Annotated in this window: 55 protein-coding genes (1 of these 55 cut by a window edge); 23 read left to right on the top strand and 32 right to left on the bottom strand. The window is 69.7% G+C overall.

What is annotated here, in order from left to right; all coding sequences use genetic code 11:
* Nucleotides 1-134: 134 nt before the first annotated feature.
* On the bottom strand, nt 135-1967 hold the full coding sequence (locus tag ABD732_RS17475; RefSeq protein ID WP_344785864.1) for a neutral/alkaline non-lysosomal ceramidase N-terminal domain-containing protein: 1833 nt from the start codon (nt 1965-1967) through the stop codon (nt 135-137).
* 154 nt (nt 1968-2121) lie between these two features.
* Here ABD732_RS17475 and ABD732_RS17480 point away from each other — a divergent pair, with 154 nt between their 5' ends.
* Nucleotides 2122-3039, top strand: coding sequence for an alpha/beta fold hydrolase (locus ABD732_RS17480; protein ID WP_344785866.1), 918 nt, complete (start codon nt 2122-2124; stop codon nt 3037-3039).
* 26 nt (nt 3040-3065) lie between these two features.
* Here the strand turns inward: ABD732_RS17480 and ABD732_RS17485 are convergent, their stop codons facing one another.
* Entirely contained in the window at nt 3066-4256 is a 1191-nt protein-coding gene (locus tag ABD732_RS17485; RefSeq protein WP_344785868.1) for a DUF418 domain-containing protein, read from the bottom strand.
* Nucleotides 4257-4355: 99 nt separating this feature from the next.
* On the opposite strand from ABD732_RS17485, the gene ABD732_RS17490 reads away from it, so the two are divergent.
* Complete coding sequence (locus ABD732_RS17490) at nt 4356-5102, top strand: TetR/AcrR family transcriptional regulator (RefSeq protein WP_344785870.1); 747 nt, start codon at nt 4356-4358, stop codon at nt 5100-5102.
* Nucleotides 5103-5104: 2 nt separating this feature from the next.
* On the opposite strand, the gene ABD732_RS17495 is transcribed toward ABD732_RS17490, so the two are convergent.
* The 4 genes from ABD732_RS17495 to ABD732_RS17510 all read right to left on the bottom strand — a co-directional run bounded on the left by ABD732_RS17495 (nt 5105) and on the right by ABD732_RS17510 (nt 8219).
* A complete protein-coding gene (locus ABD732_RS17495; protein ID WP_344785872.1) occupies nt 5105-5881 on the bottom strand; it encodes a hypothetical protein in 777 nt (258 codons plus the stop codon).
* Nucleotides 5882-5990: 109 nt separating this feature from the next.
* Nucleotides 5991-6860 carry a universal stress protein gene (locus ABD732_RS17500; RefSeq protein WP_344785874.1) on the bottom strand — a complete coding sequence of 290 codons (870 nt, stop codon included), beginning with the start codon at nt 6858-6860 and terminating at the stop codon, nt 5991-5993.
* A 137-nt stretch (nt 6861-6997) separates the two neighbouring features.
* Nucleotides 6998-7630: an LGFP repeat-containing protein gene (locus ABD732_RS17505; protein WP_344785876.1), complete on the bottom strand. Its 633-nt coding sequence runs from the start codon at nt 7628-7630 to the stop codon at nt 6998-7000.
* A gap of 157 nt (nt 7631-7787) precedes the next feature.
* On the bottom strand, nt 7788-8219 hold the full coding sequence (locus ABD732_RS17510; RefSeq protein ID WP_344785878.1) for a PPOX class F420-dependent oxidoreductase: 432 nt from the start codon (nt 8217-8219) through the stop codon (nt 7788-7790).
* Between the two features lie 67 nt (nt 8220-8286).
* Here ABD732_RS17510 and ABD732_RS17515 point away from each other — a divergent pair, with 67 nt between their 5' ends.
* From ABD732_RS17515 to ABD732_RS17540, 6 genes are all read left to right on the top strand, one after another.
* Nucleotides 8287-8892: a DNA-3-methyladenine glycosylase I gene (locus tag ABD732_RS17515; protein ID WP_344785880.1), complete on the top strand. Its 606-nt coding sequence runs from the start codon at nt 8287-8289 to the stop codon at nt 8890-8892.
* Nucleotides 8893-8969: 77 nt separating this feature from the next.
* Nucleotides 8970-9485: a hypothetical protein gene (locus tag ABD732_RS17520; RefSeq protein ID WP_344785882.1), complete on the top strand. Its 516-nt coding sequence runs from the start codon at nt 8970-8972 to the stop codon at nt 9483-9485.
* Nucleotides 9486-9518: 33 nt separating this feature from the next.
* Nucleotides 9519-10793 (top strand): flotillin family protein, encoded by a 1275-nt coding sequence (locus ABD732_RS17525; protein WP_344785884.1) that lies wholly within the window; start codon nt 9519-9521, stop codon nt 10791-10793.
* A gap of 65 nt (nt 10794-10858) precedes the next feature.
* Nucleotides 10859-11071 carry a TOBE domain-containing protein gene (locus ABD732_RS17530; protein ID WP_344785886.1) on the top strand — a complete coding sequence of 71 codons (213 nt, stop codon included), beginning with the start codon at nt 10859-10861 and terminating at the stop codon, nt 11069-11071.
* 3 nt (nt 11072-11074) lie between these two features.
* Nucleotides 11075-12163, top strand: a complete 1089-nt coding sequence (locus ABD732_RS17535) for an NADH:flavin oxidoreductase (RefSeq protein WP_344785888.1) — start codon at nt 11075-11077, stop codon at nt 12161-12163.
* A gap of 99 nt (nt 12164-12262) precedes the next feature.
* Nucleotides 12263-12688 carry a PNPOx family protein gene (locus ABD732_RS17540; protein WP_344785890.1) on the top strand — a complete coding sequence of 142 codons (426 nt, stop codon included), beginning with the start codon at nt 12263-12265 and terminating at the stop codon, nt 12686-12688.
* Nucleotides 12689-12718: 30 nt separating this feature from the next.
* Here the strand turns inward: ABD732_RS17540 and ABD732_RS17545 are convergent, their stop codons facing one another.
* The 5 genes from ABD732_RS17545 to ABD732_RS17565 all read right to left on the bottom strand — a co-directional run bounded on the left by ABD732_RS17545 (nt 12719) and on the right by ABD732_RS17565 (nt 19315).
* Nucleotides 12719-13075 (bottom strand): hypothetical protein, encoded by a 357-nt coding sequence (locus tag ABD732_RS17545; RefSeq protein ID WP_344785892.1) that lies wholly within the window; start codon nt 13073-13075, stop codon nt 12719-12721.
* Between the two features lie 76 nt (nt 13076-13151).
* On the bottom strand, nt 13152-14123 hold the full coding sequence (locus tag ABD732_RS17550; RefSeq protein WP_344785894.1) for a pirin family protein: 972 nt from the start codon (nt 14121-14123) through the stop codon (nt 13152-13154).
* A gap of 25 nt (nt 14124-14148) precedes the next feature.
* Complete coding sequence (gene meaB / locus ABD732_RS17555; RefSeq protein WP_344785896.1) at nt 14149-15153, bottom strand: methylmalonyl Co-A mutase-associated GTPase MeaB; 1005 nt, start codon at nt 15151-15153, stop codon at nt 14149-14151.
* Nucleotides 15150-17405 (bottom strand): methylmalonyl-CoA mutase, encoded by a 2256-nt coding sequence (gene scpA / locus ABD732_RS17560; RefSeq protein ID WP_344785898.1) that lies wholly within the window; start codon nt 17403-17405, stop codon nt 15150-15152. The genes meaB and scpA overlap by 4 nt, the downstream gene beginning before the upstream one ends.
* Nucleotides 17405-19315, bottom strand: coding sequence for a methylmalonyl-CoA mutase family protein (locus ABD732_RS17565; protein ID WP_344785900.1), 1911 nt, complete (start codon nt 19313-19315; stop codon nt 17405-17407). Before ABD732_RS17565 ends, scpA begins: the two co-directional genes overlap by 1 nt.
* 168 nt (nt 19316-19483) lie before the next feature.
* Between ABD732_RS17565 and ABD732_RS17570 the strand changes: the two genes are divergently transcribed.
* The 3 genes from ABD732_RS17570 (at nt 19484) to ABD732_RS17580 (ending at nt 21427) form a co-directional block, all read left to right on the top strand.
* Nucleotides 19484-20221, top strand: coding sequence for a TVP38/TMEM64 family protein (locus tag ABD732_RS17570; RefSeq protein WP_425553087.1), 738 nt, complete (start codon nt 19484-19486; stop codon nt 20219-20221).
* Between the two features lie 67 nt (nt 20222-20288).
* The gene (locus tag ABD732_RS17575) at nt 20289-20873 is read left to right on the top strand and encodes a hypothetical protein (RefSeq protein ID WP_344785902.1); all 585 of its coding nucleotides are present in this window, start codon (nt 20289-20291) and stop codon (nt 20871-20873) included.
* Complete coding sequence (locus tag ABD732_RS17580) at nt 20870-21427, top strand: hypothetical protein (protein WP_344785904.1); 558 nt, start codon at nt 20870-20872, stop codon at nt 21425-21427. The genes ABD732_RS17575 and ABD732_RS17580 overlap by 4 nt, the downstream gene beginning before the upstream one ends.
* Nucleotide 21428: 1 nt before the next feature.
* Here ABD732_RS17580 and ABD732_RS17585 read toward each other — a convergent pair whose 3' ends face one another.
* Nucleotides 21429-22259 carry a DUF3097 domain-containing protein gene (locus ABD732_RS17585; RefSeq protein ID WP_344785906.1) on the bottom strand — a complete coding sequence of 277 codons (831 nt, stop codon included), beginning with the start codon at nt 22257-22259 and terminating at the stop codon, nt 21429-21431.
* A gap of 66 nt (nt 22260-22325) precedes the next feature.
* Between ABD732_RS17585 and ABD732_RS17590 the strand changes: the two genes are divergently transcribed.
* Nucleotides 22326-23120: a serine/threonine protein kinase gene (locus ABD732_RS17590; protein ID WP_344785908.1), complete on the top strand. Its 795-nt coding sequence runs from the start codon at nt 22326-22328 to the stop codon at nt 23118-23120.
* A gap of 102 nt (nt 23121-23222) precedes the next feature.
* On the opposite strand, the gene ABD732_RS17595 is transcribed toward ABD732_RS17590, so the two are convergent.
* From ABD732_RS17595 to ABD732_RS17630, 8 genes are all read right to left on the bottom strand, one after another.
* The gene (locus ABD732_RS17595; protein WP_344785910.1) at nt 23223-24299 is read right to left on the bottom strand and encodes a ferrochelatase; all 1077 of its coding nucleotides are present in this window, start codon (nt 24297-24299) and stop codon (nt 23223-23225) included.
* A 2-nt stretch (nt 24300-24301) separates the two neighbouring features.
* Entirely contained in the window at nt 24302-25135 is an 834-nt protein-coding gene (gene inhA / locus ABD732_RS17600) for an NADH-dependent enoyl-ACP reductase InhA (RefSeq protein ID WP_344785912.1), read from the bottom strand.
* 54 nt (nt 25136-25189) lie between these two features.
* The gene (fabG1, locus tag ABD732_RS17605) at nt 25190-25930 is read right to left on the bottom strand and encodes a 3-oxoacyl-ACP reductase FabG1 (RefSeq protein ID WP_344785914.1); all 741 of its coding nucleotides are present in this window, start codon (nt 25928-25930) and stop codon (nt 25190-25192) included.
* Nucleotides 25931-25946: 16 nt separating this feature from the next.
* A complete protein-coding gene (locus ABD732_RS17610; RefSeq protein ID WP_344785916.1) occupies nt 25947-26939 on the bottom strand; it encodes a VWA domain-containing protein in 993 nt (330 codons plus the stop codon).
* A complete protein-coding gene (locus ABD732_RS17615) occupies nt 26939-27871 on the bottom strand; it encodes a DUF58 domain-containing protein (protein ID WP_344785918.1) in 933 nt (310 codons plus the stop codon). The genes ABD732_RS17610 and ABD732_RS17615 overlap by 1 nt, the downstream gene beginning before the upstream one ends.
* Entirely contained in the window at nt 27858-28949 is a 1092-nt protein-coding gene (locus ABD732_RS17620) for an AAA family ATPase (protein WP_344785920.1), read from the bottom strand. Before ABD732_RS17620 ends, ABD732_RS17615 begins: the two co-directional genes overlap by 14 nt.
* Nucleotides 28950-29031: 82 nt before the next feature.
* Entirely contained in the window at nt 29032-30483 is a 1452-nt protein-coding gene (locus ABD732_RS17625; protein WP_344785922.1) for an NlpC/P60 family protein, read from the bottom strand.
* 311 nt (nt 30484-30794) lie between these two features.
* The gene (locus ABD732_RS17630; protein WP_344785924.1) at nt 30795-31400 is read right to left on the bottom strand and encodes an Rv1476 family membrane protein; all 606 of its coding nucleotides are present in this window, start codon (nt 31398-31400) and stop codon (nt 30795-30797) included.
* A gap of 213 nt (nt 31401-31613) precedes the next feature.
* On the opposite strand from ABD732_RS17630, the gene ABD732_RS17635 reads away from it, so the two are divergent.
* The 3 genes from ABD732_RS17635 to ABD732_RS17645 all read left to right on the top strand — a co-directional run bounded on the left by ABD732_RS17635 (nt 31614) and on the right by ABD732_RS17645 (nt 36383).
* Nucleotides 31614-34445 (top strand): aconitate hydratase, encoded by a 2832-nt coding sequence (locus ABD732_RS17635; RefSeq protein WP_344785926.1) that lies wholly within the window; start codon nt 31614-31616, stop codon nt 34443-34445.
* A 5-nt stretch (nt 34446-34450) separates the two neighbouring features.
* Nucleotides 34451-35020 carry a TetR/AcrR family transcriptional regulator gene (locus ABD732_RS17640; RefSeq protein WP_344785928.1) on the top strand — a complete coding sequence of 190 codons (570 nt, stop codon included), beginning with the start codon at nt 34451-34453 and terminating at the stop codon, nt 35018-35020.
* Between the two features lie 154 nt (nt 35021-35174).
* Nucleotides 35175-36383 (top strand): 3-dehydroquinate synthase II family protein, encoded by a 1209-nt coding sequence (locus ABD732_RS17645; protein WP_344785930.1) that lies wholly within the window; start codon nt 35175-35177, stop codon nt 36381-36383.
* 46 nt (nt 36384-36429) lie between these two features.
* Here the strand turns inward: ABD732_RS17645 and ABD732_RS17650 are convergent, their stop codons facing one another.
* Nucleotides 36430-37557, bottom strand: a complete 1128-nt coding sequence (locus tag ABD732_RS17650) for an LLM class flavin-dependent oxidoreductase (RefSeq protein WP_344785932.1) — start codon at nt 37555-37557, stop codon at nt 36430-36432.
* Between the two features lie 194 nt (nt 37558-37751).
* Between ABD732_RS17650 and ABD732_RS17655 the strand changes: the two genes are divergently transcribed.
* Nucleotides 37752-38969, top strand: coding sequence for a 4-hydroxybenzoate 3-monooxygenase (locus ABD732_RS17655; RefSeq protein WP_344785934.1), 1218 nt, complete (start codon nt 37752-37754; stop codon nt 38967-38969).
* Here ABD732_RS17655 and ABD732_RS17660 read toward each other — a convergent pair.
* On the bottom strand, nt 38927-39748 hold the full coding sequence (locus ABD732_RS17660; RefSeq protein WP_344785936.1) for an arylamine N-acetyltransferase family protein: 822 nt from the start codon (nt 39746-39748) through the stop codon (nt 38927-38929). The genes ABD732_RS17655 and ABD732_RS17660 overlap by 43 nt on opposite strands.
* A 47-nt stretch (nt 39749-39795) precedes the next feature.
* On the opposite strand from ABD732_RS17660, the gene ABD732_RS17665 reads away from it, so the two are divergent.
* From ABD732_RS17665 to ABD732_RS17680, 4 genes are all read left to right on the top strand, one after another.
* Nucleotides 39796-40614, top strand: coding sequence for a 2-amino-3,7-dideoxy-D-threo-hept-6-ulosonate synthase (locus tag ABD732_RS17665; protein WP_344785938.1), 819 nt, complete (start codon nt 39796-39798; stop codon nt 40612-40614).
* A 125-nt stretch (nt 40615-40739) separates the two neighbouring features.
* Nucleotides 40740-42278 (top strand): acyl-CoA synthetase, encoded by a 1539-nt coding sequence (locus ABD732_RS17670; RefSeq protein ID WP_344785940.1) that lies wholly within the window; start codon nt 40740-40742, stop codon nt 42276-42278.
* A 110-nt stretch (nt 42279-42388) separates the two neighbouring features.
* Nucleotides 42389-42988, top strand: coding sequence for a hypothetical protein (locus ABD732_RS17675; RefSeq protein WP_344785942.1), 600 nt, complete (start codon nt 42389-42391; stop codon nt 42986-42988).
* Nucleotides 42985-43578, top strand: coding sequence for a class F sortase (locus ABD732_RS17680; RefSeq protein WP_344785944.1), 594 nt, complete (start codon nt 42985-42987; stop codon nt 43576-43578). The genes ABD732_RS17675 and ABD732_RS17680 overlap by 4 nt, the downstream gene beginning before the upstream one ends.
* A gap of 2 nt (nt 43579-43580) precedes the next feature.
* Here the strand turns inward: ABD732_RS17680 and ABD732_RS17685 are convergent, their stop codons facing one another.
* Nucleotides 43581-45209, bottom strand: coding sequence for an ABC-F family ATP-binding cassette domain-containing protein (locus ABD732_RS17685; RefSeq protein ID WP_344785946.1), 1629 nt, complete (start codon nt 45207-45209; stop codon nt 43581-43583).
* Between the two features lie 158 nt (nt 45210-45367).
* Here ABD732_RS17685 and ABD732_RS17690 point away from each other — a divergent pair, with 158 nt between their 5' ends.
* A complete protein-coding gene (locus ABD732_RS17690; protein WP_344785949.1) occupies nt 45368-46138 on the top strand; it encodes an SDR family oxidoreductase in 771 nt (256 codons plus the stop codon).
* Entirely contained in the window at nt 46135-47262 is a 1128-nt protein-coding gene (locus ABD732_RS17695) for a lycopene cyclase family protein (protein ID WP_344785951.1), read from the top strand. The genes ABD732_RS17690 and ABD732_RS17695 overlap by 4 nt, the downstream gene beginning before the upstream one ends.
* Here ABD732_RS17695 and trxA read toward each other — a convergent pair.
* From trxA to ABD732_RS17740, 9 genes are read right to left on the bottom strand one after another with little or no spacing between them, the layout of a single operon-like run.
* The gene (gene trxA / locus ABD732_RS17700) at nt 47247-47621 is read right to left on the bottom strand and encodes a thioredoxin (protein WP_344785953.1); all 375 of its coding nucleotides are present in this window, start codon (nt 47619-47621) and stop codon (nt 47247-47249) included. The two genes, ABD732_RS17695 and trxA, sit on opposite strands and share 16 nt — an antisense overlap.
* Nucleotides 47622-47663: 42 nt before the next feature.
* Complete coding sequence (locus ABD732_RS17705; protein ID WP_344785955.1) at nt 47664-49256, bottom strand: S1 family peptidase; 1593 nt, start codon at nt 49254-49256, stop codon at nt 47664-47666.
* A 22-nt stretch (nt 49257-49278) separates the two neighbouring features.
* On the bottom strand, nt 49279-49629 hold the full coding sequence (locus ABD732_RS17710; RefSeq protein ID WP_344785957.1) for a metal-sulfur cluster assembly factor: 351 nt from the start codon (nt 49627-49629) through the stop codon (nt 49279-49281).
* A gap of 22 nt (nt 49630-49651) precedes the next feature.
* Nucleotides 49652-50101, bottom strand: a complete 450-nt coding sequence (gene sufU / locus ABD732_RS17715; RefSeq protein WP_344785959.1) for a Fe-S cluster assembly sulfur transfer protein SufU — start codon at nt 50099-50101, stop codon at nt 49652-49654.
* Nucleotides 50101-51378 carry a cysteine desulfurase gene (locus tag ABD732_RS17720; RefSeq protein ID WP_344785961.1) on the bottom strand — a complete coding sequence of 426 codons (1278 nt, stop codon included), beginning with the start codon at nt 51376-51378 and terminating at the stop codon, nt 50101-50103. The genes sufU and ABD732_RS17720 overlap by 1 nt, the downstream gene beginning before the upstream one ends.
* Nucleotides 51379-51382: 4 nt before the next feature.
* Nucleotides 51383-52156: a Fe-S cluster assembly ATPase SufC gene (gene sufC, locus ABD732_RS17725; RefSeq protein ID WP_344785963.1), complete on the bottom strand. Its 774-nt coding sequence runs from the start codon at nt 52154-52156 to the stop codon at nt 51383-51385.
* A gap of 31 nt (nt 52157-52187) precedes the next feature.
* Complete coding sequence (gene sufD, locus ABD732_RS17730) at nt 52188-53390, bottom strand: Fe-S cluster assembly protein SufD (protein WP_344785965.1); 1203 nt, start codon at nt 53388-53390, stop codon at nt 52188-52190.
* Nucleotides 53390-54838, bottom strand: coding sequence for a Fe-S cluster assembly protein SufB (gene sufB / locus ABD732_RS17735; RefSeq protein ID WP_344785967.1), 1449 nt, complete (start codon nt 54836-54838; stop codon nt 53390-53392). The genes sufD and sufB overlap by 1 nt, the downstream gene beginning before the upstream one ends.
* Nucleotides 54835-55596, bottom strand: coding sequence for a helix-turn-helix transcriptional regulator (locus ABD732_RS17740; RefSeq protein WP_344786031.1), 762 nt, complete (start codon nt 55594-55596; stop codon nt 54835-54837). Before ABD732_RS17740 ends, sufB begins: the two co-directional genes overlap by 4 nt.
* Nucleotides 55597-55712: 116 nt before the next feature.
* On the opposite strand from ABD732_RS17740, the gene mptB reads away from it, so the two are divergent.
* Nucleotides 55713-56890, top strand: partial view of a polyprenol phosphomannose-dependent alpha 1,6 mannosyltransferase MptB gene (mptB, locus tag ABD732_RS17745; protein ID WP_344785969.1) — the 5' portion only. 586 nt of this gene lie beyond the right edge of the window; only the first 1178 of its 1764 coding nucleotides appear in the window; the start codon lies at nt 55713-55715; its stop codon lies off the right edge, out of view.

Genomic DNA, 56890 nt, shown 5'->3' on the forward strand with positions numbered 1-56890 from the left:
TCAGATTACGCCGCACATCTTGGTGGGTCAAGCACTTATTCGAAAATCTTTTCGAGAAGTTTTCGATCGCGCCAGAAGGGGCATATGACCTGGTCAGAGCATGTTGTTGCGGACTGTCCTGGGCTCCCGGCCGGTCAGTGGACGATGATCGGCGGTGTGGTCGCTTCGTTCGCGCCGATGTAGGTGATCCGGTAGGTGCCCGGCTCGTCGGCGATCCAGGTCGTCTCGGCGGTGAAGCGCAGGCGCAGATTCCGGCGCCACGAGATGGCCGTGGTCGTGGAGGCATCATCGGCGACCACGGTCCAATCGTCGCCGGCGAATCGTTCCACCCGGAGATACGTCGGCCTGATCACGGTGTTGGGGTGATCGGTGTCGAACGTGGCGGTCACCGTCTCCCCCGCACGCACCGACGTGTCGGTGTGCCTCAGCCGTACCCGCTGCGACCGGGCGAAGCGGGGCGAGCCGACGGGGCTGTTCAGCGAGAGCCGGTGCGGGCGGGGCGGTGTGCCCGGATCGACGGTGCCGCCCTCCCTCAGGGCCGTCGCCAGTTCCACGACCGCCGCTTGGATGGCCGGGAGCTCGTGGCGGCCGAAGACGGTGGCGCCGCCTTCGTACAGTTGCTCGTCGTACTCCTCCGGCGTAGTGACGTAGTGGCCGTACCCGTTGGCGTAGCCCTGCAACACCACCAGGTCGGGATCGACGCCGAGTTCGGCGGCCACCGCCCGCCGCATGCGCAGGCCGGCGACGATGGTGCACTCGAAGGGCAGGCAGATCAGATGCAGCTGCCCCCAGCGCACAAGCTGCAGAAGATAGGTCTCCTGCGCCCACTTCATCGGGCCGATCGGCAGGAACAGGTCTTTGGGTGCCTGGGCCCGGGCCAGGGAAGGTCGCAGCCGGTAGAGCACCCCGGAGATCAACTGCGGGAACGGGTTTCGCTTACCCTCCCGGAACAGCGGTGAACCCGGACCGTCGGTCATCTTGCCGGCGGCGAAGCTGGCGCCCAGGATCGCACGGCCGGTGCGCCCGGACGGGGTCGACCGTCCCGGGACACGCAGGTACCGGTATCGGACGTCGATGCCGAGGGCGAGTTCGGTCCCCGGCTCCTGAGCCAGTGCACGAGCGGCGGCCAGCTGGCGCTCGCCGATGATCGCCGTGTTCAGCACTTCGTCGTCGGTTGGCCCCTTGCCGGGCAGCAGATCCAGATTGGGCGACTGGTCGCCGCTGTTGGTCTGCGCGAACGCGGTCACCAGCTCGGGGTCGACTCCTTGCGGATCGGCGCCGGTCTGTTCCCACGTGTAGGCGGCCCATCCTTTGTTGTCGGCACTGATCAATCGGTTGGTGTTGGGCATCGAGGTGTTGTGGACCGCGAACCAGTTGATCGCACCGACCAGGGTTCCGTCTCGTTCGAACCGCAGGAGCAACGTGGACGGATCGATGGCCCCGGGAAAGATCGCCCGGTCCTCGGGTGCATCTCGGTCGAACGCCGAGCGCGCGCGGTTCACGCTCGCGGTGGTGAGTTGTCCACGGGTGAGTGTGGCGGTGGTCGGAGCGAGATCGGCATCTGCTCGTGCGATCGCCTCGACGACGCCGTCGACCAAACGCGTGAAGGTCCGCCGGTGATGTCCCGCGGTGGTGATGTTGTAGAGCACGTCGTGGCCGTGACCGCCAGGACCGCAATGGGTATGCGTCGCGGTGAGTACGACGTTGCCCGGCCCGTAGATGTCACCGAAGCGCGCGGCGAGGCCCTCGTAGACGGCGGCGACGCCGGCCTGGAAGAACATGCCGATATCGGCCACCACGAACGCGAGACGGCGGTCACCGTCGTCGAAGACGAACGCCCGCGCGAACTGCCGCGATCTGATTCCGCGTGTGCGCTGCTGCGGCATGCCGTAGCCCATCATGCCGACGCCCCAGGGCTCACCCGTCACATCGGCGATTCCCCGGCCCAACCGCCATTCGTCGTTCACCGTCAGTGCTCCTCACTCGACGTGGATCGGCTCCGCCCCCGTCGGCGCACCGCCCCACGCTCACAATAGGCGGTCCCGCCCCGACGCCCCGGCACCGCGACACCGGTCCGGAGGTCGCTGTGAGCCGATCCCCCTGTGAGTCATCATGGACGGCATGACTTCACGATCAGGGACGGCGCGTTCGGGCGAGCTCGAGCTGTACTACGACGAGTTCGGGGATCCGCGCGATCCGGCCGTCCTGATGATCATGGGCCTCGGTGCGCAGATGGTCTACTGGCGCGAAGACTTCGTGCGGACGATCGCCGACGCCGGTTACCGGGTGATCCGCTTCGACAATCGGGACATCGGACTGACGAGCAAGCTCGACGGTGCGCGAGTGGGCGGCCCCGCGCTGCCCCTCAAGCTCGGGTACTCCCTGCTCGGCCGACCGGCGGGCGGCGCGCCCTACGACCTGGAGGACATGGCGGGCGACGCACGCGCGGTCCTCGACCACCTCGACATCGACCGCGCGCACATCGTCGGCGCATCCATGGGCGGCATGATCACCCAAGTCTTCGCCGCCGAACACGCCGACCGCACCGATACGGCGACGATCATCATGTCGAGCAACAACAAGGCGTTCCTCCCGCCTCCCGGGCCGAAACAGATGCGTGCGCTGATCACGCCGCCGCCCAAGGGGGCCGGCCGCGAGACGATCATCGAGCACACCACCAGGCTCCAGGGCATCATCGGCAGCCCCGTCTATCCCCCGGCCCCGGAAGTGGCCCGCGAGCGCAGCCGCGAGTACTTCGACCGGAGCTACTATCCCGCCGGCATGGTGCGGCAGTTCGCGGCGATCCTCGGCACCGGCTCGCTGGTGGAGTACAACAAGCGGACCGCAGCACGGACCCTGGTGCTGCACGGCACGCACGACAAACTGATGCGGCCGTCCGGCGCCCGCGCGATCGCCGCAGCGATCCCCGGTGCGCGCCTCGCGATGGTCGACGGCATGGCCCACGATCTGCCCGAACCGCTGTGGGGGCAGATCGTCCGGGAACTCACGACACACTTCTCCGCGGGGCGGCCGGGGTAGGGGCCGATTCTCGGCGTCTCGGTGCCTCAGCGGCGCTGCCGCGTCCAGGCCGGGCGTTCGAGATTGGTGAGCCAGCGCAGGCCCCATTCGGCAGGGCCGTATGCGAACCGCGACAACCACCAGTGACTCACGGCCATCTGCGCGCCGAACGCCACGACGCTGATCGCCAGAAGCCCGACGGGGCTCACGGAGCCGGCGAGGCCGAGTCCGATCCCAGTGAACAGCAGCAACCCGATCACCGACTGCCCCAGGTAGTTTGTGAGGGCCATCCGTCCGGCCGGTGCCAGCGCCGGTCCGGCAGCGGACCAACGTCGGCTGTGCAGAATGCGCAGCAGCGTGGCGACGTAGGCCGCGGCGAGAAATGGAGCCGTCACCAAGCTCACCGCCACCGCAGCGGTGTTGGTGTCGGAACCCATTGCGGCGTAGGCGATCCCACCGGCCAGCCCGATGGGAAACCCGATGAGCTGAATCCGCCGCAGGACCGGCTCGGTGCCGGTGACACCGGAGAACAGTCCCCGCCGGCCGGCGACCATCCCCAGCAGGAACATTGCGAGAGCTGACGGTCCTTGCAGCGAGGCGGCCTGCACTACGAGGAGTTCGAGTCCGTCGAGATGGAACGCGACGATGTCGGAGACCGATCCGAGCATCGCCTGCGTCTGCTCCTGCGCGTTCTCGAGTGCCTCGGCCGTCGACGGCATGAAGGCCGACCGGTCGATGAACAGAGCGCTCACCACCAGTGACAGCAGGACGATTCCGTAGAGGCCACCGGCAACCCGCAAGGCGGCGGAGTCGGAGATCCGATGCATGGCCAGCAGTAGGAGGCAGGCGATGGCGTAGGTCGTCAAGATGTCGCCGCTGTACAGCGCGACGATGTTGATCGCGCCCAGGATGAACAATCCGAGGACTCGCCGCAGCATGCGCGCGGAGAAGGCGCGCCCCGCACGCCGGGCGGCATTCATCTGCAGGGTGAAGCTGTACCCGAACAGAAAGGCGAAGAGCAGATAGAACTTCATCGAGAACAGGGCCGCCACGATGAAGCGGGCGGCGTCGTCGATGGGCGAGATGAACGACGGATCCGTGACGAGATTGCCCGGATACGCCGAAGCCATGAACGTGATGTTGACGACGAAGATCCCGAACAGTGCGAACCCGCGAAGGGCGTCGACGTCGTGAATCCTCCCCTGCCGGACGGTATCGGTGGCTGGCTGAAGCGACATGAGAAGACTCTAACAGATATAGTATATGATAGTAACTATCTCGCGTATATGGTTGTCACGACGACATCGGCGAGGACTTGAGTGGGGGAAGTGGCGAGTATGGTCGATGACACTCCGGATTGGCTGCGCAGGATGTGGCGGCTACCCGAGCCCGAGGCCCGACGCGGCCGGCCGGCGGGCCTCACCACCGATCGCGTCGTCGACACCGCCGTCCAGCTGGCCGATCGTGGCGGCCTCGACGCCGCCACGCTCCCCAAAGTGGCGAAGGCCCTCGATGTGACGGCCATGTCCCTGTACCGCCATGTCGGATCCAAGCGCGAACTCGTCGAGCTCATGGTGGATTACGCGACCAGCCCTCCCCCGCCCGCAGACACCGGCGACGGCGACTGGCGCACTGCCCTGGCCGACTGGGCGCAAGCCCTCTGGGACTTGTACGGGGCCCGGCCCTGGCTGCTGCGAGCACCGATTCACGGTGCACCGAGCGGCCCCAGCCAGCTCGCCTGGCTCGAACAAGCGCTCGCCGCCTTCTCGCACACGGATCTCAGCGCGAAGGAGAAGGTGATGTACGCGATGCTGGTGAGCGGATACGTCCGACAATCTGCGCTGATGAGCCATGATCTCGGTGAGGGGCTGGACGACTCGGAGACGCAGAGCGAACGGGAACATCGCTACGGACACGACATGCTCGGCCTCATCGACCGCGCGCGGTTCCCCGAACTCTCGGCACTGTTCGAGTCCGATGCCTTCGATCAGCCGGTCGTGCCCACGGAGACGACGCTGCGGAAAGATTTCCGCGACGGACTCGACACCATTCTCGACGGGATCGCCCGGCGGGTGGAGCGCTGAGGTCAGCCGAAGCCTTCGGCGCGCGCCAGCCGGATCTGTTCGGTGACCTCCCGGTACCCCGCCACTCGCGCCATCACCCGGTCGACGCCCGAGTCGCCCGCCGTGATGGGCGGCGCCGCCTCGATCCCGTACAGCATGGCGGCGAGCTCGCCGTGGAGCTGACTGCGCTGCTCCGCGGTCCACGCGTCGGCGCGTTCCTTGCGGAGCGATTCGTCGATCAGCCGCGCCTCGACGGCGCACTTGGCGATCAGGTCCGCCCGCTTCTTGGCCGCCTCCTCCAGACGGGACACGGTGGCCGTGGCCTCCGCCAGGATCCGGCGGTCGTCGGCGGTCGGGGCGTCCAGACGCTTCAACTCGTCGGCCATGCCGCGCAGAGCGACCGCCCGCTCGAAGCCGTCCGAGATCTCGGCGATGTCGACGGAGAAGTCCACCTCGCCGAGCCAGCCCTCCCGCGCGGCCTCCGATTCGGCCACCTGCTGCGCGGCCTTGACGGCCGCATCGACTCGTTTGGCGTTTCCCTTGCCCAGTCGCGCGACCCGGGCCTTCTCCTCGGCGACCGCTTGCGCCCGCCGCTCGGCCTCGGCGGCGGCCGCGAGCGCTTCCTGGCGCTCGCGGTGCGAACCCACGGCGGCGCCGACGATCAGGATCACGGCGATGACGGCGACGATCACCCCGATGGCGATCCAGGCGCCGGCCGGGATCGCCACGAGTACCGACGCCACCGCGACCAGGGCGATAAAGCCGAAACAGCCGGCATTCGAGTCATTCCCTTTGGCCATCGTGCGCCGCCTCCCCCATGGTTTCGCGCGTCGGTGGCGCGAGGTGCCCGAAGGTTACGGCGAGGCTCGGACAATCCCGGTGGAGATCCCCGGTCGGCCGAAGCGCCCGTCAGCCCGGAACGATCATCACCGGGCAGTGAGCGACATGCAGCACGGCCTGACTGGTGGACCCGAGCAGCAGCCCGCGGAAGCCACCGCGACCGCGGCTGCCGAGCACGATCAGCTGGGCGTCGGCGGCGGACGAGATGATCTGCTCGGCCGGACTCTCCATCGTGACGACACTGCTCACGGTCACATCCGGGTAGTCGCCGAGGCAGCCCGCGAGCTGCGAGCCGAGGCTCTCCCGAGCCTCCTCGGCCAGTTGCCGGCGCCCCTGCTCGATTCGATCGAAGGTGGCGACTCCGGCGTAGCCGCCGTACGTGTGCACCGCCACCAGCACGGTCCCCAGCATCGACGCCTGCTGGAAGGCCTCGGCGATCGCCGCCGCCGACACCGGTGAGCCGTCCACCCCGACCACCACCGGGCCGCTGGTCCGCGGTGTCTCCGGCACCACGACCACCGGGCAGTCCGCGTGCGCGGAGACGTCGGTGCTCACCGAGCCGAGCAACAGGCCCCGGACTCCCCCGAGTCCGCGGCGGCCGAGGACCATCAGATGCGCGCGGCTGGACAACTGGCGCAGCACCAGCGCGGGACGCCCGTCGACCACCTCACCGGACTCGGCGACGTTCGGGGCCTCCTCGCGGGCGACCTGACGGGCGACGTCGAGGGCGCCCTCGGCGAAAGCCCGCGAGGCGTCGAGGTAGGCCTGGCCCTGCGAGATAGCCGATCCGAACTGGGGAATGGACGGCGGCGACACCACACTGACCAGCAGCAGCGGCCGGTTCTGCCGCGCCGCGGCTGCCGCAGCCCATCGCACGCCGTTCAAGGCGGGCTCTGAACCGTCCACTGCCGCCACGATCGGCGCGTTACGCTTCGGCACCCTGATCAACTCCTTCTCCGGTCACCGTCATCGGAGATCGTCCGGGTGAATCTCCGGTCTCGCCTTCCAACCTACTCGGGGTGCGAAAACGCCCCGCCTCCTTGAGCAGACGGGGCGTTCTCATCGAATCGTCGATGTCACTCGGCGTCGACTTCCTTGCCGTTCACGGTGACCGTGATCTTGTCGTCGGCGGTGTTGTAGGTGATCGTGCCGTGCTCGAAGGTCGACTCCTTCACGTCGCCTTCTTCGGTCTCGTCGCTGGTCGCAGCGCCGAGCGGACCGTTCGAGCCGCCCTTGCCGTCGTCCGAGGGCTCGCCGTCCGCGTTGCGCTCGACGTTCCAGGCGTCGCGGATCTTGCCCCAGGTGATGTAGGCGGGGGTGCCGTCGTCGCCGTTCTTCGCGGTGATCACGCCGCCGTCGAACTGCTGGAAGACCACGCCGCTCTCGCTGGTACCGGAGGCGTCGTCACCGGTCTCCGGAGCGCCCAGGTCTGCCTTCTGCTCCTCGGTGGCCGACGAGTACTTCGCGGCGATCGGGCCGGTCAGGGTGACGGTGCTGCCGTCTGCCGCCTTGAGATCGACGTCGCCGCCTTCGCCGTTGACCGCGCTCGACGCGGCATCGGTGGCATCCGAGGCGGCCGAGGCGGCGGCGTCGGTGGCCGAGCTGGCCGTATCCTTGACGTCGTCGCTGCTGCAGCCTGCGGCCACGAGGGTGATGGCAGCCAGGCCTGCGATGATTCCGGCTGTCCGACGGTGAACGATCTTGGTCATGATTTCCTTCCGGTTCGGGTAAGGGTGAATCCGGTGAATGCCACGGCATCGACCGTTGACGACGCTATCGTGCCACCGGCGCCCACGCGACACATTCCGGCGCATCGGCGTGTGCCGAGCGCCTGAAATCCGGACGGCGAATCGGAGTCTGCACCGGTCAGCGAAGCTTGGCTCCGTAGACGCGGGAGACGTGGATGGCCGCCAACACGCGCCGGTCGTCGACCATCGTCTGCCGGTACTCCGCCCAGTCGGGGTGCTCCCCCGCGCCCAGGCGGTAGTACTCCACGAGCGCGTCCACCTCGGGGCCGTTCGGATCGTCGCTCGGGCCGGTGAGAGTCACCTCGCCCTCGGCGGTCGCCCAGGTGTAGCGGTCGGCACTGGTGTATTCGATCGCCGCGCGCGGATCGCGCCGCAGATTCGCCGTCTTGGCACGGCCCTGCGTCATCGATATGTAGATGACGTCGGCTTCGCGGTCGTACACGGCGGTCACCGGGGACAGTTGTGGCATGCCGCTGGATTTCAACGTCGCGAGGATTCCGATCGGCGTCTCGGCGATCAGATCTCGGGGATCGTAAGCTGCGTCACTCATAGTGGCTGCAACCGGGCCGCGGCGACACCTATTCCCCGCTGTCGGCACCCGGCCCTACCATTCCGGCATGGACCTGTACCTCGCCCCCGACGGAGACCACCGCTGCGGATGGGCGGGCGCGGTCCCGGAGTTCCTGCAGTACCACGACACCGAGTGGGGGTTTCCCGTCGCCGACGATCGGCGTCTGTTCGAGAAGGTCAGCCTCGAGGCCTTCCAGTCCGGCCTCAGCTGGCGCACCATCCTGGCCAAGCGGCCGGCCTTCCGCGAGGTCTTCGAGGGCTTCGACTACACCGAAGTCGCCGGGTTCGGCGACGAGGATGTGGAGCGCCTGCTCACCGACGCGCGCATCATCCGGCACCGCGGGAAGATCGAGGCCGTGATCAACAATGCGCGGCGGGCACGGGAACTGGTCGAGGAGACCGGCTCGCTCGCCGCCTACTTCTGGGGCTGGGAGTTGCCGGCGGGCGAAGTGGCGACGCCGGCGACGCTGAGCACCTCGCCGTCGTCGATCGCCATGGCCAAAGACCTCAAGAAGCGCGGCTGGCGATTCGTCGGCCCGACCACTGCGTTCGCCTTCATGCAGGCGATGGGGCTGGTCAACGACCATGCCCGCGGCTGCAGCATCCGGCAGGCGGTCGCCGCCGCACGCGCCGAGTTCACTCCCCCGCGCTGATCGGCGACCGGTGCCGACGGCCGCCCGATGTCGTTTATGGGAGAATGACGGTACGCCCCGAAACGACGAGGAGTCACGTGCTCGGAATCATCCTCTTGATCATCGGCGGAGTCGGTCTGTTGCTGACCCTGTTGTCGCTCGTCGGCGCCGATGTCGGGGAGTTCGACGTCGATCTGGGCGACTCCGGTGTCGGCTGCATGTCGCTGGCGATGCCTTTCGCCACCGGCTTCGGACTGCTCGCGGGCGGCCTGATGGTCTTCGGCGACGTCGGATCGGCGCCCGCGATGCTCGTCGGCGCACTGGCGGGCCTGATCCTGGCCGCCGCGGCCGGCGTGATCCTGCGGTGGCTGTGGCAGGCGGGCGAAGAACTGCCGGAGGTGCAGATCCTGGGCAGCTCGGCGCGCGTCGTCGAACCGATCGCCGCCGGGCATTTCGGCACCGGTGAGGTCTCCACTCCCCTGGGGGATCAGCAGATCACCATCACCTCCGACCGCGACTTCGCGCACAACGAGAAGGTCCGCATCGTAGCCAAGCTGGACGATCGCGACGCCTACCTGGTGGAGCAGCTGCCCTTCTCCGATTTCGATACCTGAACATCCGTGTCCTGACGAAAGGAACACCCTTCCATGTCCTCGATACTCATCGCAGTAGTCGTCGTGGTGGTGCTGCTGGTGCTGTTCGTGCTGCTGCTCCTGTCCCGCTATCGCGTCCCCGGAGCCGAGGAAGCGTTCATCGTCACCGGCACCGGGAAGGGGCACCAGGGCAAGGTGTACCGGGGTACCGGCACCTTCGTGCTGCCCGTGGTGCAGCGCGCCACCCGAGTCCAGCTGTCCTCGATCAAGGCCGACCTGGACACCTCCACCCCGGCCAACGATGGCATCGAACTGAAGGTTCGCGGCGTCGCGGTGGTCAAGGTCGGCGACACCCCCGAAGCCATCCTCAAGGCCGGTCCCCGATTCGGCGACGACCTCAACCGCGTCAAAGCCCTGGTGACCGAGCAGCTCTCCGGTGAACTCCGCTCGATCGTGGGCACCATGACCGCCAAGAGCATTCTGGTTGATCGCCAGGCGCTGGTCGACCAGGTCGCCCAGTCGATCAAGGAGATCCTCGGTAACCAGGGTCTGCTGCTCGACAGCTTCTCGATCAACGACGTCCAGGACTCCGACGGCCAGTACTTCAGCGACCTCGCAGCCAAGGAGCGTTCGGACCAGGCGGCCATCGCGGCGCAGTCCCGCGCCGAGGCCCACCGGGTCGCCGAGCAGAGCCGCATCGCCAACGAACAGGCGATCATCGAGCAGCAGCGAGAACTCGACATCGAGCGTGAAGCGGCCCGCCAGGCCACCGACCGCGCCGCCGCCGAGGCCGATGCCGTCCGCCCGCTGGTGGAAGCCGAACGGCGCCGCATCCAGGTGGAACGAGACAACGACGTCGCCGAGCAGAGCGCCCGGCTGCGCGACACCGAGCTCGACGCCGAAGTCCGCCGTCCGGCCGAAGCCGAACTGTATGCCGCCCAGCAGCGCGCCGAGGCGCGCAAGGCCGAGATCGTGGCCGAGGCGGCCGCACGCGCCGAAGGGATCCGCATCACCGGTGAGGCCGAGGCCGACGCGCTGGAGAAGCGCGCCGAGGCCCTGGGCAAGCTGGACTCGGTCGGCCAGCTGGAACTGGTGCTGGGCAAGCTGCCCGACATCGTGCGTGCCGGTGCCGAACCGCTGCGGGAAGCCTCCATCACCCTGGTCGGCGACGGCGTCGATCCGCTCACCCGCAGTGCGGGTGCGGGCCTGGCGAGCAGCCTGGAACTGATCCAGGGCACCACCGGGATCGACGTGGCCGCGCTGCTCAGCCGCCTCGGCGAGAAGCAGCCCAAAGTCGGCGCCGCGGGCGCTGACGAGAGCGCCGAGTAGACCCACCCCCGTATCCCGCACGCACCGTACCGGTGCATCCACACCGAACACATCAAGGAGAAGGCATGCGCCTGTCCACCCGCAATCAGCTCACCGGCATCATCGTCGAGGTCGACCTCGGCGCCGTGATGGCGACGGTCCGGGTGCAGCTCGACGGTGGCGACCAGGTGGTCACCTCCGCGATCACCAAGGAGGCCGCCGAGGATCTCGGTCTCGAGGTGGGTCAGGCGGCCACCGTGCTGGTCAAGTCCACCGACGTCTCGATCGGCGTCGAGTAGCGGGTGCCGGGGAGACAGGCACCCGACCTCGGCGCGCCGCTGACATTCGCTCGCGGTCCGGCCTGGCGTAATCGTCTCGCTCTGGCACCGCTGACCAATCTGCAGAGCCACGACGACGGACGGCTGTCCGACGACGAGTACGCCTGGCTGGTGCGGCGCGGCGAGGGCGGCTTCGGCATGGTGATGACCTGTGCCGCCCACATCCGGCCGGACGGGCACACCTTCCCCGGCCAGCTCGGCGTCGCCGGCGAGGAGCACCTGCCCGGGCTGACCCGGCTGGCCGACGCGATCGCGGCGACCGGGGCGGTGTCGTGCATGCAGTTGCAGCACGGCGGTCGCCGAGCCGACGGCACAGCGGGCACTCCCCTCGTCGCACCGTGGGACGACGAGGCGAAGGGGGCGGTGGCGCTGTCCACCGCCGGGGTCGAGCGGGTGGTCGCCGACTTCGCAGCGGCGGCCGCGCTGGCCGAACGGGCCGGGTTCGGCGGCGTGGAGTTGCACGGCGCCCACGGTTACCTGCTCGGCCAGTTCCTCGACGCCCGCAAGAACCTGCGGACCGACCGGTACGGCGGCAGCCCGGAGAACCGCTCCCGGGTGATTCACGAAACCATCGAGGCGGTCCGCGCCGTCACCGGCCCCGATTTCCAGCTCGGCCTGCGCCTCTCGCCCGAGCGTTACGGCGTCCCCCTGCGCGATGCGCGCACACTCGCCGCCGAGGTGCTGGCCGGTGGTCGTATCGACTACCTGGATCTTTCACTCTGGGATGCGTTCAAGGAGCCGTATGAGCCGGAGTTCGCGGGCCGCCGCCTGATCGACTACTTCACCGATCTGCCGCGCGGCGAGGTCCGCCTGGGCGCCGCCGGAAAGATCCTGTCGGCGGCGCATGGCCGGGAGATCCTCGAGCGGGGCGCCGACTTCGTCCTCATCGGGACCGGTGCGATCATCCACCATGATTTCGCGGCCCGGGCCGTCGCCGATCCGGAGTTCGTGTCCGACCCGCAACCCGTCCCGGCGCAGCGGCTGTGCGCCGAGTCGGTGGGCCCGGCCTTCCTCGAGTATCTGGCGACCAACTGGAACGACTTCGTCAGCTGAACCGGCCGGTCGTTGTCCGGCCTCCGTTGGCGATGCGCGCTACCGTCGGCAAGTGATGTGTTGCAGGTCTGATCGAGTACAGCTTCACCGGGAGCTGCGATGAGATTGAGTGAGGCGCAGGCATGGGCTCGGCTCGCCGCCCACGACCATGCGACTCTGGCGACCGTGCACTCCGAGCGCGGCGTCGATGCGGTGCCCGTGGTCTACGCCGTCGACGACGGGCACGTGGGCATTCCGATCGATCTGGTGAAGCCGAAGGCGTCGTCGAGGCTGCAGCGCGAACGCAACCTGGCCGCCGACCCGCGTGCAGCGCTGCTCATCGAGCACTGGGACGCCGGCGACTGGTCGCGGCTGTGGTGGGTCCGGGCTGAACTGCGATGGGTGGGAACGGAGTCCGGCGGCCGGGACGCGGTGCTCGCTCAGCGGCTGGAGGAGCGTTTCGCGCGGTATGCGGGACAGCCGTTCGCCCGGGTGCTGGTGCTGCGGGTCGTGCAGCTGTCCGGTTGGTCTGCGTCCGGCCGATGACACCGCAGGGCGGGTGCCGGTCGCGCGCGGTCAGTCGACGGAGAGCACGACGGCCGGAGCCGACAGGCCGTCGTCCTTCTCCGGATCCGAGGCGGTGCCCGGACCGAAGCCGAAGCTCAGCGCCAGGAAGACGACGCCGATGATCAGGCCGATGACGCCGGTGACGATCGCCAGATGCGAGGCGCCCAGATAGTCGGTCTTGCCGACGCGCACCACCTTCTCGCGCCCGATGAAACCCAGGATGATCGCGATCAGGCCGGCGAACGGTGCGATGATCGGAATCCAGCACAGCAGCACCGAGGCGATACCGAGGATCACGGCGACCGTGGAGATCTTCCGGACGAGCGGGGCGTCGTAGTACCGGGTCGGCTTGTCGGCGTCGTTCAAGGTCGCTCCTCTGTTGCCTGTGGGGCTGAATCGAGTGCTTTGACCCTATCGCGAGGACGTGCGTGCGGCCGGGGAATCAGCGCCGTCGCTTGCGCGGCTTGAGGCGGCTGTTCGGCAGCGCCGGCGCCGGTATCCGCTCATCGGCGGTCCAGCCGGCGACAGTGCCGAATCGCGCCGATTGCGCCTCCCACTGCTCGCGGTACTCCTCGATCTCCTCGTGGGTGCGCCCGACGAAGTTCCACCACATGACGAGGTCCTCGCCGAACGGTTCACCGCCCAGCAGGATCGCCCGGGCAGGCGCCTCCGCCGGATTGTGCAGGGTGAGCGATTGCCGGCCCGGCCCGGCGTAGCCGAGGTCGGATCGGTCCAGCGCGGCGCCCTCGAAGACCACGGCGCCGGTGTCCAGGAGCAGGCCGTGCTCGAAGCCCGGATCCACCGGGATCTCCACGGTGGCACCGGGATCCAGAACCAGTTCGGCACCCAGCAGCGGTGTGGCCGTGGCCACCGGCGACGACGAGCCCGCCACCTCCCCGAGGAAGACGCGGACCGTTCCCCCACCGCCGGGCAGCGGCGCAGCCTCCGGCGCGTGGAAGGCGAAGCCGTTCCGGCCGTCGCGATCGGAGTCCGGAAGCGCCACCCACAGTTGCACGCCGTGCAGCATCGTCGTCTCCGGGGTCGACACCTCCGAGTGGCTGATCCCGTGTCCGGCGGACATCAGGTTGAGCTCGCCCGGGTGCACCATCGCATGCACGCCGGCGCTGTCGGTGTGCTCGATCTCGCCCTCGAACAACCAGCTCACCGTCTGCAAGCCGGTGTGCGGATGCGGGAGCACGCGCATGCCGCCGGATTCGGCGACGTCGTCGGGGCCGTAATGGTCGACGAAGCACCAGGCGCCGATCATGGATCGCTCACGGGTGGGCAGCGTCCGCTTGACGAGCATCGCGCGCGGGCCGCCCAGCGGCACCTCGCGCGGTGCGATCACCTCGACACCGTCGTCCGGGGTGCCGCTGCAGTCGACTTCGGGGGGCGTGGTCTCAAGATTGCTCACACCCGCGATGGTAAGGGCGAATCGGTCAGTGCGTGGCGGCGGTGACGATCTGCTCGGCGGCCAGGGCCGGGGTCAGGGTGCCGTCGAGCACCCCCCGTTCGGCCGTGGCGCGCACGGCCCGCACCTCCGGATCGGCGGACAGCTTGGCCAGGATCGCCTCCTGCACCATCTGCCACGTCCACTCGACCAACTGGCGGGCGCGCCGGCGCTCGAACTCGCCGGCCTCGGTGAGCACCTTGCGGTGATCGAGGATCGCCTGCCAGTACTCGTCGACTCCGGTGTTCTCCAGTGCACTCATGGTGAGGACCGGCGGTGTCCACAGGGCGTCGTGCGGGTAGATCAGGCCGAGGGCGTTGCGCAGTTCGCGCGCGGCCCCGCGGGCCTCGTTCAGATGCTTGCCGTCGGCCTTGTTCACCACGACGATCTCGGCCAGCTCCAGGACACCCTTCTTGATGCCCTGCAGGGCATCGCCGGTGCGGGCCAGGGTCAGGAACGTGAAGGTGTCGACCATCCCGGCGACGCTCACCTCGGACTGGCCGACGCCGACGGTCTCCACGAGCACCACGTCGTACCCGGCCGCCTCCACCAGCACGATGGTCTCGCGGGTGGCCTTGGTGACCCCGCCCAGCGTGCCCGAGGTCGGTGACGGGCGCACATAGCCCTCCGGTGCCGCCGACAGGCGGCCCATCCGGGTCTTGTCGCCCAGGATGGAGCCGCCGGTGCGCGTCGACGACGGATCGACGGCCAGCACCGCCACCCGGTGTCCGAGTTCGATCAGGTGCATGCCGAGCGCCTCGATGGTGGTCGACTTGCCGACCCCCGGGACACCGGTGATACCCACCCGGAACGAGTTCCCGGCGTGCGGGGTCAGGTTCAGCAGCAACTGCTGGGCCGCCGCCCGGTGATCGGGCCGGGCCGACTCGACCAGGGTGATCGCGCGGGCCAGCTGCGAGCGGTTGCCCGCGAGCACGCCCTCGGTCAGTGCGTCGACGTCCACCTTGCGTCCCGTGGGACGAGCGCCGCCGGTCATTCGCCTGCGACAGCCAGTTCCAGGCCCTGCTGATCGGCCAGCTTCCGGATCAAGTCGACCGCGCAGTCGGCGATCACCGTGCCGGGCGGGAAGATCGCCGAGGCACCGGCCTGGTACAGGTCCTCGAAGTCGCCCGGCGGAATGACGCCGCCGACCACGATCATGATGTCCTCGCGGCCGACGTCGGCGAGTGCCTGCTTGAGCGCGGGCACCAGGGTCAGGTGACCTGCGGCCAGCGACGAGACGCCGACGACGTGCACGTCGTTGTCCGCGGCCTGTCCTGCGACCTCCTCCGGGGTGGCGAACAGGGGCCCCACGTCGACGTCGAAGCCGAGGTCGGCGAAGGCGGTGGCGATGACCTTCTGGCCGCGGTCGTGCCCGTCCTGGCCCATCTTGGCCACCAGCACACGGGGGCGGCGTCCATCAGCCTCGGCGAAGGCATCCACCACGGCCATGGCCTCGTCGATGTTGCTCACGGATTCCCCTGCTTCGTTGCGGTACACGCCGCTGATGGTGCGGATCTCGGCCTGGTGCCGGCCGAAGACCTTCTCCATCGCGTCGGAGATCTCGCCGCCGGTCGCGCCGTGGCGTGCCGCCTCGATCGCCAGCGCCATCAGGTTGTTGCTCAGATCCGATCCGCCGGGCTCGGCGGCCGCACGGGTCAGATCGGCCAGGGCCGCGTCGACGGCGTCCTGATCACGCTCAGCGCGCAGGCGGGCCAGCTTCTCCAACTGCTCGCCCCGCACCTTGGAGTTGTCGACCTTGAGGACCTCGATGTCCTCGTCCTGCTCCACCCGGTACTTGTTGACGCCGATCAGCGGCTGCTGGCCGGAGTCGATCCGGGCTTGCGTGCGGGCCGCGGCCTCCTCGATCCTCAGCTTCGGCAGGCCCTCGTTGATGGCCTGCGTCATGCCGCCGGCCTCTTCGACCTCGGCGATGTGCGCGCGAGCCTTGTCGGCCAGCTGCGCAGTGAGCCACTCGACGTAGTCCGAGCCCGCCCACGGATCGATCGGCCGGGTGGTTCCCGACTCCTGCTGCAGCAGCAGCTGGGTGTTGCGGGCGATACGTGCGGAGAAGTCGGTCGGCAGTGCGATCGCCTCGTCCAGCGCATTGGTGTGCAGCGACTGGGTGTGGCCCTGTGTGGCCGCCATCGCCTCGATACAGGTGCGGGCCACGTTGTTGTAGACGTCCTGGGCGGTCAGCGACCAGCCGGAGGTCTGCGAGTGGGTCCGCAGCGACAGGCTCTTGGGCGACTTCGGGTCGAACTTCGCGACGAGCTCACTCCACAGCAGGCGCGCGGCCCGGAGCTTGGCGACCTCCATGAAGAAGTTCATGCCGATGCCCCAGAAGAACGACAGGCGCGGCGCGAACTTGTCGATGTCCAGGCCCGCCTCGAGGCCGGCGCGGATGTACTCGACGCCGTCGGCCAGCGTGTACGCCAGCTCCAGATCGGCCGTCGCTCCGGCCTCCTGGATGTGGTAGCCGGAGATGGAGATCGAGTTGAACTTCGGCATCTTCTGGCTGGTGTAGGCGAAGATGTCGGAGATGATCCGCATGGACGGGGTCGGCGGATAGATGTAGGTGTTGCGGACCATGAACTCTTTGAGGATGTCGTTCTGGATGGTCCCGGCCAGCTTCTCCGGCGGCACGCCCTGCTCCTCGGCGGCCACCACGTAGAGCGCCAGGATCGGCAGGACCGCGCCGTTCATCGTCATCGAGACCGAGACGGCGCCCAGGTCGATGCCGTCGAAGAGCTGACGCATGTCGAGGATCGAGTCGATCGCCACCCCGGCCATGCCGACGTCGCCGGCGACGCGCGGGTGGTCGGAGTCGTAGCCGCGGTGCGTCGCGAGGTCGAAGGCCACCGAGAGACCCTTCTGGCCGGCCGCGAGGTTGCGGCGGTAGAAGGCGTTCGATTCGGCGGCGGTGGAGAAGCCCGCGTACTGGCGGATGGTCCACGGCTGGTTGACGTACATCGTCGGGTAGGGGCCGCGGATGAACGGGGCCTCGCCGGGGATCGAGTCCAGCGGATAGTCATCGGCCTCGGCGGCCGCATCGCGGTCGGCCCGGGTGTACACGGGGTCGACGTCGATCTGCTCCGGGGTGTGCCAGACGGTCTGCTCGGCGGTGTAGCCGTGCGTACCGGCCAGCGAGTCGATCAGCGCGGCCGAGTCGGCGGCCGTCGGCACCTCGGTGAGCTCGTCGAGCTTCAGCTCGACATCGGAGAAACTCGGAATGGTGTTGTCGCTCATCACTTCTCACTTCCCGCGTGCGCGGTGACGGTGTCCAGCAGCTCGGTCAGCGTCGCGACCGCGTCGATCCCGGCCTGCAGCGACCCGTCCGGCGAGTCGTCGGACTCCGGCCATTCGCGTTCCGGGCCGGCCAGCAGCACCCGGCCGATGCCCACCGCGCGAGCCGCGGCCAGCAGCTCCGGTCCGTCGGTGCCATAGCGGGCCTTGGTGCCGCACAGCACCGCGACCGCGGGGGTGTGCTCGGCGAACAGAGCGACCATGCCGTCGACGGTGACCGGTCCGGGGTTGATCGCCTCGATGCCGCCGGCGGCCAGCAGATTGGAGACGAACGTGGTGCGCCCGTTGTGCTCGGCGACGCTGCCGAGCGGAAGCAGCAGGATCTTGGGTCGCTCACCCGCCGCGGCGACGGCGTCGGCGCGATCGCGCAGTTCCTCGAACCGGCGGGCGATGCGCGCCAGGCGAGCGGTGCCGGTCGGCACGTCGCTGGTGTCGGCGAGGGCCTCGGTGAAGGCGAGCTCCCCCAGGTTCGGGAACTCCGAGACGCCGGTGACCGGGGCGCTGCGATGGGCGACGGCCTCGTCGCGGACCGCCAGGGCCTCGTCGATCCAGCGGGTCACCGCACCCTGGTCGAGGGCGTCGAGGTAGCCGCCGTGTGCCTCGACGTCGGTGAAGACCTTCCAGCCCGCCGCGGCGAGATCGCTGGTGAGCTCCTCGACGAACCACGAGCCGCCGGCCGGATCGAGCACGCGGCCGATGTTGGACTCCTCCAGCAACAGCAACTGGGTGTTGCGGGCAATGCGAGCGGTGAAGGACGGGCTCGACGTCCGGGCCTCGAGCGGCAGCGCCGCGTCGTAGCTGAGCACGGTCACCTGGTCGGCGCCGCCCACGCCGGCGCCGAAGGCGGCGACGGTGGTGCGCAGCATGTTCACCCACGGGTCGCGCTGGGTGAGCATCGACAGGTCGGTGACGGCGTGGGTCAGGGCCGCACCGGCCTCGGGGACCCCGAGAACCTGAGCCACCCGCGCCCACATCAGGCGCAGCGCGCGGAGCTTGGCGATGGACGCGAACTGGTCGTCGCCCACCGAGACGGCGAAACTGATCTGCCCGAGGGCCTGTGCCGGCGCGACGCCGGCGGCCACCAGATCGCGGACGTGCGCCAGGGCGGCGGCGACGAGGAGACCGAGCTCCTGCGCCTCGGTGGCGCCGGCCTGGGCGAAGTCGGTGCCGTCCACGCGGAAGGTGCGCACCCGCTCGGGTGCCGCCGCGGCGAGTGCCACGGCCTGCTCTGCGGCCACGCTCGGGCGGCCGGAGAACGCGGCGGTGTACGGCGAGAGCCCGAGGCTGTGTGCGGTGCTCAGCAGAGCCGGTGCCTCCTCCGGCGGTGCCGGACGGTCGGCGAGCACCTTTACGAAGGCCTCGGCGGCCGCGATCCCGTCCGCACCCGCATCCAGGGTGACCGGCAGTAGATCGAGGTAGATGCCGTTCAGTGCGGTAGCCAGGTCGCCGGCCTGCAGGGCCGGTCCGACGGCGAGCCAGATCCCGCTGGCACCGCTGCCGGCGGCATCGAGGATGGTCTCGTTGATCCCCTCCGCGGACTGGCCGGGCAGGTCGCCGAAGCGCTCGGTCACGCGCCAGCCCTGATGGACGTCGCGCTGCGGATCGGCGCCGCGAACGAACGGGAAGCTGCCGGGCAGCCCGCGCTCACCGGACTCGTCCTTGCGCGTGTACAGCGGCCGGACCACCACGTCGTCGTCGCGCGTGGTCGTCGAGAGCAGCGCCTCGGGAGTGTCGGGGAGGTCGCCGGGTTCCACCCGGCGTCCCTTGGCGAGCACTCCCGCCGCCGCGGTGGACCACCGCTGGTAGTCCTCGTCGAGTTGCTCCCGCGTTCGCTGGGTGCCGTCTGCCGTCATAACTGCCGATGTCCTCCGTGGTGGCTGGGCTGTCCGCCTTTTCAGCACACTAGCCGATGGTGACTGCCGTGCATTCAGCCGTCTCGTGTGACTCGCGACACCACGACACCGCCGGTCGAGGGCACGTCTGAGGGCTGCGACGGGGTGGTGCGCCACTAGGCTCACGGTGTGCGCCGTTCTCTCCGCTCCCGGGTCGTCGAGGAGCCCGTCGACCTCGCTTCTGGCGAGGTGGACGCCGCTCCCGCGGGCCGCGGACGCGCCAAAGTGTGGCGCGCGATCCTGGCGTTGCTCGTCGTCATCGCCGTCCTGGCGGCCGCCTATCTGACACCGTTGCCGTCGATCGGCCGGGTGCGGGAATGGTCCGACGCGATGGGGCCGTGGTTCCCGCTGGTGTTCTTCGTCGCCTATGCCGTCGCCACCATCGGTCCGGTCCCCCGCACCCCCTTCACGGTGATGGCCGGGGTGCTGTTCGGGCCGGCGGTGGGATTCGCCGGGTCGATGATCGCGTCGACGATCGCGGCGGTGGTCGCCTTCGGGCTGGCGCGGCGGCTGGGCCGGGCGCGGGTGCAGCGGCATCTGGACCGCGCGGTGTTCCAGGCGCTGGAAGAGCGGCTGGAGCGCCGCGGCTGGCTGGCGGTCGGCTCGCTGCGGCTGATCCCCGTCTGTCCGTTCTCCGTGCTCAACTACGCGTCGGGGCTGTCGTCGGTGCGGCCGATCTCGTACACCGTCGCCAGTGTTCTGGGCACCATGCCCGGTACCGCCGCGGTGGTCTTCCTCGGGGAGGCGGTGGCCGGCGAGGCCGGCGGCGGCACCGTGGTGCTGTCCGGGGCGCTCTTCGCGGTGGGAGTGATCGGGTTGATCGTGGACACGCGCCTCCCCCTCCATCGGTCAAGTGAAAAAGCTTGATATGTACCAGTTAAGCCTACATACTTGATTGAACGACATCATGGCGTGAGACTTGAGGTGATTCGACGTGTTCGTCCTGACCGCTGACCAGCGCTCGAGCCGGAGCGAACCCGACCGTGTCCCCGGCCTGATCGATCACTATCGCGAGGCACCGGCGGTCCGGGGATTCGAACGGACGGCCGGCGACGAGGTCGAGGCGGTCTTCGACGATCCGGCCGTCGTGGCCGAGGTGGCCGTGGAACTCGCAGCGTCCGGTCACTGGAGCGTCGGCGTCGGAGTCGACGACGTCGAAGAGCCGCTGCCGGAGCAGACGCGCGCCGGCCGCGGGCCCGCTTTCGAAGCAGCCCGCCGCGCCGTCGAATCGGCGAAGGGACGGCGGCCGCCGCTGCGCGTGCTTGGGCCGTCGCCGTGGTGTCCCCGCGCGCAGACCGCGGCCTGCCTCCTGGTGGACCTGCTGGCTTCGCGCACCGACCCGGGACGCGAAGCCGTCGACCTGATGGCCACGGGACTCACGCAGGCCGAGGTGGCCGAACGCCTAGGCATCACCCCGCAGGCGGTGTCGCTGCGGCTACGGTCGGCGCGTTGGGACCTGCAGCCCGATGCCGAAGAGTTGGTGACCGCCCTGCTGCGTCACTGTGAGGAGGACCGGTGATCGCGATCGTTCTGCTGGTGGCGGCCATCGCCGTCGCCCTCGCCGGGCTGCCGCTCCGCAGTCGGGCGGCCCACGACCGGGCCCGCACCGACGAGCAGGTACGCCGCATCGACCTGGTTATGACGGTGGTCCTCGCGGCACTGTTCGGCGCCGCGGCGATCGCCGCCGCCGTGGCGTCGCCGATGACCGGCGCCGGCCGGGCCGCCGTCGAAGTGATCGCCGTGGTCGCCGCCGCGGTGACCGGCGGACCGGTGGTGCGGGTGGTGCTGGCGGCCGGTGGCATTCCCACACGTTCGGAGAACTACGACGATCCCGAGGCCGAGCCGATGCTGCGCGGCGGACGCATCATCGGTGTGCTGGAGCGGACCGGCGTGGCCGCCTCGCTGATCCTGGCGTGGCCGGCCGGCATCGCGGTGATCCTCGGTATCAAGGGGCTGGCCCGGTTCCCGCAGTTGCGCGAGCATCACGCCAGCGAGCAGTTCATCCTCGGCACCTTCGCCTCGGTGCTGTGGGCCTGCGCGGCCGCCGGGATCGGCTTCCTGATCGGCCGCTGAACTACTCCGACGGTTCGGTCACGAAGTCGATCAGCTCTTCGACGCTGCGCAGCAGCGGCACCTCCAGGTCGCGGAAACTGGAGACCGCAGCCAGCACACGGCGCCAGCCGTCCTGCGGTGTCCCCCAGCCCAACCGGTCACAGATGCCGGTCTTCCAGTCGGTGCCCATCGGGATCGTCGGCCACGCATCGATCTTCACCGCGGCCGGCTTCACCGCCTGCCACACGTCGACGTAGGGGTGGCCGCAGACCAGGACGTCGGGACCCACCTGTGCGGTCAGGCGTTCCTCCTTGCTGCCGGCGACCAGATGGTCCACTAGCACGCCGGCCCGCCGATGCGGCGCGGGCTGGAAGTCGGCGAGGGCGTCGTCGAGGTTGTCCAGACCGTCCAGGCTCATCACCACGACGCCCTCGGCGCGCAGATCGTCGCCCCAGACGCGTTCGAGGAGAGTCGCATCGTGTACACCCTCGACGAAGATCCGGCTTGCTCGTGCGGTGCGGGCCCGCTGCTTGGGCAGTGCACGGGAACCGGATGCGGTCTGGATGGTCTGGGGCGCGTTGGGCCCGCGGCTCTTCGGGCGGACCAGCGTCACCGGCTTGCCGTCGATCAGGAATGCGGCCGGGAACGCGTGGAAGACGCGGGTGGCACCGCGGCGGTCCTCGAGGCGGACCATGTCGGCGGTGTAGGTCTTCTCCCACCCCACCACAGCACCGCAGAAGCCGGTGGCCGCGTCTTCGACCACCAGCCCGGGTTCTCCGGCCACTTCGGGGGCCTTGGGCTTCTGCCGGCGCGGCTGCGCCAATACGTCACGTCCGTAGCGGTCATCCCTCACGAGGGCCCAGGGTAGGTCACGCGGCGGCTTCTGCGGTGGCGACGCTCCGCGTACCGTGGTGTGGTCATGTCGAGATCACTGCCCCAGTCCGGATCGGCCCTGCTGCGTGCCTGGCCGGCGTCGGCGCTCGCCGTCTGGGCGGCGGCCTGGCGTGCCGGGGCGGTGGCCCCCGACGATGTGGTGCACACCCTTCACGACTACGCGCAGACCCACGAGATAGATGCCGCCGCGGACACCGGTGTGGCCGGCGGCGGCGGTGCGCTGGACCTGTTGCAGGCCGTGGGCGGAGCGGCCGCGAGTGCCGTCGCGCTGCCGGCCGCCGGGGATCCGCAGGGGCTGCCGCCGGGGGCGCTGACCGGCGACGTGCTCGCCGCCGGCGAGGTCCTGCTCCTCGCGGTTCCCGCCGGGCCGACGCTGGCGGTCACTGCCCGCGGCGCCGTGGAACGCTGCCGCTGGACCTTCCGTGCCCTGGCCTCCCCGTTCGACGTCGACACGATCGGCGGCGATCAGAGCCCGGGCGAATTGGAGTACGAACTGCGCGAGGCCGTCGACGAGGCGGCCGCGGTGATCGCCGGGCTCGCCGGGCCCCGCTCGGCCGGCCCGGTCGACCTGCGTGATGCGCTCGCGGCGCGCACCCACGCGGTCTCGCTGGATCTGCCGCCGCACGATCGGCCCCGCGTGGACCGGATGCTCGCGACCGCGGCGCAGATCGACGCGATCGTCAGCCTGGCCGGTGGCGGTCCGGGCGCTTCGGCCGGTCAGCTCGACACTGCCGACACCGCGCTGCGGCGGCTCTCCTCGCTCACCCGCCGCGCCCGGGCGACGGCGATCAACACCCTGCTCCGCGACTACCGCAGCTGACCGCTCCCGCTACTGGTGCCTGCTCCCGCTGCGGACCCCGAGTGCCGCGCGAGACGGAGCCGGTAGCGGGAAGCGGGGCGGGGCGCGGAAAGCAGCCGGTGGTCAGCGGCTCGGCCGGGCCGGCAGCTCACAGCAGCCGGGACGGCAGAGGGTGCCGTTGTCGCCGCAGCCGAGGGCGTCGAGGTCTCCCCCGCCGTCGGCGTAGCGCTCGATCAGATCGGCGACCATCGCGATGAACGACGGGTCGGTGCCGACCGTGCCGGCGCGGGCGTAGTCCATGCCGAGCCGGTCGGCTACCTCTCGGGCCTCGGAGTCGAGATCCCAGATCACCTCGAGGTGATCGGAGACGAACCCGATCGGGCAGACGACGACGCGGCCGACGCCCCGCTCGGCGAGAGCCTCCAGGTGGTCGCAGACGTCCGGCTCCAGCCACGGCACCTGCGGCGGTCCCGAACGTGACTGCCAGACCAGGTCGAAGTCGGTCACGCCGAGCTCGGCGGCGACACGTGCCGCCGCGTCGGCCACCTGTCGCGAGTACAGATGCCCCTCTCCGTCGGGAGGTCCCGCGGTCCGGTCGGCCGCGACGGGGATCGAGTGCGCGGTGAACACCAGCCTGACCGGTGCTCCCTCCCCCAGCTCCGCCCATGCCCGGCGCACCGCATCGGCGGCCGCGGCGGTGAAACCCGGCTCGCCGGAGAACTGCGGCAGCTTGCGCAGAAGGAGCCGATCGTCGCCGACGTCGGCCAGCGCGCGGGCCACGTCCTCGTGGTACTGACGGCAACCGGAATAGCCGCCCCACGCCGAGGTGGGAAAGACCAGAGCCCGCGTGCAACCGTCGTCGCGCAGCTCGCGCAGCGCCTCGGCCAGGTAGGGCTTCCAGTTGCGGTTGCCGAAATAGATCGGCAGATCCCGCCCCCGGGTGCGCAACTCGGCCTGCAGCGCCGCGATCATGTCCAGGTTCAGCCGGTTGATCGGCGAGACCCCACCGAAGTGCAGGTAGTGCTCCACCACCTCGTCGAGGCGCTCGGGCGGCACGCCGCGGCCACGGGTCACGTTCTCCAGGAACGGGCGGACGTCGTCGGGCTGCTCCGGGCCGCCGAACGAGAGGAAGACGAGGGCGTCGAAGCCCGCCGAAGCCGTTGCTCGAGCGGAGCCGACGGCCCGATCACCGAGGGGCACGGTTAGCCCAGCATGTTCTCGGGGAACCAGGTGTTGTGGCTGGCGCCGCCGTCGACGTAGACGATCGAACCCGTGGTGGCCGGCAGCCAATCCGACAGCAGGGCGACGACGCTCTTGCCGACCGGGGTCGGGTCGTCCACGTTCCAGCCGATCGGCGACGCGCCGTCCCAGTACTCGTTGAGCATGTTCAGCTTCTTGGCGTCGTCGGTGGCGGTACCGGAGATGGCCTTGGCGGCCAGCGTCTTGATCGGACCGGCGGCGACCAGATTGGAGCGGATCTTCTTGGCGTAGCCGACCTCGCGGGCCACGTACCGGTTCACCGACTCGAGGGCGGCCTTGGCCACGCCCATCCAGTTGTAGTCGGGCACGGCGGTGCGCGGATCGAAGTCCATGCCCACGATCGAGCCGCCCTCGTTCATCACCGGCAGCACGGCGCGCGCCAGCGAGGCATAGCTCCACGCTGAGATCTCGAAGGCCTTGGCCACATCCGGACCCGGCCCTTCCAGGAAGGGCAGCGCGTCCGGACCCATCAGGGTGCGCGGGGCGAAGGCGATCGAGTGCACCACACCGTCGATGCCCTGCGGCGCGAGCTCGCGCACGCGATCGGCCAGCCCGGCCAGGCTCTCCTCGTCGGTGACGTCGAGCGGAATGGCGGCGGGCACCTCCTGCGGGAGCCGCCGGGCGATCCGGTCGATCAGGCGCAGACGCTCGGGAATGCCGGTGATGATCACCGTCGCCCCTGCCTCCTGGGCCTGGCTGGCCGTGGCGAAGGCGATCGACGCATCGGTGATGATGCCGGTCACGAGGATGGTCTTACCGGCGAGGATTCCACTCACTGTGTTCTGCTCCTGAAGTCGGGGGTTCGGTGTCGGTCGCGCGTCGGCAGGAGGTCAGTGCCCCATGCCGAGGCCGCCGTCGACGTTGATGACGTTGCCGGTCACGTAGGCCGAGTCGTCCGAGACCAGGAAGCTGGCGACGCCGGCGACCTCCTCGGGCTGGCCCATGCGCTTGGCCGGGATGGCCTGGTCGACCGCGGTCTTGGTGTACTCCTCGGGCAGCCCGCGAGTCATGTCGGTGTCGATCAGGCCCGGCGCGATCACGTTGGCGGTGATGTTGCGGCCGCCGAGCTCGCGGGTCACCGACCGCGCCAGCCCGATGACGCCGGCCTTGGAGGCCGCATAGTTGGCCTGCCCCGGCGTGCCCATCAGCGCCACGACCGAACCCAGGTAGATGAACCGGCCCCAGCGCTTCTTCAGCATGTCGCGGGTGGCGGCCTTGGTGACCCGGAAGGCACCGACCAGGTTGGCGTCGATGACGTTCTCGAAGCTCTCCACGCTCATCCGCATGATGAGGGTGTCCTCGGTGATGCCGGCATTGGCGACGACCACCTCGACCGGGCCCTGGTGCTCGGCGACCTCGGCGAAGGCGCGCGTCACCGATTCGTCGTCGGTGACGTCGCACTGGACGCCGAACAGGCCGTCCGGGGCACCGGAACCGCGGTGGGTGACGGCCACCTTGTGGCCGTCGGCCGCCAGCCGCTGCGCGACGGCGAGGCCGATTCCCCGGTTGCCGCCGGTGACGAGGACCGAGCGCGGGGTGAAGGAGGACGTGGAGTTTTCACTGTCTGCCATGGTTGTTCAACCTATCTCACGGAAGGCGCCGGTTGAGGAACAGGGCGCCGAGGGTTCCGGCGATCGCCAGCAGCGTTCCGGCGATCAGCCACGGGCGCGAGTTGTCACCCCGCTGCCGCTCGGTGCCGATCTGTTCGCGCAGCGTCGAATACACCTTGTTCAGCTCGTCCAGCGACGACGCGGTGTAGAAGTTTCCGCCGGAGAGGTTCGCGATCTGCCGCAGCGACTCGTCGTCGACGGGCACCGGCACGCGCTCGACCTGACCGTTGGGGCCCTCGAGTTCCACGGTGCCGTGCAGGGTGCCGAAGGAGATGGTGGAGACCGGGATGCCCTCCTCCTTGGCCTTGCGGGCCGCGGTGAATCCGCCGCGGTCGGCGTCGGGACTCTCGGGCACCGTCTGCTTGCCGTCGGAGAGGAGCACGACGTGCGCGGGCGGAGCGTGATCGTCGCCGCCGAGCGCCGAATTGAGCGTCTGGATCTGATCCAGGGCGGCGAAGATTCCTTCGCCGGTCGCGGTCTTGTCGGCCAGTTTCAGCTTGCCGAGCGCGTTCTTGGTGGCGTTGTGGTCGGGCGTCGGCGAGACGAGGGTGGACGCGGTGCCGGCGAACGACACCAGACCCAGGTTGATCCCGGCGGTCAGTTCGTCGGCGAAACGCTTGCCCGCGGCCTGGGCGGCTTCCAGCCGCGACGGCGCCACGTCGGTGGCCTTCATCGAATTGGAGACGTCGACCACCAGCATCACGGTGGCCCGGTTGCGCGGGACGTCGCGCTCGGCCATCGGTCCGGCCATCGCGACGGTCAGCAGCAGCAGACCGATGGCCAGGACGGCGAACGGCACGTGGCGGAAGCGATCCCGGGCGCCCGGGGTCACCGAGCGCAGCACGTCGAGGTTGGCGAACCGCAGCGCGCGCGCCTTGCGGCGGCGCATCTCGATCACATAGGCGGCGACCACTGCCACGACCAGCAGAATGGCGAACAGCCACCACGGGTGGGCGAACCAGCGATGCATCAGCGCACCCCCGCCGCACGGCGGCGCCGGCCGACGAACCGGACGGTGTCGGCGATCCAGTCGCGGTCGGTCTGCAGGGTGAGCACCGCCCCGCCGCAGCCGCGGAAGGCCGCCTGCACCTCGGCGCGATGTGCCTGCGCGGCAGCGGCGAAGTCGGCGCGCAGGCGCGGGGTGACGTCCACGTCCACCACCTCGCCGGACTCGGCGTCGGCCAGGGTCACCGGGCCGACGGGCGGCAGCGCGATGTCGAGCGGGTCCAGGACCTCGATGCCGAGGAGTTCGTGATGGGCGCCGATGGCCCGCAGGGACCGGGTCCAGTCCAGCGGTCCCAAGAAGTCGCTGATCACCACGGCGAGGCCGCGGCGCCGCTGCGGGCGGCGCAGGGCCTCCAAGCCGGCGTTCAGGTCGCCGCGCACCCCCGGGGTGCTGCGGTGGGTGGTGGCGAGCGTCTTGAGCAGGGATCGCGCGTGCGCCCGGCCGGCGCGGGCCGGAATGCGGGTGATCGAATCACCGGTGACGACCACTGCTCCGTGACGATTGCCGCCGCCGGCGGTCAGATGGACGATCGCGGCGGCTGCGGCCACCGCCAGGTCGCGTTTGGTGTGCTCCCCCGAGCCGAAGTCCAGGCTGGCCGAAGCATCCATCACGAACCAGGTCTCGAGCTCGCGATCGGCGATCATCTGCCGCACGTGCGGCTGCGTGGTGCGCGCGGTCACCGACCACTCCATCCGGCGGATGTCGTCGCCGGGCTGATACGGGCGGGCCTCGCCGGGCTCGGATCCGGGACCGGGGATCAGACCGAGGTGGGCGCCCTGCAGCACGCCGTCGAGCTTGCGGCGCACCGTCAGTTCCAGGCTGGTCAGCGCCGCGGTCAGCTGCGGATCGTCGAGCCGACCGCCACGCAGGGCCGGCAGGTCGCTACTGGGCGACATGACCCTCCGGCTGCGCGGCGGCAGGTGCCTGCTGAACCGGCGCCTGCTGGGCCGGTGCCTGCTGGATCGGTGCCTCCTGCGGTGCGGCGCTCACCTGCGGCAGGCCCACGGTCTGCAGGATGCGGGTGATGATCTGGTCGGGGGTCACCTCATCGGCCAGGGCGTCGTAGCTGAGGACAAGGCGGTGACGCAGCACGTCCGGGATCAGCTCCACGATGTCCTGCGGGACCACGTAGTCGCGGCCGCGGATCACCGCGAGGGCGCGGGCGGCGGCCACGATACCGAGGGTCGCGCGGGGCGAAGCGCCGTACGACAGCCAGGTCGCGACGTCGGTGAGACCGAGGTCGCCGGGCCGGCGGGTGGCGTTGATCACGCGCACCACGTAGTCGACGAGCGCGTGGTGGACGAAGACGTTGGCCGCGACCCTCTGCAGGCGGATGGTGGTGGCCGGATCGAGGATCTGCGAGGCCGTGGGCGGCTCGATGCCCATCCGGTAGACGATCTCGCGCTCCTCCTCCACCGACGGGTAGTCGACGAGGACCTTGAACAGGAAGCGGTCGCGCTGCGCTTCGGGCAGCGGGTAGACGCCCTCGTTCTCGATCGGGTTCTGGGTCGCCATCACCAGGAACGGGTCGGGCATCGGGTAGGTGACGCCGCCGATCGAGACGTGCCGCTCGGCCATCACCTCCAGCAGCGCCGACTGCACCTTGGCCGGGGCGCGGTTGATCTCGTCGGCGAGCAGGAAGTTGGTGACCACCGGGCCCAGCTCGGTGTCGAACTCCTCGCGGCCCTGGCGGTAGATGCGGGTGCCGATCAGGTCGGTCGGGACCAGGTCGGGGGTGAACTGCACGCGGGAGAAGTCGCCGCCGATCACGGTCGCGAAGGTCTCCACGGCGAGCGTCTTGGCGACGCCCGGCACACCTTCGAGCAAGATGTGGCCGCGGGAGAGCAGACCCACCAGGATCCGCTCGACCAACTCGTCCTGACCCACGATGACGCGCTTGACTTCGTACATCGCCCGTTCGAGGAGTGCAACGTCCTCGGGGGTGAGCGTGTTCTCAGCGGCGGGTGAACTCAAACCGGTGACTCCTCGTGTGGCGGGTGGAGCCGCGGCTCCGCGTCGATCGTGCTTGGACCGACTCTACCGGCCGAAGGCCGGCTCAGGTGAGACGCACCACGGAGGGCATGGCGCCGTCGGTGCGCACCGGGGAGATCTTGACCACGTCACCGGACTGCGGCGCTTCGATCATGGTGCCGTCACCCAGGTACATCGCGACGTGTGCGCTCGCATTGGCACCGTAGAAGATCATGTCGCCGCGCTGCATCTGGTCCAGCGGGAACTGCGGGCCGGACGTGTACTGGTAGCCGGTGTAGTGCGGAAGATCGATGCCGATGCCGGCGAAGGCGTAGATCATCAGGCCCGAGCAGTCGAAGCCGACCTTGTTGTAGTCGCCGTGGCTGTCGGCCACGCCGCCGTCGCGGATACCTAGCGTGGGGCCGTTCGCGTCGCCGCCGCCCCAGGCGTAGGGCACACCCAACTGCGACTTGGCGCGGTTGACCACCAGTTCGACGGCTTGAGGTCCGCGCAGGCCGGGTCGTGCCAGCCCGCCTCCGCCGGTGCCGCCGCCGAACAGTGCGCCGAGTGATCCGGTGCCCAGTCGCGACAGCGTGCTGTCGGGGCCGGTGCCCAGCGGGGCGCTGCCGCCGATGCCGAGCTCGTTGAGCAGTTCGGACTGCGGGATCTGCTGCTCGCCGAGCAGGCCGGCCAGCAGCTGGGTGCCGGTCTCCACGGCCAGCTTGGCGACCATCGCGGCGGCCTCCGCGCCCGGATCGCCTTCGGTGGGAGTGGTCGGCAGATCCTTCAGGAGCGAGCCGAGTTCGGCGGGTCCGGAGGTCTCGCTCTTGGAGCCGCGGAGCTTGTCGAGCTTCTGGGTCAGGGCGGCGCGCTGGTTCAGCAGCTGCGAGCGCTTGGACCGCTGATCGGTCATCGCCTTGCGGGCGGTCTCGACCGCGGAGACCGCCTGGGCGCGCCGGTTGTCGGCACCCTGCGCGGCGGCCGTGGCTTGCCGGCGGGTGGCCGAGGTGGCAGCCACCCGGTTGGCCTGCTGATTGCGCACGTGCTGCAGCTGGCGGATGGTGGCGCGCTGCTGGCGGGCGAGTTGCTCGACGCTGGTGATCTGCTCGAGGACCTTGTCCGGGTCCGACGACGACACGTAGTTGCTCATCGAGCCCAGCCGGTTGTTGCCCTGCCGGTTGACCGCGCGCATGAAGTCGTCGAATTCGCGCTGTGCCGCGGCGACCTGCTTCTTGGTCTTGCGCAGTGCGGCCTGTGCGGCGTTGTCGGCCGAGGCCGCGACCTGCTGCGCGGCGAAGGCGTTCTGGAAGTCCACCAGCGCCTTGTTGACGTCCTCCTGCTTGACGGCCACCGCCGCGCCCAGGTCCGCCAGGTTCTGATCGACCGTGGCGATGTCGTTGACCAGGGCGGCGACCGGTGAGGTCTGTTTGGCCGGGTCAGCGGCCGCGGTTCCCGCGCTCAGGACACCGACGAGGACCAGGGCGCCGAAGGCCCCGCCTCGCATCGCCTGGCGTGCGTTCTTCGTTGCTCGCTTCAACCGACGTACTCCCTAGCTGTGCGCATTGAGCACCCGTGACGCACCTGTCTCACTGGCCCGTCTATCCCCTGGTAACTCAAATGTGTCTACAGCACCGTATGTCACACCAGACACACCAGAAAAGCCAGGAAACTGAATTACATAGGCGTGATTACCTGCGGAAATGCACTGAACAGCGGAAAGCGGAGATGTCCGACGCCGTCACAGTTCGGTAACGGTCGCTCGGCTCAGTGGATTCGGGGTCCCGGGCGGCACGAAACGCGCCCCGCGCGGCGTGGAACCGCGGTGTGTGGAACTGCGGTGTGCGGCACTCAGGGGGCCGGTGGGACGGTCGGGGCCTCGTCGGCACCGGCGGCCCCGGCGGAGCCGGTCGTCCCGGCTGCCTCGCCCGAGTCGGCAGCCGCCGTCGAGCGGCGTCGCCGCAGCGTCATCAGCCGAGTGCCCACCGCGCAGAGCACCACTGCGATCACCAGCACGATGGTGACGACGGTCCAGTCCATCGAGGGGGCGCTGGCGCCGTCGTAGATCTGCTGGGCCGCCACCGCGGGCGTGGCGCCGGCGGTGACACCGCTGGTGCCGTCCTCCAGCTGGACGCGCGTGAACTCGCTGGACGCTGTTCCCCGGCCCGACGGTCCCATCACCAGGACGGTGCCGCCGACTTGCGACTGCAGTTCGGTGGCGATGTCGCGGTAGACGGTGAACGGCGCGTAGGCGTCGTCGAGGACCACCACGTGCAGGTCGTGGCCGTCGGCGTCGGCGCCGGCGACCACCGTCTCCAGCTCGGGCCGCTGCTCGGCCGGCGCGTAGACGCCGGTCGCCCGCAGCTGGGCGACGATCGCAGGAATGTCCAGATCGGACCACTGCGCAGTGGTGTCGGCGGGCTTCGCAAGCGTGAAGGTGGCCGGACCCGGGGTCATGGAGTGCTCCTGAGATCGCTGAGGTGAACCGCGCTCACCTTACGGCAGCGGCGGCGAGCGCTTCCGCGTGACGCGGCGCACGTGGGCCCATACCGCCCAACCAGTACGCGCGTACTGCTATGATGAGGGGGCAGCAGTCGCCAGAGCCTTCAGCCCGCTAGCGACTGCTCGGCTGACCAACCGCCGACGCAGCCCGTCGGTGATCACCGCACGATGAGAGTGGAGCACACGTTGAGCAAAGATTCGTTTGGCGCCCGCGGCACCCTGGAGGTGGGCGACAACTCGTACGAGATCTTCCGCCTCTCGGCCGTCCCCGGCACCGAGAAGCTGCCCTACGCGCTGAAGGTTCTCGCCGAGAACCTGCTGCGCACCGAAGACGGCGCGAACGTCACCGCCGATCACATCAACGCTCTCGCGCACTGGGACGCCGACGCCCAGCCGAGCGTCGAGATCCAGTTCACCCCGGGGCGCGTCCTGATGCAGGACTTCACCGGTGTGCCCTGCGTGGTCGACCTGGCCACCATGCGTGAGGCCGTCACCGCCCTCGGCGGCGACCCGAACAAGGTCAACCCGCTGTCCCCCGCCGAGATGGTGATCGACCACTCGGTGATCCTGGACGTCTTCGGCCGCGCCGACGCCTTCGAGCGCAACGTGGAGCTGGAGTACCAGCGCAACGGTGAGCGCTACCAGTTCCTGCGCTGGGGCCAGGGCGCCTTCGACGACTTCAAGGTGGTCCCCCCGGGCACCGGCATCGTCCACCAGGTGAACATCGAGTACCTGGCGCGCGTGGTGATGACCCGCAACGGCCAGGCCTACCCGGACACCTGTGTCGGCACCGACTCGCACACCACGATGGAGAACGGCCTGGGTGTCCTCGGCTGGGGCGTCGGCGGTATCGAGGCCGAGGCCGCCATGCTCGGCCAGCCGGTGTCCATGCTGATCCCGCGCGTGGTCGGCTTCAAGCTGACCGGTGAGATCCAGCCCGGCGTCACCGCCACCGACGTGGTGCTGACCGTGACCGACATCCTCCGCCAGCACGGCGTCGTCGGAAAGTTCGTCGAGTTCTACGGCGACGGTGTGGCCGAGGTGCCGCTGGCCAACCGCGCCACCCTGGGCAACATGAGCCCGGAGTTCGGTTCGACCTGTGCGATCTTCCCGATCGACGGCGAGACCATCAACTACCTGCGCCTGACCGGTCGCACCGATGAGGAACTCGCCCTCGTCGAGGCCTATGCCAAGGAACAGGGCATGTGGCACGACACCGACGCCGAGCCCACCTACTCGGAGTACCTGGAGCTCGACCTGGGCACCGTGGTCCCGTCGATCGCCGGGCCCAAGCGCCCCCAGGACCGCATCCTGCTGTCCGAGTCGAAGGTCGCCTTCCGCAAGGACATCCACAACTACGTCGACGAGAACCACCCGGCGCCGCAGAACGGCCTGGACGAGGGCCTGGACGAGAGCTTCCCGGCTTCCGATCCGGTCGCCGTCTCCCCCGACGAGGCGAAGCTCTCCTTCGCCGAGGAGGATTCGGTGGTCGCGTCGGCCGCCAACGGCGCCGAGGGTCGTCCGAGCCAGCCGGTCTCGGTCACGTCCGACGGCCAGTCCTTCGTGCTCGACCACGGTGCGGTCGCCGTCGCCGGCATCACCTCCTGCACCAACACCTCGAACCCGTCGGTCATGATCGGCGCCGGCCTGCTGGCCCGCAACGCCGTCGACAAGGGCCTGACCAGCAAGCCGTGGGTCAAGACCAACATGGCTCCCGGTTCGCAGGTGGTCTCGGACTACTACGAGAAGGCCGGCCTGTGGCCGTACCTGGAGAAGCTCGGCTTCTACCTGGGCGGTTACGGCTGCACCACCTGCATCGGCAACACCGGCCCGCTGCCGGACGAGATCAGCGCCGCGGTCAACGACAACGACCTCACCGTCACCGCCGTGCTGTCGGGCAACCGGAACTTCGAGGGCCGCATCAGCCCGGACGTGAAGATGAACTACCTGGCGTCCCCGCCGCTGGTGATCGCCTACGCCCTGGCCGGCACGATGGACTTCGACTTCGAGACCGAGGCCCTCGGGCAGGACACCGACGGCAACGACGTCTTCCTGCGCGACATCTGGCCGTCGGCCCAGGAGATCGACGACACCATCAAGGGTGCGATCAACCAGGAGATGTTCCGCAACTCCTACGCCGACGTCTTCAAGGGCGACGAGCGCTGGCAGGGTCTGGACACCCCGGACGGCGACACCTTCGCGTGGGACGAGAACTCGACCTACGTCCGCAAGGCGCCGTACTTCGACGGCATGACGATGGATCCGGAGCCGGTGAGCGATATCAAGGGCGCCCGCGTCCTGGCGCTGCTGGGTGACTCGGTCACCACCGACCACATCAGCCCGGCCGGCCCGATCAAGCCGGGCACCCCGGCCGCGCAGTACCTCGACTCCCACGGGGTGGCCCGCAAGGACTACAACTCGCTGGGCAGCCGTCGTGGCAACCACGAGGTGATGATCCGCGGAACCTTCGCCAACATCCGTCTGCAGAACCAGCTGCTCGACGGCGTGTCCGGCGGTTACACCCGCGACTTCACCCAGGAGGGCGGCCCGCAGTCGTTCATCTACGACGCCTCGCAGAACTACCAGGAAGCGGGCATCCCGCTGGTGGTGCTGGGTGGCAAGGAGTACGGTTCGGGCTCCTCGCGCGACTGGGCGGCCAAGGGCACGGTCCTGCTCGGCGTCAAGGCCGTCATCACCGAGTCCTTCGAGCGCATCCACCGCTCCAACCTGATCGGTATGGGCGTGGTTCCGCTGCAGTTCCCGGACGGCGAGTCGTCCCGGACCCTGGGCCTGGACGGCACCGAGGTCTTCGACATCGAGGGCCTGGAGCAGCTCAACGAGGGCGTCACCCCGAAGACCGTGAAGGTCACCGCCACCAAGGAGGACGGCCGCGAGGTCAGCTTCGACGCGGTGGTCCGGATCGACACCCCCGGTGAGGCCGACTACTACCGCAACGGCGGCATCCTGCAGTACGTCCTGCGGAACATGATCAAGAGCTGATCACAGTGCCACGGGTCAGCGATGACCGGCTTGCCGCGCGTCGTCGGGAGATTCTCGACGGCGCGCGGCACTGTTTCGCCGAACACGGCTACGACGGCGCCACGGTGAAGAGGCTGGAAGAGGCCACGGGCATGTCCCGCGGTGCGATCTTCCACCACTTCCGGGACAAGGAAGCACTGTTTCTGGCCCTCGCCCGCGAGGATGCCGAACGGATGGCCGACGTCGCCGCACAAGAAGGTCTGGTCCAGGTGATGCGGGACATGCTCGCCCGCCCGAAGGACTTCGACTGGCTCGGCACCCGGCTCGAGATCGTCCGGAAGATCCGGAGCGATCCGGCTTTCGCCGAGGCCTGGGCGTCGCACACCGCCGATCTGGAGGCGGTCACCCTCGCTCGCCTGGAGCGCAAACGCGAGGACGGCAGTCTCCGGAAGGACGTGGACACCGAGGTGCTCGTCACGTACCTCGACGTCGTGCTCGACGGGCTGATCAGCCGGCTGGCGACGGGACAGTCGACAGATGATCTGCACGCGGTCCTCGATCTGGTGGAGGATTCGGTCCGCGTCGCCGACCGGTAGTCCCCGGACGGCGGGCGGATCCGGCAGCGAGGCGGATCTCGTGCCTCGGGCTATGGTCTCACCTGCACTCTTGGAGTGATGGTGAGCCTACCCTAAGCTGGTCTTGTTCCCCGGCTCGCAGCCGGGACCACGGCCCGCGACGACGAGGAGACAGATGACCACCGAGGTGCAGAACGCCGACACCACCGGGGCCGGGGCGGAGGCGTCGCCGGTACACGTGACCGACAGCGTCACCCCCCTGGCACCGGTCGCCGGAACCGAACGGGACGGCCGGCACTTCGCCTGGGTCGACGTCCGCTCGCTCACCGGGCGTGAACGAGAGGCCGTGGTCGCCGCGGCGCTGAACTACGGCCTGGACGGCATCGTGAGCGACGACGCCGAACTCCTCGCAACGCTGCCGCCGACGGTGCGCCGCGTGCTGATGCCCGCCGGCAAGCGCAAGAGCAAGGGCGACTCGAGCGCGGAAGACGGGGCCGATCTGGTGATCGTCCCCGACTCCGACACGGGGGGCGCCCGCGCCGAGGGCGTGCACGTGGTGGTCAGCGATGCGGCCACCCTGACCCGTGCCTGCCAACTGGTGCGCGAGGTCCCGTGGACCCTGCTGACCTTCACCGATCCCACCAAGATCCCCCTGGAGATCGTCATCGCCGCCGCCGAGAACTCCGGCGGCAAGACGGTGACGGTCGTCGACGACATCACCGACGCCGAGATCGTGAAGCTGGTCCTGGAGCACGGCTCGGACGGTCTGCTGCTCGCGCCCCGTCACGCCGACGACGTCGTCGCACTGGTGGCGGTGCTGCAGTCCAGTGAACCCGCCATGGAACTCTCCGAGCTGACCGTCTCGTCGGTCGAGCACATCGGCATGGGCGAGCGCGCCTGCATCGACACCTGCTCGCTGCTGGAGCTGGACGAGGGCTGCCTGATCGGTTCCTTCGCGAGCGGAATGTTCCTGTCGTGCAGCGAGACCCATCCGCTGCCCTACATGCCCACCCGCCCGTTCCGCTGGAACGCCGGTGCCGTGCACTCCTACGTCCTGACCCCGGGGAACCGCACCCGGTACGTCAGTGAACTGCGTGCCGGGCAGCCGATCCTCGCCGTGCGCAGTGACGGTTCGGTGCGGGAGGTGCGGATCGGCCGCGTCAAGATCGAGCGCCGCCCGCTGATCTCCATCACGGCGCGCTCGGCCGAGGGCGACGAGATCAACGTGATCGCCCAGGACGACTGGCACGTCCGGCTGCTGGGGCCCGGCGGCAGCGTGAACAACGTGACCGAACTGAAGCCCGGTGACGTCCTACTCGGCTACGTACCGACCGAGGCGCGGCACGTGGGGCTGCCGATCACCGAGTTCTGCGAAGAACGCTGAGGAGGCCGTCGCCGCGCCCGGCCGTCGGGCCGGGCGCGCCTGCCGATCAGCGGACGGCGAGTTCCCGGGACAGCAGCGGCACCACCTGCTCGGCGAAGCGACGGGCTTCGGCGGCCAGCGGCCAGCCCGACAGGATCCAGTACTGCGCTCCGAGGCGGTGCGACAGCCGGTCGATGTTCTCGGCGACGGTGGCCGGGCTGCCCACCAGGTAGTTGCCGGACCCCTTGCCTGCGATGTCGAACGGGGGCTCGCCGGAGGTCCAGGTGGTGAGCCCGGCGGCGAGTCCCGGGGCGAACTCGAGTTCGGCGCGTCGCGGGATCCGGCCGGCCCGCAACGCGTCGATGCGCGCCTGCACCTGGGGGTCGTCGTCGGTGATCTCGTCGAGTCCGGGGAAACCGAACGATCGCAGATTGCGGTCGGCCAGGCGCGCCATCTCGGCCGGATCGGTCTGCGCCAGTTGCCATTCGAAGTGCTCCCAGGCTTCTTCGTCGGTGTCCCGGACCACCACGCTGCCCAGCACGCCGCACGGCAGGTCCCGCCCGGCCGCGGCCGCCGCCGTGCGCGCCGCATCGAAGGTCCGGACCAGAACCTCCGGGCGGGCCAGGAAGCTCAGATAGACGTCGAGGACCTCCGCAGCGTGGGTGAGTCCGGCGGGAGAGGCCCCGGTCCCCCAGATCGGCAGCTTCGGCTGACGCGGGCCCGGAACGTCGGGCTTGTACTGCGGTCCGGCGCGGAAGTACTCGCCGTCGACGGCGGAGGCCGAGTCGCGGTACATCTCCTGGACGGTCCGCCAGTACTCGGCCGACACCCGGTAGCGCTCGTCCTTGCCCTCGAAACGCCCGTAGCGTGCGAGCACTGGGTCGGCGCCGTTGACCTGGTTGATCAGCAGACGGCCGCCGGAGTAGTGATCGAAGACCTGGGCCTGCTCGGCCATCAGGGCCGGCGGCTTCACTCCCGGGTACTCCGGGACCAGGAAGCGCAGCGACCGGGTCGCCGACACCAGCGCGATCGGTTCCCGGGCCGTGCACAGCACTCCGTAGTAGCCCAACCGGTCGATCTCGGAGGCGACGTGGCGAAGGTGCTCCAGGGAGGGCTCGATGCGGTGCTCGGGCTGCCACGGCACCGTCCCGTCGGCCGGGTTCAGATACCAGAGGAACGTCAGCTCATCGGTCATCGCCGGGCCCGCCCGCCGATTCCGCCGCCGAGCGGGTGCGGGACAGCCCTGATGGACTCGGACTCGTCGTAGACCTCGGTCACTGTGAATTCCTCTGCGCTGGATGTGCTCTGTCGGACGGCGCCGGGAGACCCGGTTGACGGGCACCACCGTAAGCGCGTTAGGTTAGCCTCGCCAAACACCATGAAAGGACTGTGGTCACCATCACCAGCGACATCGCCGCCGAACGGACGCAGGTCGCCGTCATCGGGGCAGGCCCGGCGGGGCTCAGTCTGGCGCACATGCTGGCCCGTCAGGGCATCGACGCGGTGGTGCTCGAACGCTGCGACGAACCATACGTCCGGTCCCGCGTGCGGGCCGGAGTGCTGGAACAGACCACCGTCGACGTCCTCGGCGAACTCGGCATGGCCGATCGCCTCCACCGGGAGGCGCTGCGGCACAACGGTTTCTATCTCCGCTTCGACGGAAGGACGCACCATCTCGACTTTCACGCCGACACCGGGCGCCATGCCTGGGTCTACGGTCAGGCCGAGGTGGTGGCCGATCTGATCGACGGTCTGGCGGCTCTGGGCACTCCGGTGCGCTTCGGTGCCGCCGACGTCGCGGTCGCCGGCCTGGACGGTGACCGTCCGGAGGTGACGTACACCGACACCGACGGGCGCCGGCGCATCCTCGTGGCCGATTTCATCGCCGGCTGCGACGGCTACCACGGTGCCTGCCGGGCCGCCGTCGCCGACCGCATCCGCACCGCGGAGCGCAGTCACCCGTTCGCGTGGCTCGGCATCCTGGCGCACAGCACGCCGGTGGCCGCCGAGGGCATGTACAGCGTGCATCCGGACGGCCTCGCGGTGCACAGCATGAGGGGGCCGCACCTGTCGCGGCAGTACCTGCAGGTGCCCGCGGGCACCGATCCGGAAGCCTGGCCGGATGAACGGATCTGGGCCGAGCTCCGGCGTCGCGGTCGCGCCGACGACGCCCCCGAGCTGGAGACCGGAGAGATCATCGAGCGGAGCATCGCTCCCCTGCGCAGCGTGGTCTCCGAGCCGATGCGCGTCGGCTCGCTGTTCCTGCTGGGCGATGCCGCGCACACCGTTCCGCCCACCGGGGCGAAGGGACTCAACCTCGCCGTCTCCGACGCGTGCGTGTTGTCGCAGGCCCTCGGCGGCTTCTACGCCTGCGGGCGGCACGACCTGCTCGACGCCTACTCCGACACGGCGCTGGACCGCGTCTGGCAGGCGCAGGCGTTCTCCTGGAACCTCACGTCGATGCTGCACCGCATCGACGACGACGGCTTCGACTGGCCCCTGCGTCGCGCTCGGCTGCAGCGGCTGGTGACCGGCGACGATGACCGCCGTGCCCTCGGCCACGTCTACCTCGGGCTCCCGTTTCCCACCGACTGGCGGTTCTCGTGATCGACGACGCGGCTCACGGCGGGGGCGACCGCCCCGGGCATGCCGAAATCGCCGGCCAGCAGCTCGGTGGCGGCAGCGGCCGTCACCGGTTCCTCGGTGCGAACGCCGTCGCGCAGCCGGATCAGCCGGTAGTCGAGTGTCCCCTCGGCGCCGGGGCGCCCTGTGAGGGTCGTACGACCCCGCGCGGTGGGCAGGGTGCAGATCACCGAACCGGTGAACCGCGACTGCGGCGAGCTGCTGTGCCAGCGCGCCATGTCGGCGAACGCGGACAGCGGGCGGTCCCGCGGGTCGAGGAGATAGCTCGCCGTCCCCACCGGGATCCGCAGCGACTCCGGGTCGGCCGGATCCACCCGCCGCCAGACGAACTCGCCCCCGAAGCCCACGTCGACCAGCCGCCACGACTGCGGACCGTCGCGCACCACCGCCGCCATGTGCCCCAGGGCGCGGCCGGGACCGGCCCCGCTGCCCGCGTCCACGCGCGCTCCCCACAGCTGCACCGGCACTCCCAATGCCTCCAGGGCCAGCGCCAGAAGACCGTTGAGCTGATAGCAGATCCCACCGCGCCGCGCTCCGATCAGGCGGGCGAGCAGTCGCTCCGGTTCGACGCCGACGCAGTCGCCCCGATGGATGTCGAGGTTCTCGAAAGGGATCGCCCGGTGCTGGGCCCCGGCGACCGCGTGCACCAGTTCGACCGGAGCCTCGGCGCCGAGATCGGCGGCGATCAGACCCACCCGCGCGCAGTAGTCGCCTACGGGGAAGGTCGCGTCGTCGCCGCTCATGTCTATAGGATAGGCTACCCTCAGTTTCCCGCAGGAGGACCGCGCACATGAGTCACGATTTCGGCGCCCGGCCGCCCACCCTGGACGGCAAGAGCGTGCGGCTGCGCCGCTTGTTCGGCGCACCGTCCGGTCGCGCCCTCATCGTTCCGATGGACCACTCGGTCACCACCGGACCGCTGGGCCATCACGCGCACGCCGATCAGCTCGCCGGTGTCCTCGCGGGGGCGGGCGCCGATGCGATCGTCGTGCACAAGGGCCGGGCCCGGCACATCGATCCGTACCACCTGCGGTCCCTGCAGCTGGTTGTGCACCTGTCCGCCGGCACCGCGCTCTCGGTCGACACCACCGGCAAAGTGCTCGTGGCCTCGGTGGAGGAGAGTCTGGTCCTCGGCGCCGATGCGGTGAGCGTGCACGTGAACATCGGCTCCCCGACCGAGGCGCAGCAGTTGGCCGATCTGGGCGCAGTGGCCGCCGAATGCTCCCGGCTGGGCGTCCCGCTGCTGGCGATGATGTATCACCGCGGACTCGGCGGCTCCCCCGAAGGCCCGCGCGTACAGACCCTCTCGCACCTGGCGGCCATCGCGACGGATCTGGGGGCCGACGTGGTCAAGCTGGACTACGCCGGAGATCCGGCGTCGATGAACGCCGTGGTCGACACCTGCCCCCTCCCGGTGGTCGTCGCCGGAGGTGCGGCGACGCACGACGATCACGCGATCTCGCTCGGCACCGAGATCGCCGAGACCCGGGTGGCCGGGCTGAGCTTCGGGCGGCAGATCTTCCAGGCGGCCGAACCCGAACGCGTCGCCGCGGCACTGGCGCGACGCCTGCACAACCGCTCCGAGTCCCGCAGTCTCGCTCCGGCCTGAGGGCGAGTCCGCGACAGCGCTGCCCCCTCGCGGACCGGACTCGGAGCACCGGTGTTCCCTATGCACCGGTGCCGGGTGCGGACTAGCGTGGGCCGCAATGCCGTCCCCGGTTAGGAGCCCGTCCGTTGTATCCCGGAAGTCATCTCACCAGCAGCCCGGACAAGCCCGCCGTGATCCGGCCGGCGACCGGGGAGAGCGTCACCTACGCGGAGCTGATGGACCGGTCGACCCGGATCGCGAATCATCTGCGCGCCTTGGGAATGCGTCCCGGAGACACCGTGGCGGTGGTGTCCGACAACGATCTGCGGGTCTTCGACGTGTACTGGGCCGCGGTGCGCTCGGGCATGTACGTGACCGTGGTGAACCACCACCTGACCGCCCCCGAGGTGAACTACATCCTGGCCGACTGCGGTGCGGGGATCGTGTTCGCCGGCGCCGCGGTGGGCCAGGCCGTCGCCGAGGCCGACCAGGTCCTCGCAGACCCGGAGCGCCGCGTCGCCTGGGGCGGACCGGTCGCCGGTTTCGCCGACTACGACGCCGTGCTCGCTGCGGCCTCGCCCGAGCCGCTGACCGACCAGCCGCGCGGCACCGACATGCTGTACTCGTCGGGCACCACGGGACGCCCCAAGGGCATCCGGCCGCCGCTGCCGGAGGGACAGGTGGACCAGGTGCCGGACACGGTCAGCGCGGTCTTCGGGCCGGTCTACGGGTTCGGTGCCGACACCGTGTACCTCTCCCCCGCGCCGGTGTATCACGCTGCGCCGCTGCGCTATTGCGCCATGGTGAACTCCCTCGGTGGCACCGTGGTGCTGATGGACCGCTTCGAGCCGCGGGAGGCGCTGCGGCTGATCGGCGAACATCACATCACGCACAGTCAGTGGGTACCGACGATGTTCGTCCGGATGCTGAAACTGCCGGAGGAGGTGCGCACCTCCTACGACGTCTCCAGCCTGAAGGTCGCGATCCACGCCGCCGCCCCGTGCCCGGAACAGGTGAAGCGGAAGATGATCGAGTGGTGGGGGCCGGTGATCCAGGAGTACTACGCCGCCACCGAAGCGGCCGGGGTCACGCTGATCGGTCCGGAGGACGCACTGGAGCGGCCGGGATCGGTGGGCCGCGCCGCGCTCGGAACGCTGCACATCTGCGACGAGAACGGTGACGATCTGCCGACCGGCGAGGTGGGAGTGGTCTACTTCGAGCGCGACCAAGTGCCGTTCGAGTACCACAACGACCCGGAGAAGACCCGCGCCGCACGCCACCCCCGGCACGAATTCTGGGCGACCACCGGTGATCTGGGCTATCTCGATGAGGACGGCTTCCTCTACCTGACGGACCGCAAGGCCTTCATGATCATTTCCGGCGGGGTGAACATCTACCCGCAAGAGGCGGAGAACGTCCTGGTCAATCACCCGGCGGTGTACGACGTGGCGGTGATCGGGATACCCGACGAGGACCTCGGTGAGGTGGCCCGCGGCTATGTACAGCTCGCCGCGAGCGAGGACCCCTCGGAGACGCTCGCCGAGGAACTGATCGGATACACCACCGATCACCTCGCCGCCTACAAGGCGCCGCGGTCGATCGAGTTCGTCGAGGACCTGCCGCGCACCCCCACCGGCAAACTGGTCAAGGGCGAACTCCGCAAGAGGGTGCTCGCCGGCGACTGACGCCGGAGGTCCATCACGAATGGTCGTGTGATGCCGGTAACACCCGAGTGGCACCCGGCGACATACCCCGTGTCGGGACTGCCTCGGGTCGGGGAGAAACGAGCACACCTGTGTTCCGCACATCATCGGGTCGGCTTCTCGCCTCCTGCGCCGCTCTCGTCCTGGTCCTCGGTACCGGTTTCGCCGGGCCGGCCGCCGCCGACGACACCTCCGACACGGAGGCGACCGGCACCTCCGAGACGGTGACGCCGGCCGACGACAGCGACCCGGAGACGACGGCGACCAGCACCAGCCCGACCAGCACCAGCAGCACGACGCCGACCAGTACTCCTACGTCCCCGACCTCCACCACCTCGCCGACGAGCACCGTCGAGCCGCCGCCGACGACGCCGAACTACCACGGCATCATGAACATCCGGGCCGTCGACGTGACCACCGGAGCGGACGTGCCGGGCGCGGACGTCCGGCTGTACCTCTACGACGACGGACCGCAGAACCTCCCACTGCCGGCCTCGGTGACTCTGCCCGCCGGTCACTACCGGGTGGCGCTCCTGGGCATCCCGGCCGGCTATCGGCTGGTCTCCGGCTGGCACACGGACGGCGTCGTGAAGGCCGGGGAGACCGTCGATGTGGTCTTCGAACTGCAGCCGGTCTCCGGCTCCGCCGGACGAGTGCCGATTCAGTCGATCCCGTCGGGCCGCACGCGGTGAGGGCCCGTCCGGTACGTGCGGTCGCCGCCGCTGTCTTCGCGGCGACTGTCGTCCTGCTCGGCGGCTGCGCCACCGAGCAGCAGGCACCCACGCAGACTGGAGCCCAGGAGTCGCTACCCCCGCCGGTGCTCGCCGAGGCCGGGCACGGCAGTGCCCCGGTCCGGTTGACCCTCGGCGGCGACTCGGCCCAGATTCTTGCCGTCGAGACCGATCAGGACGGAGTCTTGTTGCCGCCCAAGGAGATCGATCAGCTGGGCTGGTGGGCCGGATCGGCCGAGCCCGGATCGGGGGCGGGCACCATCGTGGTGACCGGCCACGTCGACGACATCGATCTGGGCACCGGTTTCGCCGCACACTTCACGTCGCTGAAGCCCGGCGACACCGTCACGCTGACTAGCAACGACCAGAGCGCTCATCGCTATCAGGTCACCCGGGCCGGGGCGGTCGCCAAAGAAGGCGGGCTGCCGGTCGACGAGCTCAACCGGCTCGACGGCCCCGAAACCCTGGCGCTGGTGACGTGCGGGGGCCCCTTCGTCGGTCCGCCCCTGGGGTATCGGGACAATATCGTGGTCTTCGCCGCACCCGACTGAGCTCAGGCGAGTTCGATGATCTCCTGGTACTCGTCGGACCAGTGATCCTCGGTGCCGTCGGGCAGCAGGATCACCCGTTGCGGATCCAGCGCGGCAGCCGCGCCCGGGTCGTGCGTCACCAGGACCACGGCGCCGGTGTAGCTGCGCAGGGCCTCGAGCACCTGTTCGCGGGAGATCGGGTCCAGGTTGTTGGTCGGCTCGTCCAGGAGCAGCACGTTGGCCGCCGAAGACACCAGCCCGGCCAGGGCCAGTCGGGTCTTCTCACCGCCGGAGAGGGTGCCGGCCGGCTGTTCCAGTTGCGGTCCGGAGAACATGAACGCGCCGAGCAACCCGCGCAGATCCTGCTCCCCCGCGTCCGGCGCGGCGTGGCGGATGTTCTCCCACACCGAGGCGGCGTCGTCGAGGGTGTCGTGCTCCTGCGCGAAATAGCCGAGCTTGAGGCCGTAACCCGGCTCGATCATGCCCCGGTCGGGCTTCTCGGTGCCGGCCAGCAGGCGCAGCAGGGTGGTCTTGCCCGCGCCGTTCAGCCCGAGGACCACCACGCGGCTGCCCTTGTCGACCGCCAGGTCGACTCCGGTGAAGATCTCCAGGGAGCCGTAGACCTTCGTCAGGCCGGTCGCGGTGAGCGGGGTCTTGCCGCAGGCCGCCGGTTCGGGGAACCGGATCTTGGCGGTGCGGTCGGCGACGCGCTCCTCCTCCAGCTCGTCCATCATCTTCTCGGCGCGCTTGAGCATCTGCTGCGCCGCGGTGGCCTTGGTCGCCTTGGCGCCCAGTTTGGCGGCCTGCGTGCGCAGCGCACCGGCCTTCTTCTCGGCGTTGGCGCGTTCGCGCCGGCGGCGCTGCTCGTCGGTGGCACGCTGATCCAGATAGCGCTGCCAGCCCATGTTGTAGACGTCGGCTTCGCCGCGTACCGCGTCCAGGAACCAGACCCGGTTCACCACGTCGGCCAGCAGCTCGACGTCGTGGCTGATCACCACCAGGCCGCCCTCATGGTTCTGCAGAAAGCTCCGCAGCCAGGTGATGGAGTCGGCATCGAGGTGGTTGGTGGGCTCGTCGAGCAGCAGCGTGGTGTCCGATTTTCCTGAGCCGTCCGAGGCCGCGAACAGGATACGTGCCAGTTCCACGCGGCGGCGTTGTCCACCGGAGAGCGTTCGCAGCTCCTGCTCCAGGACCCGGTCGGGCAGGCCCAAATTGCTGCAGATCCGGGCGGCCTCCGATTCGGCGAGGTAGCCGCCGAGGGTGCCGAAACGCTCTTCGAGGCGAGCGTACTTGGCGATCGCCTGATCGAGCTTCTTGTCGTCGGCGGTCTCGGCCATGATGGCCTGTTGTTTGGCCATCTGCGCCAAGATCTGATCCAGGCCGCGCGCGGACAGCACCCGGTCTTTGGCGAGGACCGACAGATCGCCCTCCCGCGGATCCTGCGGCAGGTAGCCGAGAGGGCCGCTGCGCCGGACGGTGCCGGCGTAGGGCTCGGTTTCACCGGCCAGGATACGAAGGCTGGTGGTCTTGCCCGCACCGTTGCGACCCACCAGGCCGATCCGGTCGCCGGGGGCGATGCGCAGGGCGTCACCGGGCGCCGACAACAGGGTTCGGGCGCCCGCTCGAACTTCCAGGTCGGTCGCGGTGATCACGACGAGCAATGCTACCGGCGGGCCCGGCGCCCCCGAAATCGTGCGACGGTGCCCACAGCCCGCAGCTACTCGTCCCCCGCGGTCCGCGGCGGGCTCATCGCGGCACACGTGCCCGGCAGCTGCCCGGAAGACAGCCGGAGCGGCACTAGGCTGGGGGCATGAGCGATGCCACCCGTCCCCTGTCCGGAAAATCCGCCCTGATCACCGGTGCCAGCCGCGGCATCGGCCTGTCGATCGCGACCGAGCTGGCCGCCCGCGGCGCGGCGGTCACCATCACCGGCCGCAAACCCGAACCGCTCGAAGCGGCCGCCGCCTCGATCCGGGAGGCCGTGCCGCAGGCACGGGTCACCGCGGTGGCCGGAAACACCGGTGACGCGGAGCACCGCGCCGAGGCCGTCGCCGCCGCGGTCGCCGCCGGCGGCATCGAGATCCTGGTCAACAACACCGGTATCAATCCGACTTTCGGTTCACTGCTCGACGCCGACCTGAACGCGGTGCGCAAACTCTTCGACACCAATGTGGTGGCGGCGCTCGGCTACATCCAGGAGGCGCACCGCGCCGGTATGGGCACCTCGGGCGGGGCGATCGTGAACATCGCCTCGGTCGCCGGCCTGCGTTCCACCGGGGTGATCGCCGCCTACGGCGCCTCCAAAGCGGCACTGATCAGGCTCTCCGAGGAACTCGCGTGGCAGTTGGCGCCGTCGATCCGGGTCAACACCATCGCCCCCGGCATCGTGAAGACGAAGTTCGCCGAGGCGCTGGTGGGCGCCGGTGAGGAACAGGCCGCACGCGCCTACCCGATGCAGCGGCTGGGCACGCCGGAGGACATCGCCGCGGCCGTGGCCTTCCTGGTGAGCGATCAGGCCTCCTGGATCACCGGGGAGACGCTGCGGGTGGACGGCGGTCTGCTGGCCACCGGCAGCATGTGACCGATCTGCGGGTGACCGATCTGCTGGTGGTCGGGGCCGGGCCCGCCGGCCGGGCGCTGGCCCACCGCGCCCTGGTGCACGGCGCGGCGGTGACGGTGGTCGATCCGGAACCGGACCGGGTGTGGACGGCGACGATCGGCCTCTTTCTGGACGACCTCCCCCACTGGCTGCGGGCCGATGAGGTGATCGCCTGCGCGGCAGAGGAATTCGTCGTATACACGCCGCAACGTCGGGCGATCCCGCGGCCGTACGGCGTCCTGTCGACCGCCGCCCTGCAGCGCCGACTCGACGTGGCAGGGGCGCGGGTGGTGGCCCAGCGGATCACCGAGATCACTGCGCGCACGGTCCGGCTCGACGACGGCCGCCTACTGGCCGCCACGCACGTGATCGATGCCCGCGGAGCGGCGGGAGCGGGCGCGGCGCTACCCCGACAGCGCGCTTACGGTGTCACCGTGCCGTCGGAGTCGGCACCGGAAATGGTGCTGATGGACTGGAGCCGGTCCCCCGCGTCGTCGCCCAGCTTCAGCTATCGCGTCGACCTGGGCGACGGTGAGCGGCTGGTCGAGGAGACGTGCCTGGCCGGTGCTCCCCCGCCGTCAGTGGACGAGCTGGCCCGCCGGAACGGCGAGCGGCTCACCACACCGGACGGCAGCACTCCAGACGGCACCCGGACCGAGCTGGTCGATTTTCCCCTGTACCTGGACGGCGCCCCCTGGCGGATCCGGGGCGACGAGGCGCTGCGGTTCGGCGCCGCAGGCGGGCTGATGCATCCGGCGACCGGCTACAGCATCGCCGCGTCGCTCGGTGCGGCCGACCCGCTCGCGCGGGCTCTGTGCCGTGGAGACGACCCGGCTCACGCTCTGTGGCCGGCGTCCGCGCGCTGGACGCACCGCCTGCGGATGCTCGGACTCAGCGTGCTGCTCGGCTTCGACGGCCCGGAACTGACGGTGTTCTTCGACACCTTCTTCGCGCTGCCGATGTCACGCCAGCGCGCCTACCTCGGCGATCGATGCTCGCTGCGCGACACGGCCGGCGCCATGTGGGCGGTGATGCGTGCCTTGCCGGCTCCGCTGCGGCGCCGGCTGCTTCGGCAGTCGCTGCGGGCGATCTACTCCCCCGCCTGACCTTTCTGGGCCTCGGCTTCGGCGATGGCCTTGTCGACGTCGAGCGCCTTGACCTGCTCCACGAGTGAGTCCAGCGCCTGCGGCGGCAGGGCGCCGGCCTCGTTGAAGACCAGGTGGCCCTTCTTGAAGACCATCAGGGTCGGAATGGAACGGATGCTGGCGGCCGCGGCCAGCTGCTGCTGCGCCTCGGTGTCGACCTTGCCGAAGACCAGATCGTCGTACTTGTCGGACGCGGATTCGAAGGTGGGTGCGAACTGCTTGCACGGGCCGCACCAGTCCGCCCAGAAGTCGACCAGGACGATCTCGCTGTCCAGAACGGTCTGCTCGAAATTTTCACCGGTCAGTTCGATAGTGCTCATGTCTTCCTCAACGTCGGCCCGGAACGGATATTCCCCACGAGGCTACCGGTGGGGTCGACCGGGCGGCCCGGATTGCCCCGGAGGTGGGGAATCGCCGGGCTTGCGGGGCGGCTGCGGCGGCAGCGGCTGATTGAGCACCGTCGGCTGAGATTCGGAGGGGTCCGGCCGCGGCGGCTCCGGCTTGGCCGGCGGGGTCTTCGGCGTCTGCGGCGTCGGGGGCTGCTGTGGGGCCTGTTGTTGTGGGGAGTGCGGGCGCGCATGAGGTGCAGGCACCGACTGGCCGGCCTGCTGCGGACGGCGATGCACCGTGGTCGGATCGGACGCACCGGACGGTGGCCCCGCCGGCGCCGAGCGCCCGGGCTGCCCGGAGTGGCCGGGGCGGGCCGGGGGCTGAACCGGCCGCGATGCCGCACCGGGATACGGCGCGGCGGATCCTCCGGCGCCCGGCTGTCGGGCATCGTGACGCCGGACAGCGGGCTGCTGAGCGGCGGCGCGCTGCGGCCCGGGTTGTTGCGGCCCGGGATACGGGCCGCCGGGATACGGGGGAACGGGGCCGGGCGGGACGGGGCCGGCCGGCCCGGCATTCGAGGCGGGCCGCTTACGGCGGCGCAGGAGCAGCCACGCAGCGACCGCAAGCAGCACCAGCACGGCGAGGCCCAGCAACGGCCCGAGCCACAGCCACATGTTCACCGAGGAGGACTTGCGCTCCGGGGCCGCCAGCGTCACGCCGTTCTGCTCCAGGTAACCGCGCAGCGCGACGTTGTCGGTGATGAAGTTGAAGGACGCGCGCTCGTCGGTCAGCGAGGCACCCGCGGAGTTGGTGCCGATCACCTGGGCGTTCTCGTCGACGGTCGGGCCGCCGGACATACCCCGGCCGAGCACGGCCGAGATCTCAGTGCGCACCAGACCGCTGCCGGTGGTCTGCCGCGACGACACGGTGCCGTTCTTGTACGACGGTTGCGCGATCGCCTCGGACTCGTTGGTCGACTGGACCGCGCCCGGGAAGCCGACGGCGACGACCTCCTCGCCGGGTTCGGGGGCGCGATCGGAGACGACCAGTGCGCGCAGACCGTCCGGCGGATTGGCCACCTTCAGCACCGCGTTGTCGCCCTGCTCGAAATCCTGGAAGGCCACCACGTCCACCGGAGTCCAGTCCGGGAACGCCTGCGTGCCTCCGGTCGGCTGCCGCAGCCGGACCTCGCGGGAGGCTCCGTCGGTGACGCCTTCGGCGGCGACGGGCCACTTCTCTTCGGAGGCCTGCTGCGAGAGTCGGGACACCCAGGCCTGGTCGCGGCCCTGGATGCGGGCGACGAAGGTGACCGCCTGCTGCCGGAAGGAGTTCAGGATGGACTCGTCCTTGTTGTTGACGCAGTGGCCGGCGGTCGCGACGTACCCGGCCGGATCCACCACGTAACCGGTGCAGTTCCCGGTCACCGTCAGCGAGTCGGTCCACCGTGACCCGGTGACGAACGGGACCTGCACCCGCGCGGTGAACTCGGTCTCGATGAAGACCAGTGACGGGCCCACCCGGTTCGCCACAGAATCCGATTGATCGGCGGACGCGGGCCCACCCCCGCTGAGGACCGCGAGCACTGCCGCAGTCGTCAGCGCCACCACGCGCAGAAACGGCTTCACGCGGGTGAAACTATCACAGGGATCAGACGGTGAAGCCCAGGGCGCGCAGCTGTTCACGGCCGTCGTCGGTGATCTTGTCCGGCCCCCACGGCGGCAGCCAGACCCAGTTGATCTCGACATCGGTGCACAGCCCGCTGCCGACCAGCGCCCCGCGGGTCTGGTCCTCGATGACATCGGTCAGCGGGCAGGCCGGCGAGGTGAGCGTCATGTCGACCCGGACCGCGGCGTCATCGTCGATGTTCAGGCCGTAGACCAGGCCCAGATCGACGACGTTGATCCCCAGCTCGGGGTCGACCACGTCGCGCATGGCTTCTTCGACGTCGTCGACGGTGGGCAGCGAAGTCTGCGGCTCGCTCGGTGTGGTTTCGGTCATCTCAGCACTCCTGGATCGAAGGTCATTCCGCCGGGACGGCGGTGACGGACTGGGCGAGGGCGTCTTTGAAGGCGAGCCAGCCGAGCAGCGCGCACTTCACGCGGGCCGGATACTTGCTGACACCGGAGAAGGCGATGCCGTCACCGATCACGTCCTCGTCGCCGGTGTCGGCGCCCCGGGAGGTCAGCATCGCCTGGTAGTTGTCTACGGCGGCCAGCGCCTGATCGATCGGGAGCCCGACGATCTGGTCGAAGAGCACCGACGTCGATGCCTGCGAGATGGAGCAGCCCTGGCCGTCGTACGAGATGTCGGCGACGGCGCCGTCGTCCACCGCCACGCGCAGCGTCACCTCGTCACCACAGGTGGGGTTGACGTGGTGCACCTCGGCGTCGAAGGGATCCCGCAGGCCGCGGCCGTGCGGGTGCTTGTAGTGGTCCAGGATCACGTCCTGGTACATCTGCTCCATCCGCATCAGCGCTGCTCCCCCGTCGTGCCGAAGAATTCCTGGGCCCGGCCGATCGCGGCGACCAGCGCGTCCACCTCGTCAGCGGTGTTGTACAGCGCGAACGACGCGCGCGCACTCGCGGCGACGCCGAGGCGGCGGTGCAGCGGCCACGCGCAGTGGTGGCCGACCCGGATGGCGATGCCCTCGTCGTCGAGGACCTGACCGAGGTCGTGCGCGTGAATGCCGTCGACCACGAAGGACACGGCACCGCCGCGGCTCTCGGGGTCAGCCGGCCCGATCAGGCGCAGTCCGTCGATCCGGCTCAGCGTGTCCAGGGCGCGGACCACCAGCTGGTGCTCGTGCTCGGCCACGGCGTCCATGCCGATCCGCTCCAGGTACTCCACGGCGGCACCGAGCGCGACCACCTGCGAGGTCATCGGCACCCCGGCCTCGAAACGCTGCGGCGGAGCCGCGTACGTGGAGCCCTCCATGGTGACGGTTTCGATCATCGAGCCGCCGGTCAGGAACGGGGGCAGCTGCGCCAGCAGGTCCGCGCGCCCGTAGAGCACGCCGACACCGGACGGCCCGAGCATCTTGTGCCCGGAGAAGGCCGCGAAATCGACGCCCAGGGCGGCGAAGTCGACCGGCATGTGCGGCACGGACTGGCAGGCGTCCAGGACGGTGATCGCCCCGACCGCGGAGGCCCGCGCCACCAGCTCGGCCACGTCGGTCACCGCACCGGTCACATTGGACTGGTGGGTGAAGGCGACGATCCGCACCGATTCGTCGAGGGTCAGCGAATCCAGATCGATCCGGCCGTCGTCGGTGACCCCGTACCAGCGCAGGGTGGCACCGGTGCGCCGGCACAGCTCCTGCCACGGCACCAGATTGGCGTGGTGCTCCAATTCGGTGACCACCACGGTGTCTCCGGGGCCCAGCGGCTTCCCGCCGAAGACCGAGGCCGCGCGCTCGTCGCCGAGCGCGTAGGCCACCAGGTTCAGCGCCTCGGTGGCGTTCTTGGTGAACACCACCTCGTCCACCGCGACGCCGACGAAGCCGGCGATCACCGCACGAGCGTGCTCGTAGGCGTCGGTGGCCTCCTCGGCGAGCTGGTGGGCACCGCGGTGCACCGCCGCATTGTGGTTGAGCAGGAAATCGCGCTCGGCGTCGAGCACCTGCAGCGGACGCTGCGAGGTGGCCCCGGAATCGAGGTAGACCAGCGGCCGATCGTCGCGCACCGTACGCGCGAGGATCGGGAAGTCCGCCCGGATCGCCGTGACGTCCAGGCCGGTCGTCGCGGTCACCGGACTACTGGGCCGCGGCAGCCGAAGTGAAGCGCTCGTAGCCGCTCTCCTCCAGCTGGTCGGCCAGCTCGGGACCGCCCGACTGCACGATGCGGCCGTCCACGAAGACGTGCACGTGATCGGGCTTGATGTAGCGCAGGATCCGCGTGTAGTGCGTGATCAGCAGGACGCCGCCGTGCTCGGTCTCCTTGTAGCGGTTGACGCCCTCGGCCACCACGCGCAGTGCGTCCACGTCCAGGCCGGAGTCGGTCTCGTCGAGCACCGCGATCTTCGGCTTCAGCAGAGCGAGCTGCAGGATCTCCAGGCGCTTCTTCTCGCCACCGGAGAAGCCCTCGTTGACGCCGCGCTCGGCGAAGGCCGAGTCGACGTCCAGAGCGGCCATCGCCTCCTTGGTCTCCTTGACCCAGTGCCGCAGCTTCGGTGCCTCGCCGCGCACGGCCGTGGCGGCGCTGCGCAGGAAGTTCGACGTGGAGACGCCGGGGACCTCCACCGGGTACTGCATGGCCAGGAACAGGCCGGCGCGGGCGCGCTCGTCCACGCTCATGGCCAGCACGTCTTCGCCGTCGAGGGTGATCGTTCCCTGGGTGATGACGTACTTGGGGTGTCCGGCGATGGCGTAGGCCAGCGTCGACTTACCGGAGCCGTTGGGCCCCATGATGGCGTGCGTCTGGTCCGAGTCGATGGTCAGGTCCACGCCCTTGAGGATGTGGATCGGCTCGGCGTCGGTGTCGCTCTGGGCGACGTCGACGTGCAGATCGCGGATTTCGAGAGTGCTCACAGTGTTGGTCTTCCTCAGGTCTGAAGGGCGCTCAGGCGCCGGCGATTTCGAGTTCTTTTTCGATGGCTGCTTCGAGGCGTTCGCGGAGTTCGGGGACGGCGATCTTCGCGAGGATCTCGCCGAAGAAACCGCGTACCACCAGGCGGCGGGCCTCGTCCTCCGGAATGCCGCGCGACTGCAGGTAGAACAGCTGCTCGTCGTCGAAGCGGCCGGTGGCGCTGGCGTGGCCGGCGCCCACGATCTCGCCGGTCTCGATCTCCAGATTGGGGACCGAGTCGGCGCGGGCGTTGTCGGTGAGCACCAGGTTGCGGTTGAGCTCGTAGGTGTCGGTGCCCTCGGCGGACGGGCGGATCAGCACGTCGCCGATCCACACGGTGTGGGCCTCGCGGCGCCGGTTGTGGCCGCCGCTGTGCGTGCCGCCCACCTCGCCCTGCAATGCGCCCTTATAGACCACCTGGGAGCGGCAGTGCGGCGCCGAGTGGTCCACCAGGAGGCGCTGCTCCAGATGCTGGCCGGCGTCGGCGAAGTACAGACCCCACAGTTCGGCGTCGCCGCCGGGGGCGTTGTACTGCACGCGCGGGGACAGGCGTACGGTCTCGCCGCCGAGGCTGATCGCGAAGTGCCGGAGCACCGCGTCGCGACCCATGCCGATGTGGTGGGCGGTGACGTGGACGGCGTCGTCGTCCCAGTCGTGCACGTTCACCACGGTGAGGTGCGCGCTGTCGTCGACGACGATCTCGAGGTTCTCGCCGACGGTGCCGCCACCGCGCTGATCGAGGACCACGGTGGCTTTGGCGAAGGCCTCGGCGTGAATCTGCAGATGCGAGTACGCCACCTCGCCCTCGCCCGGACCGGTCATGGTGATCACGACCGGCTCGGCGATCTGGGCTTCGCGCTCGATGGTCACGACGGTGGCCTCGCCGAACGACGAGAAGGCCTGGGCCGCAACCCGATCGAAGGGCACACCGCCCTTGCCGAGTCGCTCGTCGCCGCGGGCCACGGTCTCGGTGCGCACGCCCTCGCCGATGCCGGCGATCTCGATCACCGGCGATGCGGTGGCCGGTGCGGTGCCGTCGTGCAGGCCGCGGAGCCGGCGGAACGGGGTGAACCGCCACGCCTCTTCACGCTGGCTGGGCACCTCGAAGGCGTCGACGTCGAAGGACGTGAACAACTCGCCCTTGTTGACGACCGGGGCGGCCGGTGCGGCGGTACTGGTTTCGCGGGGGGCCGTCATCAGCCGACTGATCCTTCCATCTGCAGCTCGATGAGCCGGTTGAGTTCCAGGGCGTATTCCATGGGGAGTTCCTTAGCGATCGGCTCCACGAAGCCGCGCACCACCATGGCCATCGCCTCGTCCTCGGTCAGGCCGCGGCTCATCAGGTAGAAGAGCTGATCGTCGCTGACCTTGGAGACCGTGGCTTCGTGGCCCATGGTGACGTCGTCCTCGCGGATGTCGACGTACGGATAGGTGTCACTGCGGCTGATCTGGTCCACCAGGAGCGCATCACACTTGACCGTCGAACGGCTTCCGTGGGCGCCCGGGTTGATCTTGATCAGGCCGCGGTACGAGGACCGGCCGCCGCCGCGCGCCACCGACTTGGAGACGATGTTGCTCGACGTGTACGGCGCCAGGTGCACCATCTTGGAGCCGGTGTCCTGGTGCTGGCCCGGACCGGAGAAGGCCACCGAGAGGACCTCGCCCTTGGCGTGCTCGCCGGTCAGCCAGACGGCCGGGTACTTCATGGTGACCTTGGAGCCGATGTTGCCGTCGACCCACTCCATGGTGGCGCCGGCCTCGGCCTTGGCGCGCTTGGTCACCAGGTTGTAGACGTTGTTCGACCAGTTCTGGATGGTCGTGTAGCGGCAGCGTCCGCCCTTTTTGACGACGATCTCGACGACCGCCGAATGCAGCGAATCGGACTTGTAGATCGGCGCGGTGCAGCCCTCGACGTAGTGCACGTAGGCGCCCTCGTCGACGATGATCAGGGTCCGCTCGAACTGGCCCATGTTCTCGGTGTTGATCCGGAAGTAGGCCTGCAGCGGGATGTCCACGTGCACGCCCGGCGGCACGTAGATGAACGAGCCGCCCGACCACACCGACGTGTTGAGCGCGGAGAACTTGTTGTCACCGGCGGGGATCACGCTGCCGAAGTACTCCTGGAACAGCTCGGGGTGCTCCTTGAGTCCGGTGTCGGTGTCGAGGAAGATCACGCCCTTCTCCTCCAGGTCCTCACGGATCTGGTGGTAGACCACCTCGGACTCGTACTGCGCGGCGACACCGGCGACCAGGCGCTGCTTCTCCGCTTCCGGGATGCCCAGCCGGTCGTAGGTGTTCTTGATGTCCTCGGGCAGGTCCTCCCACGACTCGGCCTGCTTCTCGGTGGAGCGCACGAAGTACTTGATGTTGTCGAAGTCGATGCCGTCCAGGTCGGCACCCCATCGCGGCATCGGCTGGCGATCGAAGATACGGAGCGCCTTGAGACGCTGCTCGAGCATCCACTCGGGCTCGTTCTTCTTGCCCGAGATGTCGCGCACGACGGCCTCGGAGAGGCCGCGCTGCGCGGTGGCGCCCGCAGCATCGCTGTCGGCCCAGCCGTAGCCGTACCGGTCGAAGGACGCGATCGTCTCTTCCTGGGACAGCGGGGCCGGCGCGGTGGTCGCGGCGGGGTCGGTGACCGTCATCGTGAGGCCTTTCCGTCGGGGTTGGGGGCTGTGATCTTCGGGTCCGGATCGGCTGATCCGTCACCGGGCGGCGCATCCGGTATCGGATGCAGGGGTACGTGGGTGGTGCAGACGCAGTCGCCGTTGGCGATGGTCGCCAGACGCTGCACATGCGTGCCGAGGAGTTCGGTGAAACGGGCGGTCTCGGCTTCGCAGAGCTCGGGGAACTCGGTGGCCACGTGGGCCACCGGGCAGTGGTGCTGGCAGATCTGGACGCCGGTGCCGACCTCGCGGACATTGGCAGAGTACCCGGCGCCGGTCAGCGCGGCGGCGATCTCCTCGACCGTCGCGACCACGTCGCCGCCTTCGCGGGCCGGGGCCACGTCCGCGACCATACCGTCCACGCGGTCGCGGGCGAAGGCCTCGACCGCGGGCTGTCCGCCGATGTCGCGCAGTTTGCGCAGTGCGGCGCCGGCCAGGTCGTCGTAGGCGTGCCGCAGTTTGCCGCGCCCGGTGGGACTGAGTTGAAACCACTTCGCGGGCCGTCCGCGGCCGCCCTTGCCGAATCCGGGGGCGGCGGTCTCCACGTCGCCGGCGGCGGTCAGGATGTCGAGATGACGTCGTACGCCGGCCGGACTGATGCCCAGGCGCTCGGCGATGTCGCCGGCGGTCAGCGGGCCGTGATCGATGAGTAGGGACACCACAGCGGCACGGGTCTGGCCGTCTGCGCCAGGCCCGTCCGCGAACTGCTCGATGAGCAGCGAGTTTCCGGTGTCCATGCTTTTCACAACAATATTGTGACGTAATTATTCCCCGGCTTCCAGCAAGGGTGACCTAAGAGGCGCCGCGCCGGACCGGCGCGGGTCGCGGCGTGCCATGCCCTAGAGTCTGGTGCGTGCGGAACGTTCCCGGAGTGCGCGCTGCGCTCGATCACCTCGGCCTGTCGCGGCCGTCGCGGAACACCGACATCGACGCCACCGGCGATTACGGTGTGACCCTGGCCCGGATGCACGGCGACGAGCGCGAGGTCGGTCCGCTCAATCCTCTCGAGAACAAGCGCCTGCGGCGGATCCGGCTGTTCGGCACCACCGGTGCCGTGCTGATCCTGATCGGCTCGCTCGGCACCGGCATGATGCCGGTTCTGCAGAACCCGATCGTCGGCACGCGGGTGCTCTCCCTGCCGGCGCGCATGTTCTCCACCGCGCTGACCATCTCCATCGGCGGCACGATGATGCTGGTCCTCGCCTGGATCCTGCTCGGCCGCTATGCGATCGGCCGGTACGGCGTCGAGGTGGCCGAGGACCGCAGCCCGGCGCGGCGCATGTCGCGCGCTCAGGCCGACCGGACGCTGCTCATGTGGATCGTGCCGCTGCTCTTGGCGCCACCGCTGCTGAGCAAGGACGTCTACTCCTATCTCGCTCAGAGCGCCATCGGCTTCCGCGGCATGGACCCGTACACCTACAGCCCGATGCGCGGGCTCGGCGTCGACCATCCCCTCACGCTCTCGGTGCCCAACCTCTGGAAGGACACCCCCGCTCCCTACGGGCCGCTGTTCCTGTGGGTCGGCGAGCAGATCACCCGGGTCACCGGTGACAACATCACCGTCGCGGTGGGATTGCACCGGATCGTCGCCCTGATCGGGGTGGCGATGATCATCTGGGCGCTCCCCCGCCTGGCCCGCCGTTGCGGCGTGTCCTCGGTGGCGGCCCTCTGGCTCGGCGCCATGAACCCGCTGCTGATCCTGCATCTGGTCGGCGGCATCCACAACGAAGCCCTGATGATCGGCATGATGCTGGTCGGCGTCGAATGGTGCTTCCAAGCCGTTTACGGGTCGGCGCCGTTGCGGGCGTCGGGCAGGTGGTTGCCGTCCAGGGCCGGCTGGCTGCTGATCGGCGGGATCGCGGTGATCGCGGCCTCGGCGATGATCAAGGTCACCTCGATGCTGGCCCTCGGCTTCGTCGGGGTCGCGCTGGCCCGGCGCTGGGGCGCCACCCTCCCGGCGCTGCGCAACGCGCCGTGGCGGCAGTGGTGGACGCGCTCGAAGACGGCGGTAGCCGCGCTGAGCGCCTCCGC

Source organism: Gordonia caeni, from assembly GCF_039537105.1.
Taxonomy (GTDB): Bacteria; Actinomycetota; Actinomycetes; order Mycobacteriales; family Mycobacteriaceae; genus Gordonia; species Gordonia caeni.

Coding starts and splice junctions, on each gene's coding strand:
- ABD732_RS17740 (WP_344786031.1), bottom strand. CDS start 55,596: ATGGACACCGGAAACTCGCTGCTCATCGAGCAGTTCGCGGACGGGCCT.
- ABD732_RS17480 (WP_344785866.1), top strand. CDS start 2,122: ATGACTTCACGATCAGGGACGGCGCGTTCGGGCGAGCTCGAGCTGTAC.
- ABD732_RS17710 (WP_344785957.1), bottom strand. CDS start 49,629: ATGACCGAAACCACACCGAGCGAGCCGCAGACTTCGCTGCCCACCGTC.
- sufD (WP_344785965.1), bottom strand. CDS start 53,390: ATGACGGCCCCCCGCGAAACCAGTACCGCCGCACCGGCCGCCCCGGTC.
- fabG1 (WP_344785914.1), bottom strand. CDS start 25,930: ATGGCAGACAGTGAAAACTCCACGTCCTCCTTCACCCCGCGCTCGGTC.
- scpA (WP_344785898.1), bottom strand. CDS start 17,405: ATGAGCGACAACACCATTCCGAGTTTCTCCGATGTCGAGCTGAAGCTC.
- ABD732_RS17530 (WP_344785886.1), top strand. CDS start 10,859: ATGCGCCTGTCCACCCGCAATCAGCTCACCGGCATCATCGTCGAGGTC.
- ABD732_RS17590 (WP_344785908.1), top strand. CDS start 22,326: ATGTCGAGATCACTGCCCCAGTCCGGATCGGCCCTGCTGCGTGCCTGG.
- ABD732_RS17505 (WP_344785876.1), bottom strand. CDS start 7,630: ATGACCAAGATCGTTCACCGTCGGACAGCCGGAATCATCGCAGGCCTG.
- ABD732_RS17635 (WP_344785926.1), top strand. CDS start 31,614: ATGAGAGTGGAGCACACGTTGAGCAAAGATTCGTTTGGCGCCCGCGGC.
- ABD732_RS17490 (WP_344785870.1), top strand. CDS start 4,356: ATGGTCGATGACACTCCGGATTGGCTGCGCAGGATGTGGCGGCTACCC.
- ABD732_RS17515 (WP_344785880.1), top strand. CDS start 8,287: ATGGACCTGTACCTCGCCCCCGACGGAGACCACCGCTGCGGATGGGCG.
- ABD732_RS17615 (WP_344785918.1), bottom strand. CDS start 27,871: ATGTCGCCCAGTAGCGACCTGCCGGCCCTGCGTGGCGGTCGGCTCGAC.
- ABD732_RS17610 (WP_344785916.1), bottom strand. CDS start 26,939: ATGCATCGCTGGTTCGCCCACCCGTGGTGGCTGTTCGCCATTCTGCTG.
- ABD732_RS17690 (WP_344785949.1), top strand. CDS start 45,368: ATGAGCGATGCCACCCGTCCCCTGTCCGGAAAATCCGCCCTGATCACC.
- ABD732_RS17665 (WP_344785938.1), top strand. CDS start 39,796: ATGAGTCACGATTTCGGCGCCCGGCCGCCCACCCTGGACGGCAAGAGC.
- ABD732_RS17525 (WP_344785884.1), top strand. CDS start 9,519: ATGTCCTCGATACTCATCGCAGTAGTCGTCGTGGTGGTGCTGCTGGTG.
- ABD732_RS17540 (WP_344785890.1), top strand. CDS start 12,263: ATGAGATTGAGTGAGGCGCAGGCATGGGCTCGGCTCGCCGCCCACGAC.
- sufU (WP_344785959.1), bottom strand. CDS start 50,101: ATGCGGATGGAGCAGATGTACCAGGACGTGATCCTGGACCACTACAAG.
- sufB (WP_344785967.1), bottom strand. CDS start 54,838: ATGACGGTCACCGACCCCGCCGCGACCACCGCGCCGGCCCCGCTGTCC.
- ABD732_RS17660 (WP_344785936.1), bottom strand. CDS start 39,748: ATGAGCGGCGACGACGCGACCTTCCCCGTAGGCGACTACTGCGCGCGG.
- trxA (WP_344785953.1), bottom strand. CDS start 47,621: ATGAGCACTATCGAACTGACCGGTGAAAATTTCGAGCAGACCGTTCTG.
- ABD732_RS17645 (WP_344785930.1), top strand. CDS start 35,175: ATGACCACCGAGGTGCAGAACGCCGACACCACCGGGGCCGGGGCGGAG.
- ABD732_RS17565 (WP_344785900.1), bottom strand. CDS start 19,315: ATGACGGCAGACGGCACCCAGCGAACGCGGGAGCAACTCGACGAGGAC.
- ABD732_RS17650 (WP_344785932.1), bottom strand. CDS start 37,557: ATGACCGATGAGCTGACGTTCCTCTGGTATCTGAACCCGGCCGACGGG.
- ABD732_RS17485 (WP_344785868.1), bottom strand. CDS start 4,256: ATGTCGCTTCAGCCAGCCACCGATACCGTCCGGCAGGGGAGGATTCAC.
- ABD732_RS17630 (WP_344785924.1), bottom strand. CDS start 31,400: ATGACCCCGGGTCCGGCCACCTTCACGCTTGCGAAGCCCGCCGACACC.
- ABD732_RS17495 (WP_344785872.1), bottom strand. CDS start 5,881: ATGGCCAAAGGGAATGACTCGAATGCCGGCTGTTTCGGCTTTATCGCC.
- ABD732_RS17510 (WP_344785878.1), bottom strand. CDS start 8,219: ATGAGTGACGCAGCTTACGATCCCCGAGATCTGATCGCCGAGACGCCG.
- meaB (WP_344785896.1), bottom strand. CDS start 15,153: ATGACCGGCGGCGCTCGTCCCACGGGACGCAAGGTGGACGTCGACGCA.